This is a genomic window from Saccharopolyspora sp. NPDC000995, assembly GCF_053599315.1.
Genome location: NZ_JBSFLZ010000020.1, coordinates 1 through 57,158 on the forward strand (window position 1 = coordinate 1; position 57,158 = coordinate 57,158).

Here is a 57,158-nt window from a genome sequence, read left to right on the forward strand (position 1 = left end):
GCCCCCGCAAAATCGGACCCATCGTCAAAGCCGCACTCGTACTCACCCAATTCGAGCACGGCCGACTCGCATAACCCCCTACTGAGATCACCTCATTGAAACTGCGGAAACCCCGGAGTGACCGCAGTTTCAATTGAAACTGTGCTCTCAGACGCCGAGTGGGACCTCGGCGATGGTCTCCCACTCGGAGCACGAGTGGTCCCGGTTGAGCTTGACCAGGGACAGCGCGCTCACCTTGGCCGTGGTCGGCTCGACCACCGTGGCACCGAGGGTGGCGACGGCGAAGATCGCCGGGCCGTCGGTGGTGGAATGGGCGAGGCTCACGTGCTTGTCGATGTCTTCGGGTTCCGCCGGGACGGTCGCCCCACCGAGCGCCTGGGCGGTCACTTCGCGCACCGCGGCGCGGAGTTCGAGCACCGTCGACTGGGGTTCGGCGGGCAGCGACAGCGACTCCGGCAGGACCACTGCGTGGTGGAACGTCAGGGTCACGGGCAGCGCGGACGCCAGCCGGGTCCGGGCGGACGCCACCAGCGGTTCGATGCGCGACTCGTCAATCTCGTCGGTGAAACCGATTTCCTGCACCAGGATGCTCATCCATTCCAGCGGCACGAGGTCGAAGCCGGGCAGGTCGCGCAGCGCGTACTGGTAGTCGTTCACCAGCTTGCGCAGCCCGGGCTGGTCGGCCAGCGGCAGCAGCCACGCATAGCCGGTGCGCCCGGCGCGCCAGCCCGAGCGCCAGCGAGCGTGATTGCGGACCTGGTCGGCGTGCGGCATGTCGGTCACCCCTCACATACTGCCCGGGCCGCTCCGGGAGTGGGGCGAGCTTGAGCTATCTCACGGTTTTCGAGGGCTGGCGTTCACCCGGCTGTGCCTTCGCGGCTGGGGTGTCCAGGCTGGCCGCCGCGTCGGAGTCGCGCACCCGCAGTCCCAGCAGCAGGCCGAGCCCGGCGAAGACCACCGAGACCAGGAACGCGCCGTGGTAGGCGCCCAGCTGAGCCGCGGCGACCTGGCCGGCCGCAGTGGGACCCACTGTGGACACGCCGTGCTCGGTGAGCACCACCAGTACGGTTGCGACGATCGCGGTGCCCAGCGCGGTGGCGACCTGCCTGCTGACGTTGAACATCGAACTGGCCTGCCCCATAGCGGCACCGGAGATCCGGGCGAACGTCGCGGTCTGCACCGGAGTCATCAGTAGCCCCATCGCCACTCCCTGTACCGCGAGCAACGCGACCAGGAGCCACAACGAGGTGTCGGTGCCCTGCAGCTGCAACCCGAGCCCGATCGCGACCTGTACCGCGAACCCGGCCAGGATCAGCCGTTTCGGTCCGACCCGGCCGTAGATCCGGCTGATTACCTGGGTGGTCAGCAACATGCTGATGGCCTGCGGCATCAGCACGAGTCCAGCGTGCATGGGCGATACCCCGCGCAGGTTCTGCAGGTACAGCGGTATGAGGAAGAGCACCCCGAACATCGCCCCGGTCTGGCACAGCAACAGCACATTGCCGATGCCGAACAACCGGTCGGTGAGCAACCGCAGGTCGAGCATCGGATGCGTGACGGTCAACTCCCGCCAGACCAACCCGCCGATGAGCAGCACCGCGGCCAAGAGGCTCGACCAGACCTGGGGCTGGCCCCAGCCTAGCTGCGCACCCTGTTCGAGCCCGTAGAGCAGCGTCGCCAAACCGGCTCCGGCGAACACGAAACCGGGGAAGTCGAAGCGCCCCGGATCGCGCCGCGGCTCCTCACGGAGGAACATCACGGCGAACAACAGTGCCAACGCCCCGACGGGGACGTTGATGAAGAAGATCCACCGCCAGTTGGCGTACTGGACGAGCACCCCGCCGAGCACCGGGCCGAGCATGGGCGCAACGGTGATCGGGATGGCGAGCACGGCCCCGGCCTTGACGCGCTCGTTGGGAGGGAAGGCCCGGAACAGCATCGCCTGGCCGACGGGCACGAGCATCCCGCCGCCAACGCCCTGCAGCACCCGGGCACCGACGAGCTGCCACATCTCGGTGGAAACCCCGCACAGCACGGACGCGAAGGTGAAGATGACGACGGCGGCCTGGAAGGTCCGCTTGCTGCCGAACCGATCGGCGATCCAGCCTGACGAGGGGATGAACACCGCGAGGCTGATCATGTACCCGGTGAGCACCCACTGGAGCGCGGCGGCGTCGACCCGGAACTCCCGCCCCAAGGTGGCCAGCGCAACGTTCAGGATGGTGACGTCGAGGATCTGCATGATCAGCGCCAGCACAAAGGTGATGCCAACCAACCACTTGTACTCAAGCCGCCGCACAGAACCCCCAAAAAGATCAATATGAGCCGTGAAGGCCCGAGCCGCCCACAAGCCTCACTCAACTCACCGACAAAACCCAAAGCCTTCTTATTCCCAAGACCCCAACCCGAGAACCCAACAGCCGCGAAGCGGCACGAACCGCCCAATGGCAAGCCACACCTGAGAGGCTCGGCACAGCGGATGAGCAGGGTCGCTGCCCCAGCGCACGTGCTCTGCAGGATGACACTGGATGGTCACGAACGCAGCGCGCCCACGGGGGAGCAGCCAAGCGAACGGCGCGAAATCGCCACTATGCGCTAGGCCGTGAAACGGCACGGCTGCCGGGTACGTGAGAAAGGCGAGCAGCAGCTCGAAAGCGCCCCCGCGCTGTGGGTGGCCTGAGGGCCCGGTCCCCACGGCAAAGGTGAGGAGTAAGGGTCGAAGGGCAAAGTCCCTCGACGCAAAACGCCCAACTCGGAGCGGGCGACGGGAATCGAACCCGCGTAGCCAGTTTGGAAGACTGGGGCTCTACCATTGAGCTACGCCCGCATGCTGGTTTCACCTGGCCCTCGTGGGCTTAGGTGACCTTGCGTGCCACAGCTTAGCGGGTCGCGATAGGCTATCCGCAACGCACCCGGGGTTTCCGGGTGCTCCGCACGTCGGACGGGGTGTGGCGCAGTTTGGTAGCGCACTCGCTTTGGGTGCGAGGGGTCGTGGGTTCAAATCCCGCCACCCCGACGTCGCGGCCGGCCGCTCGCCATCGGTGAGTGGCCGGTTTTCTTTTGCCGGTCGGCTTGTTCGGTGTGGTGATGTGTCGCAGCAGCTGGCTGCGGGTGGTAACGGTCTGTGGTGGGCGGCCGATTTCCCCTTCGTGCGCGATTGGAGTCTGCCCGGTTTCCGGGTCCAGCTGCCGACCTTGGTGGTGTGCGCGGTGTTGGGCGCCGCGGTGGCTTTCCTGGTCGTCGTTTCGCTGTGCGTACCGGGTCCGCCGGTTTCGCCTGCGTCGGCGCCGCCGGAGGGCATCGTGACCGCGGTGACGCCTACTCAGTTGGGTTCGGCGGTGGGGGCGCTGGTCGGCGGTTGATTGTTTCGACGGTGCAGGCGGTGGGGCGTATTGCCTTCTTGCCGCAGCTGTTGGGCCGGGGCGGGTCGAGTTCGCGTTCCCGGACCACGACCTGCCAGCTCCGGCCGTCCTGATGGTCGATCAGCACTTGGTGGGCTTCTTCGCCGGTGACGCGCAGGGCGTCGACGAGGTATTCGCCGAGGAGCTCCCGGAGGGCGAGTTCGGCGGCTTGGCCGGCGCGGCTCCACGTGGATCGGCCTCGGCAGTGGTCGAGGACGACCTTCCCAGCCGCGGCGGAGGACAGCATCGCGTCGGCGGTGTGCGCGGTCAGCCGCCCGTAGGTGTACCCGCTGGGCAGCACGACCGCGGCGGGCGCGAAGCGGTGCCCGCCGGTGTGCGAGGACTCCCAGATCGTGCGGTCGTGCCGCCCGGCGAGTTCGGTGATCAATTCGCGGCCGAGGACGGCGCAGCACCGGTCGCGCCGGCCGTTGGTGCACACCAGTAGCAGCGGCTCGGTGGCGGGCTGCCCCCAGCCGTCGTGGTGGCCTGCCGCGATCCGGGCGAAGTCGAGTTCGAGGAGTGCGGAGGGGTCCGTGGTTGTCGCCGTCCGCAGCCAGCCGGTGCCGGGGGCGGTGTGCGCGATGAACACCCGCCGCGGTTGGTCACCTGCGGTGTCCGCGTGCCGGCCAGGGTGCCGGATGAGCTGGATCCGCACCCGATGCTGGTCGGCCCGCGCGGACAGCGCCCGCCCGAGCTCGGGGTCTAGGTGGCTCTGTGTCAGCGCGTTGTGCCCAAAGGGGCCGCGCTGTTCCAGGCACAGCCAGCTGTCGGCGACCGCTGCGGTGCCGGGCATCGGCTCGGAGAGTGCTTCGGACAGTGCGGCGCAGGTAGCGGCGTGAGCTGCGGTGTGGTGCACGTTTCCACTCAAACACGGATGGCGGTTGGGCGGAGCATCCGGACTTAGGTGAGGCTTGCCAACGCGGTTAGTTGCAACCCCGGGCCGTGTGCCTCGACGGGAAGCAATAGACTTGGAGGTCAGCCCGGCATCGTTGGACGTGGTGCTATGCCGCGCCCGTTGGCAGCGCCGGGAATCAAGCACGTTCGCACTAGGAGACTACGTGAAGAGCACCGTCGAGCACCTGAGCCCGACGCGCGTCCGGATCAACGTCGAGGTGCCGTTCGACGAGCTCAAGCCGAACTTCGACCGCGCGTACAAGGCACTCGCCCAGCAGGTCCGCATCCCCGGCTTCCGGCCGGGCAAGGTCCCGGCGCGGGTGCTGGAGAGCCGCATCGGTCGGGGCCCCGTGCTCGACGAGGTCGTCAACGAAGCGGTCCCGGCCAAGTACCTGGAGGCGGTCAACAGCAGCGAGGTGCGCACCCTCGGTCGCCCGGACATCGAGGTGACCAAGATCGAGGACGGCGCGGAGATCGCGTTCACCGCCGAGGTCGACGTCCGCCCCGAGATCACCGTGCCCGCCTTCGGTGAGCTGTCGGTCAGCGTGGACGACGTCGAGGTCGCCGAGGACGAGGTGACCGAGCAACTTGACTCGCTGCGCGCCCGCTTCGGCACCCTCGCCGGGGTGGAGCGCCCCGCGCAGGAGGGCGACTTCGTCAGCATCGACCTGTCGGCCACCGTCGACGGTGAGGACGTCGAGGACGCCAAGACCAGCGGCCTGTCCTACGAGATCGGCTCCGGTCAGCTCATCGAAGGCATCGACGACGCGCTGATCGGCGCGAGCGAGGGCGACACCAAGACGTTCACGACCAAGCTGCTGGCCGGTGAGTACGCCGGCAAGGACGCCGAGGTTTCGGTCGCGCTCAACTCCGTCAAGGAGCGCCAGCTGCCCGAGGCCGACGACGAGTTCGCGCAGATGGCCAGCGAGTTCGACACCGTCGAGGAGCTCGTCGCCGACCTGCGGGAGCGGCTGGGCCGGGTCAAGAAGATGCAGCAGGGCATGCAGGCCCGGGACAAGGTCCTGGACGCGCTGCTGGAGACCCTCGAGGTGCCGCTGCCGGAGAAGGTCGTCGAGTCGGAGATCGAGGCGCGCCAGCACGACGCGGTGCACCCGTTCGACCACGACGAGGCGCGCCTCGAAGAGTGGCTTGAGCAGCAGGAGAAGACCCGCGAGGAGTTCGACGCCGAGACTCGCGCCGAGGCGGAGAAGGCGGTCAAGACCCAGCTGGTGCTGGACACCATCGCCGACGCCGAGGACGTGTCCGTCTCCGACGACGAGCTCACCCAGCGGATCATCTACCAAGCCCAGCGCTTCGGCATGAGCCCGGACCAGTTCGTCCAGCAGGCCCAAGAGTCGGGCCAGCTCGGCGCGCTGTTCGCCGACGTGCGCCGCAGCAAGGCGCTGTTCGCGGTCGTTCGCCAGGCCACCGTCACCGACGAGGCCGGCAACGAGTTGGACCTCGACGAGCTGTTCGGCCCGCAGGAGTCCGAGCAGGCCGAGCCGGCCGAGGCCGCGAAGGCGGAGTGACCCGCCTTTCTCAACAACTGGATACAGAGCTCGCCGGATTGGGTGTGATCCGCAGGCCGGCAGGCAAGCGGCTTGAAGCCGCTTGCCTGCCACCTTCCCAACTTGCACCGCTGCGGGTTCTCAGAGCTCTTATCGCGAGGACAGCCTCGACGCGACGTATTGGTCATGCGTGGGTCGGGATCCGGGAGTCGAGAAGGCCTCTGAGGTTCCGCTACCCGCACCGCCAAGCAAAGCCAGTCCGAGCAAACTCTACGCATGCTCTAAGCGAACGTGGGCGGTACTGGGAAGCTGGTGCCGTCCACGTTCGTTAGGGTCGGTTGTAGCGGATCACCCGAGAGGGAAGCAGAACATCGCCGGGGTTGCGGTCCACTGTGGAAGTGGGCGGAGTGGCCGAAGTGGCCCCGGTGGACAACGGCCCATTGTGGGAGAAGGCAGGGAGACGTGACGCAGCACCTGACTGTTCCGGCGTCCGACGCGCAGTCGCCGTCCATGCGGACGGGGACGAACGGGCTCTCGCTCAACGACTCGGTTTACGAGCGGCTGCTGCGGGAGCGCATCATCGTCCTCGGCTCCCAGGTCGAGGACTCGATCTCGAACCAGATCTGCTCGCAGCTGCTACTGCTGGCGGCGGAGGACGCGGACCGCGACATTTCACTCTACATCAACTCGCCGGGTGGCTCGGTGACGGCGGGCATGGCGATCTACGACACCATGCAGCTGATCAAGCCGGACGTGGCCACCGTGGCGATGGGCATGGCCGCCTCGATGGGGCAGTTCCTGCTGTCCGCGGGCGCCAAGGGCAAGCGATTCGCGCTGCCGCACGCGCGGATCATGATGCACCAGCCGTCGGCCGGTCTCGGTGGTACGGCTTCGGATATCGAGATCCAGGCCAAGATGTTCTCCAGGCACAAGAAGGAGATGGCCGAGCTGATCGCGGCGCAGACCGGTCAGACGGTGGAGAAGATCACCCAGGACTCGGACCGCGACCGGTGGTTCACCGCGGAGGAGGCCCGCGAGTACGGGTTCGTGGACTTCGTGGCGAGTGCCGCGAACCTTCCGAGCAGCTGATCATCCCGCCCGGACCTAGCAACGAGGAGTCACCTGTCGTGAACCCTTATCAGTCTCTGCAGTCCCGGTACGTGCTGCCTTCGTTCGTCGAGCGCACCGCGTACGGGGTGAAGGAGTCGAACCCGTACAACAAGCTGTTCGAGGAGCGCATCGTGTTCCTCGGCGTCCAGGTCGACGACGCGTCGGCCAACGACGTGATGGCGCAGCTGCTTTTCCTTGAGTCCGATGACCCGGACCGCGAGATCCAGATGTACATCAACTCGCCCGGTGGTTCGTTCACCGCGCTGATGGCCATCTACGACACCATCCAGTACGTCCGGCCGGACGTGCGCACCATCTGCCTCGGGCAGGCGGCCTCGGCCGCGGCGGTGCTGCTGGCCGCCGGCACCAAGGGCAAGAGGATGGCACTGCCGAACTCGCGGATCCTGATTCACCAGCCGTCGGTCGAGGGCATCTACGGCCAGGTTTCCGACCTGGAGATCCAGGCCGCCGAGGTGCAGCGGATGCGCGAACTGCTGGAGACCACGTTGGCGAAGCACACCAACCGGTCCCAGGAGCAGGTGCGCGACGACATCGACCGGGACAAGATCCTCACGGCCGAGCAGGCCGCCGAGTACGGCATCATCGACGAGGTCCTGCCCTACCGGAAGCTGTCGGCGCAGAAGCCCTGAGGACTGTTTCCAACTCCATTTACAGCAATAGCGGTGCGGATAGCGGAATCTCAGACGCCTTCTCGGATCAGGGATCCCCGACTCATGTATGACCAATACGCCACGTCGGGGCTGGCCTCGCGGAGAGCCCTGGGCCACCGTCTGAGAACACGCGGCGGTGCCGGTTGCGCCGATGAAGCAACCGCCCGATTCCGCAGTGCGCGGTCGCGCACCTGGTAGAAGTGGGCGGACGGCCGGATGGTGGTGGATTCGCCACGCCCGGCCGTTGTCCACGACACGCCGAACGCGGTGCTGGTCACACCACGCTCGGCCATGGCGGACACTGTGAGTCTCCCCGAACCCGGGGAACGACAGGTACCGTCGGAGGCACACACGGTCAGGCGCGCTACCGGACGGCGCGCCGGAGGGGACGGGGTCAGCGGTCATGGCACGTATCGGTGACGGCGGCGACCTGCTGAAGTGCTCCTTCTGCGGGAAGAGCCAGAAGCAGGTGAAGAAACTCATCGCCGGCCCCGGCGTGTACATCTGCGATGAGTGCATCGATCTCTGCAACGAGATCATCGAGGAGGAACTGGCCGAGGCGGGCGAGGTCAAGCTCGACGAGCTGCCGAAGCCGGCCGAGATCCACGAGTTCCTCGACCAGTACGTCATCGGGCAAGGCCCGGCGAAGCGGAACCTGTCGGTTGCGGTCTACAACCACTACAAGCGCATCCAGGCCGGTGAGCGCCGGGAGAGCCGTGGTGAAGAGGCCGTCGAGCTGGCCAAGTCGAACATTCTGATGCTCGGGCCAACCGGCTGTGGCAAGACCTACCTGGCGCAGACGCTGGCCAAGATGCTCAACGTCCCGTTCGCGATCGCCGACGCTACCGCGCTCACCGAGGCCGGTTACGTGGGTGAGGACGTGGAGAACATCCTGCTCAAGCTGATCCAGGCGGCCGACTACGACGTGAAGCGAGCCGAGACCGGGATCATCTACATCGACGAGGTCGACAAGATCGCGCGCAAGAGCGAGAACCCGTCCATCACCCGCGACGTCTCCGGCGAGGGCGTGCAGCAGGCGCTGCTGAAGATCCTGGAGGGCACCACCGCGAGCGTGCCTCCGCAGGGCGGTCGCAAGCACCCTCACCAGGAGTTTATCCAGATCGACACCACGAACGTGCTGTTCATCGTGGCGGGCGCGTTCGCCGGGCTGGAGAAGATCGTCGAGGACCGGGTAGGCAAGCACAGCGTCGGGTTCGGCGCGGAGCTGCGGTCGAAGAACCAGATCGACACCACCGACCACTTCGCCGACGTGATGCCCGAGGACCTGATCAAGTTCGGGTTGATCCCGGAGTTCATCGGCCGGCTGCCCACGGTCGCCAGCGTCACCAATCTGGACAAGCCGTCGCTGGTGCAGATCCTCACCGAGCCGCGCAACGCGCTGGTGAAGCAGTACAAGCGGTTGTTCGAGATGGACAACGTGGAGCTGGAGTTCACCAAGACCGCGCTGGAGGCCATCGCCGACCAGGCGATCCTGCGGGGCACGGGTGCCCGCGGGCTGCGCGCGATCCTGGAAGAGGTCCTGCTGCCGGTGATGTATGACATCCCGAGCCGTTCGGACGTGGCCAAGGTCGTGATCACTGAGCAGACGGTGCGCGAGAACGTCAACCCGACGATCGTCGCCCGGCAGGCCACTCGTCGCGAGCGCCGCGAGAAGTCCGCCTGAGGCCAGCTGGGTCGCAGCAGGAACCCGGCGGTGTCGCACAGTCGGTCGTGCGGTGCAGTGCCTCGCGCGGGCCTGCGCAGGGCACAGCGCGTGCATCGGTTGACGAGTCGGTGCGATGGGTCTTTTCCACGCCATCAAGAACGCCAAAAGGCTGCCGAAGGCGGCGCACTTTGGGCTCCTCGGGCGGGCGCCGTCCCGTGGCCTTGATCATGACCGGATCGGTGGGTACGGGTCGCGGCCCGCGGATCATCGGGGTTAGATGATCATGGGGTGTGACCCGACCAATCTCCGGGAGCGGTGCCATGAGCGAGATGCATGTCCTGCTGGTTCACGGAATGACCGGTTCCGGCCCTTGGCATTGGCAGCAGTGGCTCGCCGGGCAGCTCCGGGAGCACGGTGTCCAGGTAGACCTGCCGGACCTGCCCGACCCCGACCGGCCGATGCTCGAGAATTGGCTGCCGGTGCTTCGGGAGCGGCTGGAGGCAGTGCCACCGGAAGCCGAACTGGTCGTCGCGGCCCATTCCTGCGGGGTGGCGCTGTGGCTGCACCACGCGGCGACGATCGTCGGGCCGTCCCGGCGCGCGGACCGGGTCCTGCTCGTGTCCCCGCCGGCCCGGGACTGGCAGCACCCCGACGCCCAGGGCATCACGCCCTACCCTACGGAAGCTTCGGCGCTGCGCCGGGCCGCCGGGATCACCCGCCTCGTGGTCGGCACGGGCGACCCCTACCTGTCGATGTACCAGGCGCACGCGTTGGCCGAGGACCTGCAGGTCGAGATGGACGTCATCCTCGACGGCGAGCATCTAAACACCGACGCCGGCTACGGTCCGTGGCCTGGGGTGCTGAGCTGGTCCCTGTACGGCACGGTTCCGCTCAACGACCGCTTCGACACGGACACCTACACCGCGGGCGCGTCCCAGGAACGCCGACGCCTTGTGTAAGCCTTCATCTGTCGCTTGAGCTGGCGAGTTGGGTGCCGACGAAGTCCACGAGTTCCGGCAGCGCCTTGCGGTAGTAGCGGCTGTTGTGACCGCCTGGGGTGGTCGAAGCGTACGAGGGCTGGGCGGCGCGGATGAAGCGGCGGGTGCCGTCGATGAAGCGGTCCTCGGTGCCGCACCACACGCCCAGGGGGAGGTCGCCGAGCGCGCCGATGTGGCGGAGCGGATCCATCTCCGCCCACTCCGCCTCGTTTGCGAAGGCCCGCCGTTTGCTCATCTCCTGCCAGCTGGTGATAAGCGCCGGGGAGACCACGGCGGCGGCCGACAGCGGGTCCCCCTGCTCGCGGCGGCGGCGGGCGTAGAGCAGCGCGCCGAAGCCGCCCATCGAGATGCCGGCGGCCGCGAATGGTCGGCCGCCTTCGCCGCCGAGGCCGCGTTCGGCCAGCCAGCGCGGCACTTCGTCGAGCAACATCCACATCGGATCATCGCCGGGCCACCGGTGCCAGTAGCTGTTCCCGCCGCCGTCCACGGCGAGGAACGCGAACGGCGGGATGCGGCGGGCCGCGACCGAATCGGACAGCCAGTTCGGCAGCCCGCCCGCCGACTTGCGCGCGTCGCCGAACCGGCCGTGCAGCATCAGGCAGACCGGAAGTCCTTCGAGCGCAACGCCTTTCGGGTACATCGTGACGAGGTGAACGGGGCAGTTGCGGGCCTGCGAATACACCTGCTCCACGGACACGTTCGACGCGTCGGCTAGCGGCACCGCCGGACGCGAGTCGAGGTCGGCGGCCAGCCCGACGCCCAGCGCGCCGAGCCCGGCGACACCGGAGGCGAGGACGCTGCGCCGGCTCAGCATGCGGCCGCACGATTCACCGTTGCCCATGCGTCCTCCCGTTTGACCGTTGCGCTTTCATCGTGCCAACGGCATGCACCGCCACCAACCGGATGGGGCGCAATCAGGCGATGTCCTTCGTCACGATGCGCTCGGCTCCGGTGTAGACGTTCATGGACCGGCCGCGGAGGAACCCGATCAACGTCATGCCCTGCTCCGCCGCGAGGTCCACGGCCAGCGACGACGGCGCGGACACCGCAGCGAGCGCGGGCACCCCGGCCATCGCCGCCTTCTGCACGAGTTCGAACGAAGCCCGTCCCGACACCATCAGCACGCATCCGGTCAACGGCACCCGGTCCGCCAGCAGGGCCCAGCCTAGGACCTTGTCGACCGCGTTGTGCCTGCCGACGTCCTCGCGCACCACGAGCACCTCACCGCCGGAATCGAACAGGCCTGCCGCGTGCAGCCCGCCGGTGGTTTCGAAGACGCGCTGGGCGGCCCGCAACCGATCGGGGAGCTCGATGATGGTGGCGGGTTCCAGCGTCAGCGGGTCATCAGCGGGGGAGTGGCGGGTGCTCAGCCGGACCGAGTCCAGCGCGGCCTTGCCGCACACGCCGCAGGACGAGGTGGTGTAGAAGTTGCGCGTCACCGAGGCGTCTGGCGGCTGCACGCCGGGCGCGAGCAGTATGTCGAGCACGTTGTAGGTGTTGCGGCCGTCCGGGCCGGGGCTGTCGCAGTAGCGGGCCGTGGACAGCTGGTCCTTGTCGTGGATCACGCCCTCGGTGAGCAGGAACCCGTGCGCGAGCTCGATGTCGTGGCTGGGGGTGCGCATGGTGACCGAAAGCGGGGTGCCGTTGACCCGGATCTCCAGTGGCTCCTCGGCGACCAGGGTGTCCGGCCTGGTCCGGGCGCCGTCGGCGGCGATCTTCAGCACCGGTCGTCGCATGGTGACGCGTCCCATCGGCCCTCCCTGCCAGGTCAGTATGCTCGGCTGCGCTGTGATCAACGCTGCATCGGGGAGGTCCCATGGTCGCAGACTTGCTCGCTCCCGCCCGAATCGTCGCACCCACTGGCTGGAACCGGTGGCTGGTTCCGCCCGCCGCGCTCGCCGTGCACCTGTCCATCGGGCAGGTCTACGCCTGGAGCGTCTTCAAACCGCCGCTGGAAGCAGCCCTCGGCCTGTCCGGGACGCTTAGCGCGCTTCCGTTCCAGTTGGGCATCGTGATGCTCGGGCTGTCCGCCGCGCTGGGCGGGACGCTGGTGGAGCGTCGCGGCCCGCGGTGGGCCATGGCGGTGTCCACCACCTGCTTCTCGCTGGGATTCCTGCTGTCCTCGCTCGGGGTTTCGCTCGGCCAGTACTGGCTGGTGGTGCTCGGGTACGGGTTCGTCGGCGGGATCGGACTCGGCATCGGCTACATCTCGCCGGTGTCGACGCTGATCAAATGGTTCCCGGACCGGCCGGGCATGGCGACCGGCATCGCCATCATGGGCTTCGGCGGGGGCGCGCTGATCGCCTCGCCGTGGTCGACCCAGATGCTGGAGGCATTCGGCACCACTCGGTCCGGGATCGCGCTGACCTTCCTGGTGCACGGGCTGGTCTACGGGGTGTTCATGTCGCTGGGCGTGGTGCTGGTGCGGGTGCCGCCGCAGGACTGGCGCCCCGTGGCGGCGCCGAAGCAGGTGCACCGCTCGATGATCACCACGGCGAACGTGGCGGCCCGCAACGCGGTGCGCACGCCGCAGTTCTGGCTGCTGTGGGTTGTCCTGTGCTGCAACGTCACGGCCGGGATCGGCATCTTGGAGAAGGCCTCGCCGATGATCGTCAGCTTCTTCGCGGAGAGCTCGACACCGGTCGCGACCGGCGCCGCGGCCGGGTTCGTCGCGCTGCTGTCGCTGACCAACATGGCCGGGCGCTTCATCTGGTCGTCCACATCGGACATCCTCGGGCGCAAGAACATCTACCGGCTCTACCTCGGCGGCGGGGTGCTGCTGTACCTGGGCATCACGCTGTTCGGGGCGAGCGGGGTCCCGGTCTTCGTACTGTGCGCGATGCTGATCCTGTCGTTCTACGGCGGTGGTTTCGCGACGATCCCGGCCTACCTTAAGGACCTGTTCGGCAGCTACGAGGTGGGCGCGATCCACGGACGGCTGCTCACCGCGTGGTCGGTGGCAGGCGTGTTGGGGCCGCTGATCGTCAACGCGATCGCCGATGTCCGCAAAGCGGCCGGTGCCACCGGGCCGGGCCTCTACACGACGTCGCTGTACATCATGATCGGCCTGCTCGTCGTCGGGTTCGTGGCCAACGAACTGGTGCGGCCGGTCAACCCCAGGTTCCACGAACCGGCCACGGGAGGCGTGCGATGAACCGCCGGGGACTGCTCCTCTTCGCGTGGGCGTGGGTCGGTCTGCCCTTCGCTTACGGCGTGTACGAACTCGTCCAGAAGGTCACCCAGCTGTTCACCGGCTGACCGCGGCGTAGACCGCCGACATGACGATGCTGACCAACGTCGTCGACGCGATCGAGGCCGCCGCGCCCGGCCTGCGCAACACCAGCCTCATGCACCGCTACAGCCGGGCGTCGGTCTCGCGGGCAGGAGTCCCAGCAGCAGTTCCTGGAGCGGCGCCAGCCTGTCCTGGCGATCTTCGATGACCTGCGGGAGCCCGGGTCATTTCATGAGGGGTTCTGCGCCAGCTGTAGAACGCGGGCGTCGACGGAGCCCGCAATTTCAATGTAAACCGCACCTTCGATTTCAATGACCGTTTCGCGGCTACGCCGCTTGCGGCGGCCCAGCGCCGTGGGACTCCAGGCGTCGCGGCCGCGGATCGGCAATGACGAAAAAGGCTCATTGAATTTGCGGACTGGTCGGTTCAGGTGGGCCGTTTCGGCCCGATCAGCTCCCGTGAGGGTGGTGGGTGGCGCTAACGTCGGTCGCGCACCCCGCACAGTGAGGAATGCAATGGTCACCAGCACCCCGATCGATCGGCAGAACCTGGGCTTCGTGGAAGCGCCGGAGCCGATCACCGAACCGATCACCAAGTTCGGTGGCCAGCCAGTTTGGCTGGCCGAACCGACCTGGCCACTGTCGGCGAGCACCGGCCGGCCGATGCGGTTCATCGGCCAGATCCGCCTGCCGGGCGAGGAGGTTCGGCTCGGATACCTGTTCATGACCGAGGACGATCCCGGCGAATTCGTCGACGGCACCTACGACCCGGCCAGCGGTGAGAACGCCTTCTTCGCCCAGCCCGGCGAACCGGCGGACTTCTACCAGGTGGCCAGCATCCGACGAGGCCCCACGTTCGGCCCGGACCACCGAGCGGAACTCACCCCGCACGACCCCGAGGCCGCCACCGACGACAACGACCTGCTGCGCAGCCACCTCTGGGGCGAACCGGGCTGGCTGCAGGGCGAGGAGTGGCCGGATGAACCCGGCACCTGGCGGTTCGTGGCGCAGTTGGACAGCGCGGACGAACCATTCGACATGGACCTGGGCGACGCGGGCGTCGCCTACGCTTTCCTGGACGAGAAAACCGGCCAAGGCCGCTTCTTGTGGCAATGCGGCTGACGCTGATCAGGGGCCGTGAGTGCTTTCGGTTGCGGTAGCCCGAAAGCACTCACGGGCACCGGCGCGTCAGGCCCGTTGCAGGCGGATGATGACGGCCTTGGAGACCGGGGTGTTGGACTTCTCCGCCACCGAGTTCAGCGGGACCAGGGGGTTGGCCTCCGGGTAGTAGGCCGCCGCGCAACCCTTGGCCGTCGGGTAGGCGACGATCCGGAAGCGGACCGCGCGGCGCTCTTCGAGCGAGCCGTCCGCCGCCGTCCACTCCGAGATCACGTTCACCAGATCTCCCGCCGCGAAGCCGAGTTCCGCGATGTCCTCGGGGTTGACCAGCACCACGCGACGGCCGTCCTCGACGCCGCGGTAGCGGTCCGAGAGGCCGTAGATCGTGGTGTTGTACTGGTCGTGGCTGCGCAGCGTCTGCAGCAGCAGGCGCCCGGCGGGCACCCGGATCGGCTCCGGGACGTTCACCGTGAAGTTCGCCTTGCCCGTCGCGGTCGGGAAGGTGCGGCTGTCGCGCGGCGGGTGCGGCAGCACGAAACCATCCGGTTCGCGGACCCGGCGGTTGTAGTCCGCGCAGCCGGGCACCACCTGCGCGATGTGGTCACGGATCACGTCGTAGTCGCGCTCGAAGAACTCCCAGCGCACCGGGTGGTCCGGGCCGAGCAGCTCGCGGGCCAGTCGGCAGACGATCGCGACCTCGGAGAGCAGGTGCTCGGATGCCGGGGCGAGCCGCCCGCGCGAGGCGTGCACCACCGACATCGAGTCCTCGACCGTCACGAACTGCTCCCCGCCGCCCTGCACGTCGCGTTCCGTGCGGCCAAGCGCGGGTAGGATCAGCGCGGTCCGGCCCGGGGTCGCGTGCGAGCGGTTGAGCTTCGTGGAAACCTGGACCGTCAGCTCGCAGCCGCGCAGCGCCTGCGCGGTGGCGTCGGTGTCCGGCGTCGCGGACACGAAGTTCCCGCCCATCCCCAAAAACGCCTTGACCCGGCCGGACTGCATGGCCCGGATGGTGTCCACTGTGTCCAGACCGTGGTGGCGCGGGACCGGTACCTCAAACTCGCGCTCCAGAGCGTCCAGGAACTTCTCCGGCATCTTCTCCCAGATGCCCATCGTCCGGTCGCCTTGCACGTTCGAGTGGCCGCGGACCGGGCAGACCCCGGCGCCGGGCTTGCCGATCATCCCGCGCAGCAGCAGCAGGTTGACCACCTCGCGGATGGTTGCGACGCCCTGCTTGTGCTGGGTCAGCCCCATCGCCCAGCACACGACCGTGCGCTGCGAAGAGATCAGCATCTCCGCGATCCGCTCGATCTGCTTGAGGGCCAGCCCGGTGGCCTCGGAGGTGGCCTCCCAGTCGACGTCGGTGGCCTGGGCGGCGAACTCGGCGAAACCGTGCGTGTGGGTGTCGATGAAGTCCTGATCCACCGCCCCCGACTTGATCACCAGCGCGTTGAGGGCCTTGAACAGCGCCAGGTCGCCGCCGATGCGGATCTGCGCGAACTCGTCGGCCAGCTGGGTGCCGTCGCCGACCACGCCGCGCACGTTCTGCGGGTTCTTGAACCGCATCAGGCCGGTCTCCGGCAGCGGGTTGACCGCGATGATCCGCCCGCCGCGCCGCTTGACCTTCTCCAGCGAGGACAGCATCCGCGGGTGGTTGGTGCCCGGGTTCTGGCCCACCACCAGCACCAGGTCCGCGTGCTCCACATCGGACAGCGACACCGAGCCCTTGCCGATGCCGATGGTCTCGGTCAACGCCGACCCCGACGACTCGTGGCACATGTTCGAGCAGTCCGGCAGGTTGTTCGTGCCGAAACTGCGCACCAGCAGCTGGTAGAGGAACGCCGCCTCGTTGCTGGTGCGGCCCGAGGTATAGAACGCGGCCTCGTCGGGCGAATCCAGCCCGCGCAGGTTCCCCGCGATCACCTCGAATGCCTCGCCCCACTCGATCGGGCGGTAGTGGCTGTCGCCGTCGCGCAAGATCATCGGCTGCGTCAGGCGACCCTGCTGGCCCAGCCAGTAGTCGGTCTTGCCGGCCAGCTCGGCGACCGGGTGGCGGGCGAAGAACTCCGGCCCGACCTGCCGCGTCGTCGCCTCCTCTGCCACGGCCTTCGCGCCGTTCTCGCAGAATTCGGCGATCTTGCGCTTGTCTCCCTCGGCCTCGCGCGGGTCCGGCCACGCGCAGCCCGGGCAGTCGAAGCCCGCTCGCTGGTTCAGCAGCGGCAAGGTCCGGGCGGTCCGGGCCAGGCCCATCTGCTCCCAACTGCGCTGCAGCGAGACCAGCACGCCCTTCACGCCCGCCGCGGCGTGGCCGGGCTGACCGACTCGGAGGGCGTTCTCGTCGATGTCCTGTTCTGGGGCTCCACGCGACATGGCAATAGGGTGCGACACCGCTCATAGACCGGCATCGCCGAAGTGCCAGGATTCACAACGGTGCTGGTCGCGGCGCAGCCTAATGCCCGGAAAACGCGCTGAACAGGCACTCGTAGAATTCGATGCGTGACACAGACCCACGCCGCCCAGCCCCGTGAACTTCCGTCGACCTGGAATCCGGCCGACGTAGAGGCCGAGCTGTACGAGCGCTGGGTAGCTGCCGGGTACTTCGTCGCCGACGCCAACAGCGATAAGCCGCCGTTTTCGATCGTCATCCCGCCGCCGAACGTCACCGGCAGCCTGCACATCGGCCACGCCTTCGAGCACACCCTGATGGACATCCTCACGCGGCGCCGTCGGATGCAGGGCTACGAGGCGCTGTGGCTGCCCGGCATGGATCACGCGAGCATCGCGGTGCAGGCGCTGGTCGAGCGCCAGCTCCGCGACGAGGGCATCGACCACCGCGACCTGGGCCGCGAGGCGTTCCTGGAGCGCGTGTGGCAGTGGAAGGAGAAGCACGGCGGGGCGATCTTGTCCCAGATGCGCCGCCTCGGGGACAGCGTGGACTGGACCCGCGAGCGCTTCACCATGGACGCCGGGCTGTCCCGCGCGGTGCAGACGATCTTCAAGAAGCTCTACGACGACGGCCTGATCTACCGGGCCGAGCGCCTGGTCAACTGGTCGCCGCAGATGCGCTCGGCGATCAGCGACATCGAGGTGGAGCACAAGGAAGTCGAGGGCGAGCTCGTCTCCATGCGCTACGGCGACGGCGATGACTCGATCGTGGTTGCCACCACCCGGATCGAGACGATGCTCGGCGACACCGCCGTCGCGGTGCACCCCGACGACGAGCGCTACAAGCACCTCGTCGGCACCGAGATCGAGCTCCCGCTGACCGGCCGCAAGATCCCGGTCGTCGCCGACGAGCACGTCGACCCGGAGTTCGGCACCGGTGCGGTCAAGGTCACCCCGGCGCACGACCCGAACGACTTCGAGATCGGCAAGCGGCACGACCTGCCGATGCTGACGATCATGGATGAGCAGGGCCGGATCGCCCGCACCAGCACGCAGTTCGACGGCATGGACCGCTTCGAGGCCCGCGTCGCCGTCCGCGAGGCGCTGCGCGAGCAGGGCCGCATCGTCGCGGAGAAGCGCCCGTACCTGCACAGCGTCGGGCACAGCTCGCGGTCGAAGGAGCCGATCGAGCCGCGGCTGTCGCTGCAGTGGTTCGTCAAGGTCGGCCCGCTGGCCAAGGCTGCCGGCGACGCGGTGCGCGACGGCCAGGTCGCGGTGCACCCGCCGGAGATGACCAAGCGCTACTTCGACTGGGTCGACAACCTGCACGACTGGGCCATCTCGCGGCAGCTGTGGTGGGGCCACCGTATCCCGATCTGGTACGGGCCCAATGGCGAGGTCGTCTGCGTCGGACCGGACGAACAGCCGCCGATCGGCGAGGGCTGGTACCAGGACGAGGACGTGCTGGACACCTGGTTCTCCTCGGGCCTGTGGCCGTTCTCCACGATGGGGTGGCCGGCGGACACCGCGGACCTGCGGAAGTTCTACCCGACCAGCGTCCTGGTCACTGGCTACGACATCTTGTTCTTCTGGGTCGCCCGGATGATGATGTTCGGCCTCTACGCGATGGACGGCGTGGAGCCCTTCAAGGTCATCGCGCTGCATGGCATGGTCCGCGACGCGCATGGCAAGAAGATGTCGAAGTCCGCGGGCAACACCGTCGACCCGCTGGTGTGGATGGACACCTACGGCACCGACTCGCTGCGGTTCACCCTGGCGCGCGGCGCGAACCCCGGCACCGACTCGCCGATCAGCGAGGAGTGGGTGGCGGCGTCGCGCAGCTTCTGCACGAAGCTGTTCAACGCCACCAAGTTCGCAATGATGAACGGCGCACGGGTGCCGGAGAGGCTGGCCGACCGCGGCGAACTCACCGACGCGGACCGGTGGATCCTGGACCGGGCCGACCAGTTGGTCTCCGATGTGGACGAACTATTGGAGGACTTCCAGTTCGCCAAGGCCACCGAGGCGCTCTACCACTTCACCTGGGACGAGTTCTGCGACTGGTACCTGGAGCTGTCCAAGGTCCAGCTGGACGCTTCTGGAGCTGGCGTGGGCGATAATTCTTCGCCTGCCAATGACCAGCGACCGGGCGCGGGTGTCCCGCAGGACGCTGCCGAGCGGGCGGAGCGCACCCGCGAGGTGCTCGGGTACGTGCTCGACGTGCTGCTGCGGCTGCTGCACCCGACCATCCCGTTCATCACCGAGACGCTGTGGACCGCGTTGGCCGGCCGCGAGTCCGTGGTGATCGCGGACTGGCCGGAGGTGTCCGGGGCGGCTGCCGACGAGGCGGCCGCGGAGCGGATCGCCGCGGCGCAGAAGCTGATCACCGAGATCCGGCGGTTCCGCTCCGACCAGGGGCTAAAGCCGGGTCAGCGGGTGGCGGCCAAGCTCAGCGGCGTCGTGGAGCAGGGTCTGGCCGACCACGTGCCCGCGGTGCGGGCGCTGGCCCGGGTCACCGAGCCGGCCGACGGGTTCACCTCGTCGGCGTCCATCGAGGTGGGGTTGACCGGCGGCATCGTGTCGGTGGAGCTGGACCTCTCCGGCGCCGTCGACGTGGTTGCCGAGCGCAAGCGGCTGGCCAAGGACCTGGCCGCGGCGGAGAAGGAACTCGCGGGCACCGACAAGAAGCTGAACAACCAGGCATTCCTGGACAAGGCCCCGGCCGACGTGGTGGACAAGATCAAGGCCCGTCGCGAAACGGCGCAGGCCGACATCGCCCGCATCAACGCGCGGTTGGCCGCGCTGCCGCAGGCCTGATCGGTCACGAGAGTGGTGGGTGGCGATTTCGCGCGGGGAAATCGTCACCCGGCACGCGTGGGGAGCCCCTTTTCTGGGGGCACACTCGGCCTGCTTGCGCGATCGTGGCTTCCGCCCGTAGCCGCAGAACATGATGTGGTCCTTCGGCAGGCCGTCTCGGATCCAGTGCCGACGCAGAGGCGGCCAGGTTGGATTCGCCCGGCCACCCAGCCGTAGGTCGGCGAGGTGGCCGCCCGCCGTGCCTGGGCGGCCGCGAGCGCCGCCCACCGGGCCGCTCGGCCACCGCAGCCGAGCGGGTCTTCGACGGCCCGCCCGACGTCGAGACGTAGACTGACCTCGACATTCGTCGTGCCCAGTCGAGAAATCGCAGGGGAGTGAGCACTTGTCCGGCACCGATCCCGCCGCGTTGCAGGAGCTGCGCGTGGTGGAGGCCGAGCTCAACGAACGCTGGCCGGAAACCAAGATCGAACCGTCGCTCGACCGGATCAGGGCGCTCACCGAGCTGCTCGCCGACCCGCAGCACAGCTATCCGGTCGTGCACATCGCCGGCACCAACGGCAAGTCGTCGACCTCGCGCATCACGGACGCGCTGCTGAGCGGCCTCGGGTTGCGCACCGGCCGCTACACCAGCCCGCACCTGCAGCTGGCCACCGAGCGCATCAGCATCGACGGCGCGCCGATCAGCCCCGAGGGCTACGTCGAGGCTTACCGGGACGTCGCCCCCTACGTGTCCATCGTGGACTCGCGCAGCGACGTCCGGATGAGCAAGTTCGAGGTGCTCACCGGCATGGCGTTCGCGGCCTTCGCCGACGCCCCGGTGGAAGCCGCGGTGATCGAGGTCGGGCTGGGCGGCAGCTGGGACGCGACTAACGTCGCCGACGCGAAGATCGCGGTCGTCTGCCCGGTCGCGCTGGACCACGCCGAGTACCTCGGCACCGACCTGGCCGGGATCGCCAAGGAGAAGGCCGGGATCATCAAGCCCGGTTCCATCGCCATCGTGGCGGCGCAGCCCGTCGAGGCGCAGAAGGTGATCATGGAGCGGGTCGCCGAGGTGGACGCGACCGTGGCCCGCGAAGGCCAGGAGTTCGGGGTGCTGTCCCGGACCGTCGCGGTGGGCGGCCAACTGCTCCGGCTGCAAGGCCTGGGCGGCGTGTACGACGAGATCTTCCTGCCGCTGCACGGCGAACACCAGGCGCGTAACGCCGCGCTCGCGCTAGCGGCAGTCGAGGCGTTCTTCGGTGCAGGTGCGGACCGGCAACTCGACGTCGAGCGGGTCCGCGAAGCCTTCGCCAGCGTCGTTACCCCTGGACGCCTGGAGCGGGTCCGCGCGGCACCGACCGTGCTCGTCGACGCGGCCCACAACCCGCACGGCGCTCGCGCCCTCGCTGACGCGCTGAGCTCGGAGTTCTCCTTCCGCCGACTGATCGCCGTGGTCGGCGTGCTCGGCGACAAGGACGCGCGTGGCATCCTCTCCGAACTGGAGCCGGTGGTCGAGGAGATCGTGCTGACCAAGAACTCCTCGCCCCGCGCGATGGATCCCGACGAACTTGCGGGCATGGCCAAGGACATTTTCGGACCAGATCGGATCGTGGTGGAACCTCGGCTGGACAACGCGGTCGAGACCGCGATCCAGCTGGCCGAGGAGACCGAGGAACCGGGCGAGTCGGTCTCCGGCGGCGGCGTGGTGATCACCGGGTCCGTGGTGACCGCGGGCGAGGCGCGCGCCCTGTTCGGCAAGGAGCCGGCATGAGTGATCCGCAAGACACGGGAGCCGTCGTGACCGACCAGTCGAACCCCGAACCTGAGAAGGGCTTGCCCGAGGCGCCGCTCGGTGTGCGCGACCCGTGGAAGGGCCTGCGCGGGATCATGGCGGGCACGCTGGTGCTGGAGTTCATCACTTTCATGCTCGCGCTGCCGGTGGTCGGGAAGCTCGGCGGCGGCGTCTCCAGCATCGGCTTCGTCGTCGTCACGGTGCTTTCGGTGCTGATGCTGGCGGCCGCGTTCGTGCAGCGCCGCCCCTGGGGCCTCGGTGTCGCGCTCGCGCTGCAGGGCGCGATGATCCTGTGCGCCTTCGTGCACCCGGCGGTCGGGATCATGGGCGCGGTCTTCGCGGCAGTGTGGGGCTACATCCTGTACCTGCGCCGCGACGTCGCCCGCCGCATGCGGGAGGGGCAGCTCTACGACCAGCTTGGCCACCCGCCGGGCTACCCGCCGGAACAGACCGACTGAATGTCTCGCGGCTAGCGGCGGAGCGCTTCGATGACTGCCGAAGCGGCCGGATGCCAGGGCCTGGCCAGCGGGCCGGTGAGGACGAGACGGCAGACGCGTTGGCGCAAGGGGACCAGCACGAACCTGGCGTCGAGCATCAGCTCGGCGAGGCCCGGCCAGCCGGAGCGGGCCGGTCGGATGCCCGTCCCGCTGCTCCGCGAGCACGCGGATGGCGTCGGTCGCGGCGACGGCGGTTCGGCGTGTTCGAGGATGGTTTCGCCGAACGCCCTCGGCCGGGTTTCCTCTGGCGCACCAGCACCCGGCAGCCCAGGGACTTCTCAAGCGCGGCCACGACGTGGGACACCGCGGACTGGCTGATCCGCGGCGCGTCGGCCGTCGCGCTGAACCCGCCCTCGCCCGCCACCGTGAGCAACGCGCGACAGCTGCGCGACGTTGATCGACATGAGGAACCCTCATCGATGGGTCAGATCTGCTTGTTTTGACTCATGATGCGCCGGTCTTGTGCGATGGCGGAAAGCCGCGCGTTCCTGTTGAACATGCGGGTGATCCGCGCGGGCGGGTCGACCATCGCATCGACGGTCACGTACGTGACCCCGCTGTGGTCGAAAGCGCTGGGCGCGGTCCTGCTCGCCGAACCGGTCGACTGGAACACCCTGCTCGGCGGAGCCCTGGTGATCGCCGGAGTCCTCTTCGCCAGGACCTCCCGCTGATACCGAACCTGGGCGGATGAGCGCTGGCGGCTAGCCAATGTCGATGACGGCTCGGCCGACGGTTTCGCCTCGCTTGAGCGCGTCGTAGGCCTCTTGAACCTGCTCAAAGGGGTAGTGGCGGCTGATCGCGTCCTGGGGGCGGAGCAGGCCGTGGGCAACCAGGTCGAGCAGGACCGGCATGTCGCGCCGCGGCTTCGCGCCGTAGGAGCCCTTGATCTGCAGCTTCCGCCGGGCGATGGTGGCCAGGTCGAACTCCCCGGTGGTGCCCCTGGCTGCGATGCCGACGACCACGACCTGCCCGCCCTCGACGACCGAATCCCGGGCGATGTTGAAGGTCGGCACCGCGCCCAGCGCCTCGAATGCGACGTCCACGCCGCGCCCGCCGGTCAGCTCGCGGATCGCCGCTGGTGCGTCGACTTCCGCGGAGTTGACCGCGTGCGTCGCGCCGAGCTTCCGCGCCCCAGCCAGCTTCTCCGCGCTGATGTCCACCGCGATGATCATCGATGCGCCGAACACCGCCGCCAGCTGGATCAGCGCCGAACCGACGCCGCCCGCCGCGACCACCGCCAAGGTGTCGCCCACGTGCACGTTCGCCGCGTGGCGCAGCGCGCCGTACGCGGTCATCGTCGAGCAGCCCACCGAAGCGACGTCGCTGAGCTTCACGCCGTCCGGCACGTGGTAGACCGAGGTCGCGGGCGTGACGCAGCGTTGCGCCAGGCCGCCCATCGAGTACATCCAGACCGGCTCGCCATCCGGCCGGAACAGCCGGGTCTCGTCGTCGTAGAGCCGCCCTTTGCCACGGTTGAACTCAAAGAACCTCTGGCAGATCTCCTCGTTACCGCGCGCGCACTGCGCGCACTGGCCGCACGGCATGATGAAGCTGGTCACCACCCGGTCGCCCACTTCGAACCCGCTGACGCCTGGCCCGACCTCGGCGATCACGCCGGCCACCTCGTGCCCGAGCACGGTAGGCGTCGGGAACGGCAGTTCGCCCTTGAGCACGTGCAGGTCGGTGTGGCAGGCGCCGCAGGAGCGCACGTCGATGGCGACCTCGCCGTTGTTCGGCCGGGGATCGGCGAGTTCCTCGATCCGCATCGGCTGGTTCGCGGCGGTGTGCACGGCGGCGAGCATCCGGACCTCCCTGTCAGACCGGCCAGTCGGTTTGCTCGTGAAGCTATCGCGCCGATAGGCCGGGCACCAGGTGTGAGCGCGAAAGTGCCGCCGGTGAACCGGCGGCCGATCGGCACGAACCCTTCACCTGTGTGTTGACCAGGGGTGATCCGGAAGCTTCCTGCCCTGGATAGAACCAGCGGCATGAGGTTCGAAAACTTCCAGCTCAACCGGCGCGCCCTGCTCCGCGGCGCCGCTGCCACCGGAATCGCTGCCACCGGCATGTTCCTCTCCGGCGCCCCCGCGTTCGCGCGCGGCGGTCGCCCGGTGCTGACCCACGGCGTCCAGCTCGGCGACCCGCGTCCCGACGGGGCCGTGGTGTGGACTCGCGCCGACCGGCCGTCGCGGATGTTCGTAGAGATTTCCCGGCACGCCGATTTCCGTGGCGCGCGGCGGATCCCCGGTCCGCTCCTGACCCCCGAGACGGACGGCACCGGCGAGCTGCGGGTAACCGGGTTGCCGCCGGGCGAGCAGGCCTACTACCGCGTCATCGCCGAGGACCTCGACGGGCGCGTCGAGAGCGAGGCCCTGACCGGCACCTTCCGCACCGCCCCGCACAACCGCCGGGACGTGCGCTTCCTGTGGTCCGGCGACGTCGTGGGGCAGGGCTGGGGCATCAACCCAGACCTCGGCGGTATGACGATCTACAACGCGATGGCCGCCCGAAACCCGGACTTCTTCCTGCACAGCGGCGACACGGTGTACTCCGACGGGCCGCTGAAGGAGTCCGTCACGCTGCCCGACGGCCGGGTGTGGCGCAACGTCGTTACCCCGGAGAAGTCCAAGGTCGCCGAGACCCTTGCCGAATACCGCGGGCAGTTCGCCTACAACCTGCTGGACGAGAATGTGCGCCGCTTCGCCTCGCAAGTCCCGCAGCTCGTGCAGTGGGACGACCACGAGGTCACCAACAACTGGTACCCGGGCGAGATCCTGGACCTCGCCCAGTACACCGAGAAGCGGGTCGACGTGCTCGCCGAGCGCGCCTTCCAGGCCTTCCACGAGTGGCAGCCGGTTTGGCGCCAGGACACGGTGGACGGACGCGTGTACCGGAAGGTCTCGCACGGCCCACTGCTGGACGTCTTCGTGCTCGACATGCGCAGCTATCGCGACCCGAACTCGGTGGGCACCACGCCGCAGCGGATCCTCGGCGACCGCCAGGCGCGTTGGCTCGTCGACGAGCTCAGCCGGTCGCGGGCGACCTGGAAGGTGATCGCCTCGGACATGCCGATCGGCATCGTCGTGCCCGACGGGGACAAGATCGAGGCCGTCGCGAACGGGCTGCCGGGGGCGCCCAACGGGCGCGAGGCCGAGCTGGCGTGGGTGCTGCAGGAGATCAGCCGCCGGTCGGTGCGCAACACCGTCTGGTTGACAGCCGATGTGCACTACACGGCCGCGATCCACTATTCGCCGGAGCGCGCGGCCTTCGCCGGGTTCGACCCGTTCTGGGAGTTCGTCTCCGGCCCGCTGCACGCCGGTGCGTTCGGGCCGAACAAGCTCGACCCGACCTTCGGCCCGGACCAGGTGTTCGTCAATGCCCCGACCCGCCAGGGCGCCTCCCCGTGGGAGGGCTTCCAGCACTTCGGCGAGGTCAACATCGACGGCCGCACCGAGCAGCTGACCGTGGATCTCCGCGACCATTCCGGCCGCTCGCTGTGGGCCAAGACCCTGGACCCGACGCGCTGACCAGCCACGATCGAGTTATTCCGTGGAAGTGGAAGTAGGAGAAGTCGTATTCTTACTTCCATGAAGATGACGGAGAAGGGGCAGGTGACCATCCCGGTCGACCTGCGCCGCGAACTAGGACTGCGACCCGGCGATCAGATCGAGATCAGATTGGAGGGAGACGCGCTGATCCTCACCCGCGGGCATTCGGTGCCCGGCCGTGGACAGCGGATGGTCGACCTGCTGCGCGGTAGCGGGCACGGGGAGATGACGACCGACGAGATCATGGAGTTGACCCGTGGTGAATGAGGCGGGAGCTCGTCCGCCCGTCACCTTGGTCGACTCCAATATCTTCCTGGACCTGATCACCGTGGACCAGCAGTGGGCTCCTTGGTCGGAGCTGAAGTTGAAGGAAGTCAGCGGTCAGGGACCCGTCGTGATCAACCCGATCGTGTATTCCGAGGTCTCGGTCGGTTACTCGACCTTGGGCGAGCTCGACGCCGTGCTGCCGGACGACCTCTACATCCGTATGCCACTGCCGTGGTCGGCGGCGTTCCTCGCGCGGAAGTGCTTCCAGGACTACCGGAGGCGAGGCGGGGAGAAGCGGTCACCGCTGCCCGCTTTCTACATCGGTGCGCACGCGGCGGTCAGCCGACTCCGCCTGCTGACCCGCGACGCGCGTCGGTACCGCACCTACTTCCCGACTGTCGAGGTGATCGCGCCGGACTGAGGCAGGGCCGCCGCTCGGGGTGTCACCTGCATCGATACCCTGGCGTGCAAATCGGGCGCGGTGCGTGTTCGCACCCGGCGCCACCGGAAATGAAGGAGAGTCAACCGTGAGCGAGCGCCCCCTGGTCCTGGTCAAGCCTGACGGTGTCGAGCGTGGCCTGGTCGGCGAGGTGATCAGCCGCATCGAGCGCAAGGGCCTGAAGCTGGTCGCGCTGGAGCTGAAGAACGTTGATCGCCAGCTCGCCGAGCAGCACTACGCCGAGCACGACGGGAAAACCTACTTCTGACTTAGGTTCTTCTGCATAACCGGGGCTCTCGGTCACAAACGAGGGCCTTTTTTCGTCTCATGGATTAGGTTGTGCAGTATGGGGAGATTGGCTAGGGCTCGCATGTTGCGAGCGGCTAGTGAGGGGACTCCGCTTCGCGCCTTGGTGTATGCGCGAGCTTCAGTTGACAAAGAGAAGTCGGTCGACGCACAGATCGAAGAATGCGTCGAATTCTGCGAGGACGAGGGATTCGAAGTTGTCGCAGTGCTGCCCGAGAATCAGCGCAGCGCATCACGGTATGCGACTAAGGACCGTCCTCGTTTCGTAGAAGCGATGGAAATGATGCGGTCGGGGACCGTCGATGTGCTGGTCATTTGGGAGAACAGCCGGGCGCAGCGTGTTGAAGATGTACGTGGCCCTTCGTGACATCTGCGAAGAGTTCGATGTCGTGTGGGCATACGACGGCGAGGTCTACGACATGAACGACCCGGCAGACCGGAAGGCCACGGCTCAAGATGCGGTGAACTCCGAGTCTGAGTCCGACAACATCTCGATCCGCGTCGCCAGGGGCGTTCGTAAGCGAGCTAGCTCTGGCCTGTGGCATGGGCCGCTGCAGTACGGCTACAAGCGCAAGTACGACCCGGACACCGGCAAGGTCGTAGGCCAGGTGCTCGACCCTGACACGGCTCCGATCGTTCGGGAACTCGTCGAGCGGTTGCTGGCCGGCCACTCGGTGACTTCGATCTGGAAGGATCTCAACGCACGAGGCGTTCCTTGCTCGCGTAGCGGCGAGTGGTACGCAAGTAAAATTCGAGCCATCGTCCTCAGCCCTGTGATCGCTGGGCTTCGCCAGTACAAGGGCAGGTTGATCAAGGCTCAATGGCCAGAGATCGTCACCGAGGCCGGAAGAGAGACCCTCGTGGCGCTCCTTGTGCGGACGATCGCGACGGCGATGGATGGCAGTGAGCGGCCGGTCAAGATGACATCTGCGCGAGGATCGGTGAACTCCCATAGCCCGAACCGCGCCAGCACTCGGTGGTCGAACACCGCTACCAGTCCGGAAGCGCCGATTTCGAGGGTGCCGTTTCCGTTCGGCTTGCGCGTCAAGATTGGCCCCGCCCACACCACCTGCTCACCACGAGCGATCGCAAGAAAGTGCCGCCACGTCTCCGTGACCGCCTGTAGATCCAGCACCTGTGGCACGGCGTCGATCGGGATCGTCGCCCGGCCGGATCCTGTGCGGTCCAAGGTGTCTTCGAAGCTGCACTCACCCGGCAGCTCCGCAACGATACGACCGCTGCGCAGATGGCCAACAAGAATCTCGTACCGAGAGGCCAAAGTGCTCCTCCATCCGCCGCCAGAATGCTCAACTCGCGGACAAGTGCCGACATGATGCGACAAGATTGATCGAGTGCGACGTAAGAACGAACAGCTTCCAGGGAGCTCGCGGAGGCAGTTGAAGCCGATCCGATGGTCTGTGATCATGTTCGGTCTCGTGTTGGTTGGTGGCCTCCATCGGGGCCATCCAGTGGCTTCTCGGGTAGGCCCAGGGATTTCATGGGGCCGGAACCCCGTGGCTTCGAGTGGAGCCATCCCAACAAGGGGTACGATCGGACCTTCCACTGGGACAGGCGTTCGAGGCGCACTTGATCCCCTCTCGCTCGAATGGCGTAGTTGTTCGCAAATTTAACTGCAACGAAACGCTACTCAGAGAAAGCGATAGAGTGCTCAAGTGAATGTCGAGGAAGCGGTGTTTTTCATCGTGCAGGCATTAGGGCCATCCCTGATCCTTCTGGTCGCGACGACACTTGCGCTGCTACTAATACGCAAAGTATTTTTGGCGGCATCCTCCAAGTCTCAGAACCCAGGATCGTATTATCCAGTGCCCATCGTGGGCGCTTCCCATGATCTGGGCGTCGCCCTCGATGAAGCAGTGGCACTGAACAGTTTTAACGGAGACTCTCACGATGATCCGGCCGTTCGTTTGCAACAGGTCGTCAGATTCAAGCCGTCTGAATATCAGGCGGCGACACGTGAAGTGTTAAATCAATTCAGGAACGACCGGGTTGTTTCCATCGACTTGCGAAGTATGAATCCGCGTAGTGCGGCGCGGCTGGTTGATTTCTCGAGCGGAATTGACAGCCGCTCGTTCTGGCTGGATTTTCCGCGTCGCTGATGACGTAATCGTATTGAATCCTGCGAGTCGTAGTCGAGTTTCGCTCTAGCGGATTTCGCCCAGAATAATCGGAGGTTGTCGTGACTCAAAATAGCGTACAAACCCCAGAGAACGAAGGGAATGACAGCGAACGGCTACTCGTTCTCAATCATGCAATTCGTGAAACTGAGGATGAATTGCGCATAGCTCGACGTAGGCGAAAGTGGGTCCAACATATCATTAGTTTTTGGGCCACTTTTGGCAATATTGCTGTATTGCATGGCTTGGGTGCCTGTAATAAGTAGTACGGTAATCCTAGCTGTGTATCTGCCAGCAGTCCCGATCGTTGTATCGTTCTGCATCGCCTCCTTCCTGTTGAAGCGGGATCCCGGAGGGCCGCTGCAATCGGTCAGAAAAGACGGGAAGCTTCAAGGAATTCGAATGAGCGAAGGGCAACTTGAGCTTCGCCTCGCGCGCCAGCGGGACACCCGAAAGTTGCTGATCGCAAGCGCGGATGTGTCTACCAGGGTTCGACGTGTCACCTACAAGGAAGACGCGTACAACGACATTAACGAGCTTCGCGGCGAGAGTAAAGGGTATCGTCGAGTCAACAACGTACTTCAAGGCGTTATCATTATTGGTTCGCTTGCGGCAACGGGAACATCTGGAATTGCGGCCAGCGAAGAAATGCTGCGCTAAGCAACATTTGGAATCACGTTCGCGGTAGGTATTTCTAGTGGTTTCATGGGCTACTTCAAGTACAAAGAGCGGAGCTTCTATCTTCAGCAAACTGCCGACGCTATCGAACAAGAGTGGGAAGCGGTCGAAGTTGGCTCAAGTCGGAACAAAAGAAGCGCCAGCAAAACCTTGAGCAACCGCCGGAAGCTCGCAACTCGAATGAATAGAAGAAGATGACCTACGCTCCGCTAGGATCTGGATGACGGATAAGTTTGGATTGGGGCAAATTTGGGCAGTGATTTCACGTGAGACCCGCGACCTGGCGCGTCTGCTTGTCGCGCGGCACTGTTTAGCTAGGCAAGCATAGGATAGTGAGGTTACCGTTGCGGTCGGTGTTGGACCAGACAGCGGGTTCACCGGAGGGAAAAAGCCGGGTCCCGACTGCGTAGATGGTGCAACCCGGTGAGCTCCGTGCTGGTCCGCATAGGCGTCACCACCTGAAGCGTCGCGCTTGCCCGGCCGACGCCGACCGCGATAGGTGGTGCAGTGATGGAGTCGATGGTGATGTAGAGGTCGGCGCGGCACTGGTGCGCGGGCGGCGCGCGTTGGCTGCCTTAGCCCGAGCCCGGAAAGGCTCAGTGCCTTGCAGCCTGGCCCCGAGAACAAGAACCGCCCGACAAAGCGGTGCCCGCGTGACGGGCCTCGCCTACACGAACTTTTGGCTACTGCAGTCGGCGTAATCGGGGAAGCGGATCGGCTGTATCGGCAGGTAAAACCGAGGGTAGCTACTGTCTGCAACTTCGTGAACTCACTCGTATGGCGGTTCGCGTCTCATCGGGCAAGCATCGTAATTCCGGCCTTCGGGCCGGTAGCCTCTTGGCGGAACGCCGAGAAGGAGGCGATTCGATGGACGAGAACAACGCCTTGGGGCGACGGCTCAGGGAAGTCCGCGCTTGGCGGCAGCTCTCGCTCCGGGCCACTGCGGAGCTCGCAGGGCTGTCACATGGGTACCTCGGGCAGATCGAACGGGGTGAGAAGCCCGTTACCAGCCGTGCAACGCTTGAAGCGTTGGCAAACGCCTTGAGGGTGAACCCGACCGAGCTGACCGGTTCGCCGTATGCGCCGACCGATCCGATCGGAAGCGATGCGCACGCTACTTTGCGTGAGGTCGAAGCGGCATTGTCTACTTTGGACCTTGGTGTCGACCCTGGCGTTCAGGCGAGGCCGTTTCAGGAACTTGCCTCCGAGGTCAATTACCTAAATACCGTCCTGCGTGTCGCAGCCGACTATGCAGAGCAAGGGAAAGTTGTTCCTGACCTGCTCACCCAGCTCCACGCGGCGTATGTGCAGCAGCCGGAGTTCAGAAAAGGCGTGCTCGTAGCGTTGATCCACGTCTTTCATTCGGCAGCGGTCTTGACCAAGAACCAAGGCGTTCGCGGGTGGCCTGTAATGGCGGCCCGCCTTGCTGAGCAGTGCGCGCAAGAGCTCGAAGAGCCCGAATGGCTGGGGTTCGCTGCGTGGCTGCGCGGGCATTCCTCAGGCAGTCAAGGGCGAGAGCAGCAGCGTCTCCTGTCTCTTCGCGCGCTGGATCAGCTCGGAGGGGCGATCGACAACCCGAACGCAGCGCAGGTCGCGGGAATGCTTCACCTCAACGTCGCGCTGGCGGCCGCCGCGCGTCGTGACGCTGAGACCACCTGGACGCATCTCAGGGAGGCTAAGCAGTTGGCTCTACGCCTTCCTCGCGAGCGAGAGAACTTCGGGTTCCTTTGGTTCGGACAGGACAACGTTGGAATCTGGCGAGTTTCCCTTGCTACCGAGCTGGGTGAAGGTGGCAAGGTGGCGGAGCTAGCCAAGGGAGTCCGCCCGTCATCTATCCCAGCAAAGGCCAGGCAAGGCATGTTCTACGCCGACCTTGGTCGTGCCCTCGTGGCGGAACGCAAAACGCGTGACGAAGGGCTTCGTGCACTCCTAACGGCGGAGACTATTGCTCCGCAAAGAGTACGAAACAATGTGTTCGTGCGCGAAGCTGTGGCTGACCTGCTTAGACAAGCCCGACGCGATGCGGGAGGGCGAGAATTGCGAGGTCTCGCACATCGCCTGGGAGTTGCACCAATCGGGTGAGATTGCTGAGCGTGTACTTCTAGTACACAAATCGTCTGGCTAAGCCGCCAAAGTACGGCGCATGCACGAGACAGGAACTGCAGCCGAGGTACACCAGCAAGCAGCGGGGGAACTGCTTCTGGTGCACTTCGGCTCTTTTCGTGTCCGGCGGGACGACTTCGCGCGCAGCAATTGCGGCCACTCCAGAACACTGCCGCATTTGGCGACGTCGTCCGGGGTCGAGTGTGACTGCCTTCCTCCTCGGGTGCACTCGGCCCTCAGCTGCCGAGGGATCGTCAGTCCCCTCAACAGCCGCCGCTGTGACGGTCCCTCGGCATCCCGGTGCTGGGCCTACGGAAACCCCCGGACCCGTAGGCCCAGCACTTCCATCCACATCGCTTGATTTGTGTTGTGCCGACGCCTTTCTCGGCACCAAAGGAGCCCCTGATGTCCTCGTTCGACTGGAAGAAAGTGCCGTGCCGCGACATCGCGCACAGAGCTCGGGATCTTCGGATCGCGCGCACCGAACGCGGGGCGAAGCTGCTCGCCCCGCCCTCGGAGGTTGTGCACCTCGACCTGCAGGCCATCGAGAGCTTGAGGCGGACGTTGCGGGAGTTGGCGGACGAGCTGGTGGGAGAGTAGAGCACCAGTGGCGTGCCTCTGCCCAGGGGAAACATTGAGGCATGAGGTGCCGCTTCCACGGGAGGGCCCGAACCCGCTTGCCGTGCGAGCCACTGGCGACGCTGACGGGATCGTATGGCCCACAGGTGATTGGGAAGTGGATACGTTGCTGCGTCAGCGTCAACGGTTGATGTATCGGATGCTTAGCCGCCTCCACGGTCTTCCGGTGGATCCCTCGTGATTCTGCACCGCGCCCACATGATGCGGACCAGCTGAAACGCTTGACGACAGCTCACGGCATGATGACGTCACAATCACGACGAAAGGATTGTCATGTCTGACGTGCAACGCTCGCTCGTTCTGCTCAAGCCGGACGCAGTGGCCCGCGGGCTCGCCGGCCGAATCGTGGGGCGCTTCGAGGATGCGCTGCTCAAGATCGTTGGCGTGAAGATGGTGCAGATGGACGCTGAGTTCACGCGCAAGCACTACTTCGACCTGGAGGAGCGTCGCGGTGCGGAGGCATACAACAGCACCGCTGAGTTCATGCAGTCCGGGCCGGTCATCGCCGTCGTGCTCGAAGGTGTGGACGCTGTGACGAAGGTCCGCAGCATCGTCGGCACCACGTTCCCCGAGGAGGCCGCTCCCGGCACGATTCGCGGCGACTTCGCGCACCAGACGAAGGCGTCCTCGAACACCACCGGCAAGGCGATCATGAACCTGATCCACGCCTCCGGGAACGCCGAGGAGGCCAAGTACGAGGTCGAGCTTTGGTTCAGCCCGGCCGAGCTGTTCAACTACAAGAGCGCGGCGGATGCCTTCGCGTTCTGACACGCCGATGTGAAACGAAGGGCCAGATGACAGCCGCCGACGTCAGGGCATCGCTGAGCAGTCTTGAGGCGATGTTCCATCAGGAAGTCCAGCTCGACCGTCGAGCTGCAGCGGAGACCGCCTTTGCACTGGCGGTTCGATACCGCAGCGAGGACATCGACGGTGTTCGCCAGTTCGGTACTGCGGGTGGGTGGGCGCGCACCGCCGCCGACCTTCTCGATCAGCTTCCAGCTGACACGCCAGAACAGGTCGCGAGCCCACGGCGAGCCGTGGGCGGTGTTGAGATTCCTGAGCTGCCGCATTCTGGTGTCGTGCGGCACCGGCTGGCCGACGTGCTCATCTTCTGCGAGGTGGAGGATGAGCGTTGAGGTTGAGTGCCGTGCCCGGTTCGACTGGGCACGGCACGAATCCCTGATGGCCTTCTTGCTGGCCAACGCCGAGAACCTCGGCGAGAACAACAAGCACATTCATTTTTACGTCCTCCCCGATGCGCTGTTGAAAGTCGTCCACAATCTCTCCAGCGGCACGGCGAAGGTTTCGTTCAAGTCGAACAAGATTGGGCAAGGGGCGTTCTTCCCCGAGTACGAATACGCGGTCGATCCTGCCGAGCTCGAAACGGTCGTGAAGACGTTCAACCTGCTCGGGTTCGCTGACGCTCGTCACGATGCGCACAATGAACGGCACGATTTCCGTTACAAGGGCGTTGAGATCGCAGTGAAGTACAGCGAGGCATGGGGATACCACGCTGAGTTCGAATTGGTCCTTCCTGATGGCGCTGACCGCGATGCCCAGCGCGCCGCGCTTGAGCGCATCGACACCCTGGCTAGCGAGCTCGGTGTTCAGGTTATGACCGAAGAAGAGCTCGCCGCTTTTACGGCGGAGTTCGAACAGAAGCAAGCCCAAAATAACTGAAACCATCCAGGAAAGGCCCGTTTCATGGATAGGGGCGAATCGCGCGCCCCGGTCGATGACTCGGAAAGCCTTGTGTTGCTTGCTGCGCGCAAGGCGCTTCCTGAGCATCAATACATCGACTGGGCTACTGTTACATGGATTCAAGGAAATCGAAACGAGATCCCGCGTGCCGAGCTTCAGGTAGTGCCTTCACTATCTGACGCTGTCCGGCGCATCTTGTTCTCGGCCCCGATACCGCTGGATTGGCATGCTGAGCCCTTGTTGGCGGACACGATCCACGGGACACGGCATCTCCTCCGCACAGCAGTCCACGCTGCGATCCTCGCGGAGGACGTTGGACTCGAAAAAGATCTGACCGAGGCGCTCGTCGTGGCGGGAGCTCTGCACGACTGCCGCCGTCTGCACGACAAAGACGACGTTGGGCACGGCAAGCGAGGCGCAGACTGGTTCATCAGTCACGTAGACGAGATTGCGGAGTTCTTCGATCTTCGCTGCGGGCCCCGCCATCTTGCCAAGGCAGCGATTGCAATGGAGCTGCACGAGGTTCCCTACGCAGCATTCACCGAAGAGCACAACTTCGCATGGCGGAGTGCTGGGCCGCTGGTGGATCTGTTGAAGACGGCAGACGCACTGGATCGCTACCGCCTGCCGAAACTCAAGTGGTGGCCGAGAGAGGACCTGCTCGTGCATCCGGCCCCGCACTGGCTGTACCGATTGGCTTACTTCCTGGTCGTTGACTCCGAATCCCGGTTCCTCGAAGGCGTTCCGGGAGACGAGGCGGTCCTCGCTTCGCTGGCTGCATGGGGGCTGCTGTGATCGATCAATGGGAGTCGTACCGCATGTGGGCGGAGGCCCACGTCTTCTTCCACAACCCGTACACGGCAGCTGCGGCGACTACGACCGAGTTCAGCGAGTCCACCGCTACCTGGCGACGCCGCCTGGTCCACGAAACCGCGAACGGCGCGCTGCTGGTTCGCAACACGATGTTCGATGCCCTTTCAGGGGATAAGAAGCTCTACCTCCTCCACGTCACCCATGCGCTGGAGAAGATCACCGAACATGGTGTGATCTACCCAAGTGGTGGCTGCTTGGTAGGAAGTGTCTACTGCACGCCCCTCACGCAGACGCGGCAAGGCTTCCAGATGCACAACCTGGGCAAGTACGTGCTGACGAAGGAGGCCCCCGCCTTCGCCAAGAAACTCGGCGCGGAGGCCGGCGTGCCGGAACCTTTGATCATCGAGCTGACGATCCCTTCAGATGGATACCGGGGACTCGCCGGGATCGACTACCTGCGCCTCGGCCTGCTCCACCTGCGAATCTTCGAGCACCTTGAGTACCTACTGTCGAGAAGCGAGCGCCATCAGCTTCGAGAGCTCGTCACCGGGCGCATCAAGAACAGCACCGGCTTCTTGGGCCTGTGTTCTGGACTGCTGCACGGAACCGCAGAAGTGGAGGCCGAAGGCTTCCTGCGCGCCCTCGACCAGGTCATTCCAACGCTGCCGATGCTCGGATACCTCTACTTCGAGGCGCTCGCTGAGTACGTCATGCTTCACTCGACGTCAAACGCTACCGCCCAGCTGCGCGAGATCGGCGAGCTCAACAACTGGCTGTACAAAGAGCTCTTGTTCGCCGTATTTCCGCGCATGGGCGGCAAGTTCGACCTCAGCAAGTTTCGTCCGCAGCCGCACCAACTGGGCAAAGTGCTTCGCAGGGTTGATCGAACGCTGGACGCCGCACACGCCATGAGCTACCTGCGAGATCGGATCAGCTACCTGGTTAATGCGCGTCTGCTCAACGCGGTCGTCCATCCTGAGGACTGGCACTGCGTTCGCTGGGAGTTCGATGACTTGCGAAAGTTCGCGTCTCCCCTGATCGGGCACCTCATCCATCGTGAGCTGCGCTCTTTCGGCCGCTACCCCGACTTCTATTTCTACTACGACCAGCACAAGGCGCTGCAGGTGTGGAACTACTGGAACCACATGGACATTGTCGCGCCGTTCAACGGAACCATCCCGAAAGGGGAGATCGGGGTCAACCCGGCGTACCCCGACCTGAAGTACTCGATTCACCGGGCCGAACTTGGCGAAGATGGCTTGCTTCACCGGTCCGGCAAGCTGCACTCAACGATCGCTCCTCGCCTCGTCGACATCAAGTACAGCTTGATGCGTACTCGTTCCTGGAGTAAGCGAAGCGCGGTGAGGTCAATTTCCGCAACGCAAGGATGAGTCATGGCTGAAACTAGAATCGATGAGTTGGAGCACATGCTCCAGGAACTGCTCCACGAATGGGGTGTTACGCACGGACTCGCGCGTGCTGTTCGCTCGCTTCTCGAAGAGATCGCACTCTTCCGCAATCATGCGGTAAGCCGTGCCGTGAACCCCGACGGACTGCCGGTGCACACAAGGGTCCAGATCGGTGGGGGAGCGCATCGGCTGCCTGGGTTCTTCAATATCGACATCGTGCCGCCTACCGATCTCATATGGGACGTCCGGGAAGGCATCCCATTGCCTAGCGGGACGACCGAGTTCGTCTTCTCGGAGCACTTCCTGGAGCACATCGACTACCCGACGTCGGTCAAGAATTACGTCGCTGAGGTACACCGGATCCTCGCCGACGGCGGCCAGGTAGTAACTGGTGTGCCTGATGGGGGCGCGGTGCTTAGTGGCTACCACGAACGGGACCTCGGCCTGCTGAGTGAGATGCGCGAGCGGTGGTACGGGCGGCGTGACGACTTCCACTGCGATACGTACATCGACCTCGTCAACTACCTTTTCCGCGATCAAGAAGATTCGGCGAAGTACACCGCGCATCTGTGGGCCTACGACTTCGAGAAGCTCGCCAGCCTATTCACGGAGGCAGGTTTCCGGCACGTGGAGCGGTGGCCGTTCGACCCCGCCATCGCGAAGCCGGAGCGCGAGTGGGCAAGCCTCTACGTGCGCGCGGTCAAGTGACTTCCAGGACGGTTCGCGCCGGTTGACCTGCGCTGATGCACCTTGGGGCCCACAGTGCTTAAGTGGGCACTTGGCTAAACCGTTCTTCGGCAGCCTGATCGAGTTCATCACCTCCGGTCCGGTCGTGGCAGCGTGCGTCGAGGGCCCGCGCGCGATCTCGGCGTTCCGCCAGCTGGCTGGCGGCACTGACCCGGTCGACAAGGCCGTGCCGGGCAGCATCCGCGGCGACTTCGGCCTGGAAGTCCAGTACAACCTCGTGCACGGCTCCGACTCCGTCGAGTCCGCCGAGCGTGAGCTCAAGCTGTGGTTCCCCGAGATCTGAGCACCGCGACCGAAACCAGCGTCGACGCCGACGGCGTCGTCACCGGCCCTCACCGGCTGGAAACCCCGCACCCGGACCTGGTGGACGCGTTGGCCGGTCTGTAGGGGCCGCGCGTCACCGCCGCCGGTGGTGCGGCCGGCTTCAGCTCAACGGACCCGGTCGACCAGCTGCGCGCAGCGTCCGCCGTGCTCGTCGAGGACGCCCGGAACGAGAAGGCGTATCTGATCACCATCGACCAGCAGAGCGTGCCGGTCGGGCTGGCGGTGCTGCGACAGCGCGAGCTTCCGGCCCGCAGGCACACCGGTGAACTCGCCTGGCTCGCGGTCGACCCCACGCTCCAGGGCAAGGGATGGGGAAAGCGGCTGCTCGCGGAGGTCCTGGTGCGGGCGCGGGCGATCGGCTTGGAGAAGCTGGACTTGGTCACCCGCAGCGGACACGACTTGGAGCGCTTCTACGAAGCCAACGGCTGGGTCGAACGCGGTCGCTGGCCGAGCGCGGTCCGGGTCGCCACTGGCGGCGACCGCGACGAAATCTGGTTCACCCGGGACGTCTGAACTCCGGGGTTGCGCGATTTCAATTGGAACTGGAGCTCCGGTTTCCAATTGAAATCGCCCCCGGTCCTCCCGACCGGGGCGGACCTCTACCCTGGTCGCGTGCGTGTTGAGTCCGTTTTCGACAGGTTGGAACCGCTGCTGCCGCGTGTCTCCAAACCCGTGCAATACGTGGGTGGGGAGCTCAACGCGACGGCGAAGGCGTGGGACGACGTCGCCATCCGGTGGTGCCTCATGTACCCGGACGCCTACGAGGTCGGCCTGCCCAACCAGGGCGTGCAGATCCTCTACGAGATCCTCAACGAGCAGCCGGACGTACTGGCCGAACGCACCTACGCGGTGTGGCCGGACCTTGAAGAGCTGATGCGGGAGCACGACATCCCGCAGTTCACCGTGGACAGCCACCGCCCGGTCGGCGCGTTCGACGTGCTGGGTCTCAGCTTCGCCACCGAACTCGGTTACACCAACCTGCTCAGCGCGCTCGATCTCGCGGGCATCCCGCTGCACGCGGCGGACCGCACCGACGACGACCCGATCGTGCTGGCCGGCGGGCACGCGGCGTTCAACCCGGAGCCGATCGCCGACTTCCTGGACGCCGCGGTGCTCGGCGACGGGGAGGAAGCCGTCCTGGAGATCACGGAGGCCATCCGCCGCTGGAAGGCCGAAGGACAGCCGGGTGGCCGGGACGAGCTGCTGCTCCGGCTGGCCGAGTCCGGTGGCGTATACGTGCCGAAGTTCTATGACGTCAGCTATCGCCCAGACGGGGCGATCGACGAGGTCGTGCCCAACCGCGACCGGGTGCCGTACCGGGTCTTCAAGCGCACCACCATGGAGCTCGACGACTGGCCGTACCCGAAGAAACCGCTGGTCCCGTTGGCCGAGAGCGTGCACGAGCGGATGAGCGTGGAGATATTCCGCGGTTGCACCCGGGGCTGCCGGTTCTGCCAGGCCGGGATGATCACCCGACCGGTGCGGGAGCGGTCCATCGAGGGCGTCGGCGAGATGGTGCAGCGCGGGCTGGCCGCCACCGGCTTCGAAGAGGTCGGCCTGCTGTCGCTGAGTTCGGCCGACCACTCCGAGATCGCCGAGATCACCAAGGGGCTGGCAGACCGCTACGAGGGCACGAACACCGGGCTGTCGCTGCCTTCGACCCGGGTGGACGCCTTCAACATCGACCTGGCCAACGAGCTTTCCCGCAACGGCCGCCGCTCCGGCCTGACCTTCGCGCCCGAGGGCGGCAGCGAGCGGATCCGCAGGGTGATCAACAAGATGGTGTCGGAGGAGGACCTGATCCGCACCGTCTCCGCCGCGTTCGCCAACGGCTGGCGGCAGGTCAAGCTGTACTTCATGTGCGGCCTGCCGACCGAGACCGACGAGGACGTGCTGCAGATCGCCGAAATGGCCAAGGAGGTCATCCGGGCCGGTCGTGAGGTTTCGGGACGAAAGGACATCCGCTGCACGATTTCGATCGGCGGGTTCGTGCCCAAGCCGCACACCCCGTTTCAATGGGCCGGACAGACCGACCCGGACACCATCGACGACCGGCTGCGCAAGCTGCGCCAGGCGATCAACGCCGACCGCAGCCTGGGCCGGAACATCGGCATGCGCTACCACGACGGAAAACCGTCCCTGGTCGAAGGCCTGCTCTCGCGTGGCGACCGCCGCCTAGGCCGGGTCATCGAGCGGGTGTGGCGCGAGGGCGGCCGGTTCGACGGCTGGAACGAGCACTTCTCGTTCCAGCGCTGGATGTCCTGCGCCGCCGCCGAGCTCGGGCAGCTAGGGGTGGACGTGGACTGGTTCACCACTCGGGAGCGCGGCGAGCACGAGGTGCTGCCGTGGGACCACCTCGACTCCGGGCTGGACAAGGAGTGGTTGTGGGCCGACTGGCAGGACGCGCTGGACGCCCGCGAGCAGGACGACTGCCGGTGGACGCCGTGCTTCGACTGCGGCGTGTGCCCGACGATGGGGACCGACATCGAGGTCGGCCCGACAGGGCGAAAACTGCTGCCGATCTCCCCGGTCGGCCAGGGCTCCCCGGTGCGCAACCCGGCCTTCAACGGCGGCTGATCACTCGGACCAGAACCCGGTTTCGGCTGGTCAGATATTGCGGGACGGCTGCGCCTCGGCGGAACCGGTGACGGGCGCGGGAACAGTCGGAGCCCGTGAGCCGAGCTGTCGGTGCACGGGTGGTCGTCGGGGTACGGTCCTTCGAAACATGACCCGCAGGTGTTGTCACACTGCGGTTGAACACGCAAGCATCGACATCGGAGCGGTCAACGGCGACCGCCGATGACGATTAATGGTCGGGGAGGGCATCCTGAGTCGGCGAGATCACCCCAATCCCTCGGCGCCACCGGTGCAGAAGCTTCGGCTGCGTTACGCCAAACGGGGGCGGCTGCGGTTCACCTCGCACCGGGACGTCGCGCGCGCCTTCGAACGCGCGCTGCGGAGGGCAGGGGTGCCCATGGCATATTCCCAGGGCTTCAGCCCGCACCCGAAGGTGTCCTGGGCGGGCGCGGTGCCCACCGGCGTGTCCAGCGTGGCCGAGTACGTCGAGATCCAACTCGTCGAACGACTCGCCCCGGAGGTGCTGCGCGAGGAGCTCAACGCCGCGCTGCCGGACGGGATCGACGTGCTGGACGCGGCGGACGCCGAGCCCGGTGCACTCGCCGACCGGCTGCAGGTCAGCCGGTGGCGGATCGATCTTCCCGGCACGGACGTCGCCGAGCTGCGCGACGCCGTAACGGCGCTGATGGCCGCCGACACCGCGCTGGTGGAGCGGATGACCAAGGACGGCCGCCGCACCATCGACGCACGGGCGGCGCTGGTCAGCGCGGAGGTCCAGGGCGGTCCCCGGACCGTCGCGCAGAGTGATCAAATTTCCGCGTCGACCGCCCAGGTGGACGATTGGCCCGAGGCGTCGGAACCGTATGGGATACTTGTAACGGTCGTGCGGCAGACAACACCGGTCGTGCGACCCGACGACGTACTGAGCGCCCTGCGTGTCGTCGCCGGTCTGGCACCGTCGGCCGCCGCGAGCGCGACCCGGCTGGAGCAGGGTCGGCTCGACGGCGGGGGGATTGTCGACCCGTTGGCCCGGGCCTCAGGCGGCGACCAGATTCCGGCGGGAGGCCCCGCGGCGGGGTGACGGCGGCGCGGACGTCGTCGACCCGCCGTGTGACTTCCCGGCCTGAAGGCCGGGGCGGAGGGACCACAAAGAATTGCCGTCGCCTGCGGGCGGCGGAGACCGAAGATCGCACATGCCTCTGTGCGGCCGCGTCCACCGGACGCGCCCGGGGGCGGAGGAGCTGGATGTTGAACATGGATACGCCCGCTGGAAGCACCAGCGGGCAATTGCCCACACCTACCCGGGAAGAGCGGGGCACGATCGAACTGCCCGCCAAACTCCGGGTGCACGCATTGGCCAAGCTGCTGGGCGCCAGCAGCCGGGAGATAATCACGACGCTGGAATCGATCGGTGAATCGGTCCGCAGCGCGCAGTCGAACATCACCCGCGACGTTGCCCTGCAGGTGGTGCAGGCCCTGCACCCCGAGCTGGTGGCGGAGTCTGACAGCCCGGCCGAGCCCGCGCAGGCCGAAAGCAGTAGCGAGGCCGGGGCCGAACCGCAGGCTGCGGTCGAGCCCGCGGTGCCCGCTGCTGACTTCACGCCCGCCAGAGTCAAGTCGGCCACCAGCGCGGCCGCGCCCGGGCTGACGCCGCTCTTCGCCGCTCCGGAGGCGATGTTCCTGGCACCGCAGCCGCCGCAGGGGCCGCAGCCCGTATCGAAGGCCGGGCTGGAGCAGCAGGAGGCGCAGCCGGAGCCCGAGGCCGTCGAGCCCGAAGAGCCAGGGGCCGACGCCGAGGCCGAGGACGAACCCGCTGGTCGCCGCCGCCGTAGGCGGGGCCGCCGGGGCCGTGGCCGGGGTCGCGGTGCCGAGTCCGAGTCGGGCGGGGAGGAAGAGTCCGAGACCACCGAGGAGACCAGCGCCGAAGCAGCTGAACCGGCCACCGACGAAGCCACCGAGGAACAGCCAGCCGAGGGCGATGGCGCCGGCGAGTCCAACCGGCGCCGTCGGCGTCGCCGCCGTCGCAAGGGCTCTGCGGACGACGAGAGCGGCGCCCGTGAGGACGACCCGCCGAACACCGTCGTGCACGTGCGCGAGCCGGCGGCCGCGGAAACCCGCCAGGACAGCAGCGACGACGAGGTCCGCGCGGTCAAGGGCTCAACCCGGCTGGAAGCCAAGCGGCAGCGCCGCCGGGACGGCCGCGAGGCCGGTCGCCGCCGGGCGCCGGTGCTCTCCGAGGCCGAGTTCCTGGCCCGCCGCGAGTCGGTGGACCGCAAGATGGTCGTCCGGCAAAACGGCGACCAGACCCAGATCGCGGTGCTCGAGGACAACGTCCTCGTCGAGAACTTCGTGACCTCGTCGGGCTCCGGCTCGCTGGTCGGCAACGTCTACCTCGGCCGAGTGCAGAACGTGCTGCCGAGCATGGAGGCGGCGTTCGTCGACATCGGCCGGGGCCGCAACGCGGTGCTCTACGCCGGCGAGGTCGACTGGGACGCAGCCGGGCTGGCGGGTAAGGCACGCCGCATCGAGCAGGCCCTGCAGACCGGCGACAGCGTGCTGGTGCAGGTCACCAAGGACCCGGTCGGCCACAAAGGCGCGCGTCTGACCACCCAGATCAGCCTGCCTGGCCGATTCCTGGTGTACGTGCCGGGCGGCGGTGCCACCGGCATCAGCCGCAAACTGCCGGACACCGAGCGCAAGCGGCTCAAGGAGATCCTCAAGCGAATCGTGCCGGACAACGCCGGGGTGATCATCCGCACCGCGTCCGAGGGCACCAGCGAAGAGGCGCTGGACCGCGACGTGCGGCGACTGCAGGCGCAGTGGGAGGTCATCAAGGAGAAGGCCGAGACGCCGGGCGCGCAGGCCCCGCAGCTGCTCTACGAGGAGCCGGACTTGCTGATCAAGGTCGTCCGCGACCTGTTCACCGAGGACTTCTCGACCATGACGGTCCAGGGCAACGACGCCTGGGACACCATCGAGGCCTACGTCAAGCACGTCGCACCCGACCTGGCGCAGCGGCTGCACAAGCACGTCGGCAAGAACGACGTGTTTACCGAGCAGCGGATCAACGAGCAGATCGCCAAGGCCCTGGACCGCAAGGTCTGGCTGCCCTCCGGTGGCTACCTGGTGATCGACCGCACCGAAGCCATGACGGTGATCGACGTCAACACCGGCAAGTTCACCGGCTCCGGGGGCAACCTTGAGGAGACGGTCACCCGCAACAACCTGGAGGCGGCCGAGGAGATCGTCCGCCAGCTCCGGCTGCGCGACATTGGCGGCATCATCGTCGTCGACTTCATCGACATGGTGCTGGAGTCCAACCGAGACCTGGTGCTGCGCCGCCTCACCGAGTGCCTGGGCCGGGACCGCACCCGCCACCAGGTCGCCGAGGTGACTTCGCTCGGTCTGGTGCAGATGACCCGCAAGCGCGTCGGCACCGGGCTGCTGGAGGCTTACAGCAGTACCTGCGAGCACTGCCGCGGCCGTGGCCTGCTGGTTTCGACGGAGCCGGTCACGCAACCGAACGGCCAGGCCGCCAACAACGGTGCCCGCCGCAACCGGCACCGCGGCAAGCAACACGACGAGCAGCCCGCTGCGGAGCCGCGCAGCGAGGCCAAGGCGGAGGCTGCCAAGGCCGAAGAGCCGAAGGTCGAGGTTGCCAAGGTCGAGCAACCCAAGCCGCAGCCCGTCAAGTCGGCGGAGCCGGTGAAGGCGGAGCCTGCGGCAGTCGAGGTCGAGGCCGTCAAGACCGAGCCGGAGACGCCGAAGCTGGAGGCGCCGGTTCAGCCGAAGGCGGTTTTCGAGCCCAAGGCGCCGGTTGAGCCAGAGCCGGTCGTCGAGCCGAAGGCCGTGACGGCGGAGGCGGCGACGCCGGTTGTCGAGCCGAAGGCGCTCGAGCCTTCAGCGGAGCCGGTGAAGGCTGAGCCGCAGAAGGCCGAGCCGGTGGCGGAGGCCCCCGCGGAGGCCAATGGCCGACCGCGGCGGAAGGCGACGCGGGCCGCTGGGAGCGCCGGTGCTCCGGCGACTCCGCTGGTGGTCAGCAAGTCGGCGGAGCCGCAGCAGTCCGCTGACAACGGAATGCCGAGCGTCGCCCCGGCCGCGCCGGTGCGACGGGTTCGCCGGGCCGCGTCGCGTCCGGCCGGTCCGCCGGTGGAGGACGCCCCTACAGGGGCTACCACCGAAGATTGAGTAGATCGAGAAGAATGGCCGATTCGTTCAAGAACGGATCGGCCATTCTTCTTGTCGTCGACACATGATTCGATGCACCGCCGAGCGCGTGGCCGCGGTCGAGCACTTCGTCTGCTGACCGCGCGAGTACTGGAGGCTGCTGCGCTCCCCGGCCGGTGCCTGGGCACCCGGATCACCCGAGATGCCGACCATGTAACTGTCCACAGCGGAACTCGGAGGGTTGGCGGATCACCTGGTCGGCCAGCTCGGCTGGGTGCAGCCGGGGAAGGGGGCGGCGATCGAGCAGTTGCGCCGCGTCCCGGTCGAACAGCTGATCAACGTGTCATCGGTGTTCAGCCGGCCAGCTTTCGGCGGCGCGGTGCTGCCGGACTCCCCGATGCAGGCGTTGCCCGGTGGGCGGTTCCACCGGGTCCCGGTGCTTACCGGTGGAACCCGGGACGAGGCCAGGCTGTTCACGGCGCTGTTCTGGGTCGCCGCAGGTCGACCGATCAGGCGCGACGGCTACGACAAGCTGCTCGCAGACGGCTTAGACGCCGCAGCCGACGAGGTGGCCGAGCGGTACCCCGTTGATGCGCATGCGACTCCAAGCCTGGCCTGGGCGGATGTGATCGGTGACGCGGCTTGGGCACGCTCGGTGTGGGACTTCGCGAACGCGCTGAGCGCGGAAACCGCCACGTACGTCTACGAACTCGCCGACCGGGATGCGCCGCCGGTCGTGCCGTTCCCGCCGGAATTCCCGCCCGGTGCCCACCATTGCGCCGAGGTTGCTTATCAGTTCGACCTCGGCGACCCGGCACCGCTGACCGAAGCGCAGCGCCGACTGGCGGCGACGATGAACCGCTATTGGGCGAACTTCGCGCGCAGCGGTGACCCCAACGGGCCGGATCTGCCCGGCTGGCAGATCTTCTCGTCGGCCGATCCGCACGTGCAGTCGCTGCATCCGGAAAAGATCACCGGAACGGACTTCGTCGCGGAACACCGCCTCGATTTCTGGAGCGCTCTCGCCTGATCGCCAGGTGCGGTGAGTGGTCTCGCGGTGCTATGGCGGCTGTTCGGGATGTGGTGGTGCGGCGTTGTAAAGGGGCCGCTGGTGTCTTTGAAGCGCCGAGGCTCTTAACACGCCTAGCGGAGCGCGCCACCCGAGCTATCCAGGGCGCTGCCGAGGTCGGGTGTGAGGTGAACGGCCCGTTTGTGCCACCACCATCTATCGTCGCTGGAGGGTCCGTTGGCTGCACGGCAGCGACGCCAGGCGCGTCACCGCCGCATAACGAGTTTGCAACCAGCCTCCATAGCGCCCAAAGCACTCACAAGCCGTTCTGCGGCAACATGCTGAAGTACTGGCGTGGGGTCACCCCGGCGAGGCGGCGGAACTCGCGCGTGAAGTGCGCTTGGTCGGCGTAACCGCTGGCGTGGGCGAGCTCCGCGAGTCCGCCCCAGCCCAAGCCGTGCCGCGTCGCCCGCTGGAAGCGGAGCACGCCGGCGAGCGTCTGCGGGCCATATCCGACGGCAGCCGCGACACGCCGTCGGAGTTGGCGCACGGACAGCCCGACGCTGTCCGCGAGCACCGGAATCGCGGGTGGGACCGGAGCATCGAGGGCAGCCACCACATGCGCTAGCGCAGGATCGGGCCGGTACTTCGACAGCCGCGAGAACGCGAACTCCTCCAGGATCCGCCCAGCCCGATCCGGCTCATCGCTGAGCCTGCCCATGACATCCCGCATCGGGGAGCACCAGATGTCGATGCTGTCGACCTGCAGATCGCGCAGTTCGGTGGCGGGGATGTCGCCCAGCAGCAGTCGGGCAGCGCCGGGCTTGGCGCGGATCCCGGTGATGCGGCTGCCCGGCGGCAGCGACGAGAGCCTGGCCGTAGTGTCCGGTCCGACCACGTCGAGCCGGTCGCCCATCCAGATCAGATCCACGCAGCCGTCCGGGACCACGCGCTGCAGGTAGCCGAGCGACCCAGCCCCGTGCGTCCACACGCAGGCGATGGCCGTGCTCAGCGCCCCGACCGGCGGCCGCTCGCGATACCGATTCACGGCCCCCATGATGCCCACCCGCCCCGACACCAGAACCCGCGGCGGGTGCGAGCAACCACGCCGCCGAAGGCACCCACCACCGCAATCCCCTCACCTGGACAGGCATGAGTGAGGGGCTCCCGATCCGCTCAGTCGGTCGGAGGTGCCCTCACTCGGATCGAAAACGCCCGCCCCGGGGTCAGTCCTGCTTGTCGTCGAAGGTGGGGATGTCGGTGCGGTCATCGGAGCTGGGCATGTCACCCGGCAGCTCCACGGACTGCGTCAGCGGCCCCGGCGACCAGGTGCCCCAGTGGGTTTCGGAGTGCACCTCCATCGCCGCCTGCGCGGGCAGCGCATCCGCCTCATACGGGTGCACCACGAACAGCGAGCCCCAGTCCTGCTGCGGATCGTTGCGCAGGTAGGTCGGCAGCTCTCGGACGCTGGACGCCACGGTCAGCCAGCCGAACGGCCCGCCGGCATCCGGCGACGACCAGCCCTCGCCGATGTCCCGGACCTCCTCGCCCGCCGACACCCGGAACCGTGGCATCTCCGCGATCCCGTTGTACAGCCCGGAAATCCGCAGACAGGGATGCACCAGCGCGGCGGGCCACTCGACGAACGTCGCGCCGTCGCCGATGACCTCGGTCATGTTCGTCAGCTTGGGCACCCGCGGCGCGGTCACCGCGAGCCAGCCCTCCCGACCCAGCGCCTGGTCGACCGCGACCAGCCGCATCTTCGTCGCGCCCTCGGCTTCGGCACCGAGCATGTAGCGGTGGTCCCGCCACCCGGGAGGCGGCCCCTGCTCCACGGTGTAGCGGCCGGTGATCTGGAAGCCCCGGTCGGTGTCCTTGCCGAATTCGAGGAGCACGAAGTTCGCCCCGGTCTCCGCGCCCGCCAGGCTCACGGCCACCGGCACCTCGCCGTTGCGGGCCGACTCCGGCAGGTCGTACCAGGGGGTGCGCAACTCGCCGGTGTTCGTCCCGGCGTCGTCGAAGCTGCCCCACGCCGGGGCGTTGTCGCCGCCGAACTGGTGCGGCGGCTTCCAGTTCGGCGATTCCGGGGCGGCACCGTCGCTCGGGGGTACGCCGGGGCGGGTGAAGCCGACCTGCTTGGGCTGGAGGTACTGCTCGGCGGTCTCCCGATCGGCCAAGCGGCGCGGCGGCACCGGCACGTCGGAGTTCTTGGGCGGCGCGGCCACGGTGGGCTGCTCGGGCGACACTGGCAGGACGCTGGCCTGCGGATCGGTTTCCACCCCGATGTAGTCCGACAACCCGCAGCTGGCCCCGGTGAGCTGCTTGATGTTGTCCGTGGACAGGCTGTAGCTGTCGCCGCGCTCCTGGATGGCCTTACCGAACGCCGAGACCTCGCCGAACACCATGAGCGCGCACAGCACCGACAGCGGCGCGGTCCCGAGCCGCAGCGCCCGGCTGCGCTTCTCCGGGCTGTCCCAGCGCTCATCGACGATCTTCGGGTTGTTCTCGTCGATCCGCAGGTGCTCGATCAGCGCGATGATGCCCGCGATCCCGGCGAAGACCAGGAACAGCGTGCTGAACTGGTGCCCGCTGATCGACGGCGGTTTGTCGAACCACGGGATGCCCCAGCCCGAGACGTACCACCAGGCGTTCGGGCCGGTGGAGGCGAACGCCAAGATCACCATTAGCCCTGCGACGAAGGCCGCCCGGTTGCGCCGGGAGCGCAGCACGGTGGTGCTGGTCGCCAACGCCGTCAGCGCGGCCAGCGCGCCACCGAATGCGGCGAAGATGCCAAAGTGGTGCGTGTGCTTGGTGGGGGTCAGGGCCAGCACGGCAAAACACAGCGCGGTGACCGCGAGCAGCCGTCGGCTCGAGGCGAGCGAGGCGCCACGGATGCGGCCTCGCCGCAGCAGCACCACAGCGCAGGTCGCCAGGCACAGGATCACCAGCAGCACCGGGAACCGGCGGGTCAGCGAACCGTCCGGGCTCTGGCTGAACAGCAGGCTGTAGCGGTTGAGCTCCTCGTACCAGCGGCCGTTGGGACCGAAGGTGGTCTTGAGCTCCATCGCGTCCATGACCGACTGCCACGTCTGGTCGTAGAACACCAGCGTCAGGATCACGAACCCGGAAGCGGAGATCGGTGCCAGCACCGGCACCCAGCCGAACTCCTGCGCCCGCTTGCGCACCAACCGGAACAACGGTTTCACCGCGGCGATGTAGGGGAGCACCGCGACGAGGCCGTGCGGGTTGACGCCCACGGACAACGCGGCGCCGACCAAGCCCAGCGCGGCGGGCATCAGGCGCCCAGTCGCGACGGCCCGCTCCACTGCGCACAGCGCCAGCAGCGAGAACAGCACCACGACCGGCTCGGCGCGGAGCCCGTTGTTGTAGGGAAGCCAGAACGCCAGGAACACCGCGGCGGCGGCCCAGCCGGCGGCGTTGCTGCGCCGCACCTGCTGGCCGAGCCGCGGCAGCACCTCGCGGCTGATCAGCAGCCAGCTGACGACGCCCATCAGCAGCGCGGGCAACCGCACCCACGGTGTTGCCGTCGACACCTGCACCCACAGCGCGTAGAACTCGTAGAACCAGCCGAACGGCGATTCCGGGTTGGCGAACCAGCGGTAGTAGTTGCTGACGTACCCAGCGCTGTGCTCCGACCGCACCATGCTCAGCACATAGCCGTCGTCGGAGGTCATCGCGCCGATCAACCACCATACGACCAGTGCTGCGCATACGGCCGCATCGCGAAAGGTCGGCTTCCACCAGCCGCGCGGGGCCAGCCGCGGCGGACGCCGTCCAACGCGCACGTCCAGCCGTCGCAGGCAGATCACCGAGCCGATGAACGCCGCGATGGTCAAGGCGATCACCACGAGCTTGAGCGGTGTCGCATAGCTGCTGAACCGGTTGTCGACGCGGGCCTCGAAGGACAGGCTGCGCACGTCGTCGACGGTGTTGTCCAGCGACGAGTAGATGCCGGTCAGCTGGGGGCGCTGGTCGCCGAGGACGCGCGCCCACACCTGCTTGCCGATCCCGGCGGAGGTGCCGGAGGCGTCGGCGCGCACGCTGATGGTGCAGTCACCGGTCGGCAGTGGCACGGTGCTCACCTGCTGGCCCTTGGAGTAAAGCGCGGCCTGGCCGTTGTCGACCTGCAACGTCAGCCCGGTCAGCTTGCCGTAGTCGGACGACGGCGGGTTGGTGCTCAACAGGATTGCCGGCCCCGCGGTGCGCGCGTCCAGCCCGTGCGCGGCCGCGCACGGCACCTCCGCGTCCAGCCACAGCGGTGAATAGGCGACCAACGGCGCGGACACCGATTTCGTGCCTTCCGCGGTTGGCCACCGTAATGTCACCACATCGTGGTTGATAGGTAGGAAAGGCACGAGCAACGCCAGCACGGTGCCGACGAGCCCGAGCAGCGAGGCGGACAGCCGAAGTTTCTTCGCCGACTCAGGGTGCACGGGGAGACCATACGGCCGGTGATCGACCGTAGTTGTGCGCACCCCTCGCGTGTCCGCCGGGCCGTTTCCGCATGCCCGCAGCGCTGCGTGTTCCCACTGGTCAGAACCCGTATGTACTGCTGGCTGCCACAGTACCGTGAACACTCACGGTGACTTACCGGACTGAGCCGGGCTCGCGTTCGTCGTCTGGTCGGCCACCAGCACGTCTACGTCCTGGTCTTGCCCGGTCCGGTGCAGCACCAGCTCGGCGAGCAGACCGACGGAGATCATCTGCACCGCGAAGATCTCCAGCAGGATTCCCAGAGTCAGCAGCGGGCGGGTGCCGATCGACTGATCGGTTAACAGCCACACCCCGCTCAGGTAGAACAGGATCAGCGTGCCGATCGTCCCGGCCAGCAACCCAAGCCCGCCGAACAGGTGAGCCGGGCGTCGCCCATAGCGGGTGAGCGCCACGACCGTGAGCAAGTCCAGGGCGCCGCGCACGTACCGCTCCAGCCCGTAGTTGGACTTGCCGTGCACCCGCCGCCGGTGGTGCACGGCGAGCTCGCGGACCCGGTAGCCGAGCTGGTGCGCTAGCGCGGGGATGTAGCGGTGCAGTTCCCCGTACAGCGGCACGCGCCGGTAGACCTCGGTCCGCGCGGCCTTGAGCCCGCAGTTGTGGTCCGCCAGCTTCAGGCCGGTGATCAGCCCGGTAACCCAGTTGAACACCTTCGACGGCAGCCGCTTTCCCAGCGGGTCCTGCCGTTGCGCCTTGTGCCCGCTGACGAGGTCGGCCCCGTTGTCGAGCTCCGCGAGTAGCCGCGGGATCTCGGCGGGATCGTCCTGCAGGTCGGCGTCCAGCGTGACCAACAACCCCCCGCGGACCTCGGCGACCCCGGCGGCCAGCGCGGCGGCCTTGCCGAAGTTGCGCCGCAGCCGGATGCCGCGGAACCGGGGGTCCTGCCGGGCCTGCTCCGCGATCACCTGCCAGCTGCCGTCGGTGCTGCCGTCGTCGACGACCAGCAGCTCCCACGTCCGGTGCTGCTGCTGCATCGCATCGCGGATCTCGGCGAACAGCCGAGGCAGGTTCTCGCGTTCGTTCTTGGCCGGGGCCAGCAACGAGACCTCGACGTCCGGTGCGGCATCTGTCATGGCTTGACCTGCGGACTTTCCGTGAGGGGCCGGATCCACCAGCCGTCGGGGAAGTGGAAGGCGACGCGCAGCAGCCCGGGCTGCGCGGGGGCGACCGCCTCGAAGCCGAGCCCGATCTCGATGCCGGGCGTCTTGGCTTCCGCGTCCGAGCGCGGGATGTCGACCACTCCGCCGCCGACGACCGTGCCGGTCTGGTCGAGCACGGCGATGCACTCGGCGCGTTCGATCCCGGAGATGGCCCAGCCCTTGAGCATCCGGGCGCCGCCCTGAACCTGGTCGGTCTCCACGTTGAGCACTACGTCGCGGCCGTCCGGCCGCGACTCCCGCAGCGCACCGACGCTGGGGGTCCGCCACTCCGCGGTGCTGACCCGGTCGCCGATCTCCAGGCCGTCGGGACAGCCCAGCGTGAACTCGCCGGAGAACGGGTAGTGCCCGAGCGCCTGCAGCCGCGGCAGCAGCTGGTCCGGTTCGGGGAACCGGTCCTCGAACGCGTCGGGGTGACCGATGCGCGCGGCGATGGCCAGCAGATTCTGGTTCGGCGCATCGGACCGCACGCTCTGCGCCATCGGGGCGCCCAGGGCGACGGTGGCCAGCACCGTGCCCGCGACGGCGACGGTGCGGATCTTCGGCCAACGCGGCCAGGTGACCACGATCACCAGGACCGCGATCCACAGTGCGGCGGTCATGCTGTTGTACCGGCTCTGCAACCCGGCGGCCTCGCCGAAAGCGGCGCGCGAACCGGAGATCATCACCGCGCACCCCACCGCGTAGATCGCCAGACCCCACCAAGCAGCGGCACTGCGACGTTGTTCTGCGGTCTGCCGGACGTGCAGCGCGAGCACCGCGAGACCCGCCACGCCCGCGATCAGCGCGATCGCCGGTTCGGTGCCGGTCCACACCATGCCGAGCATGCTTAACCCGGCGAGCAGCGCCTGCGCCGGATCGTCGGTCGGAGAGCTTCCGCCCCCGCCCTGCGGACCGCGCAGCACCAGCCAAGACGCCACTACGAGCACCCCGACCACCATCGGAGCCGCGATCGAGCGGCGACGGTCGCCGCGCAGCCAGGCCACCAGGGCCAGCGCCGGCCACACCGCGAAGGACGTGCCGTAGCTGATCGACGCCAGCAACCCGAACACGATCGCCAGTACCCGGTGCTCCCGCTGCATCGCCAGCAGCGCCGCGAGCACCAGCATCAGTGCGAGGATCCACGATGCCCCGCTCATCGAGCGTACGTAGTTGTGGATGCCGTGCGGGTTGAAAACCAGCGTCGAGGACGCCGCCACCAGCCCGGCCCGCTGCCACGGGTTCAGCGCCTTCGGCAGCATCATCCACGCGAGCAGCACGGACACGACGCCGAACGCGATGATCAGCAGCCCCAGCGGCTGGTTTAGCCCGTGCCCGTACCGGGCGCTGAGCCAGAACAGCAGGCTGGGCAACACGAACGGGTGCTCGTTGCGGAACCCGAACAGCGCCTCCGGGCGCAGCGACCCGTCGGCGTTGGTGATGTCGAGCAGGACCCACCAGTAGTCGTAGAAGTGCATCTGCGGGTAGCGCAGCACTTCCCGAAGCATCATCAGCGGCGGCACGAGCGCCGACAGGCCGAGGAGCAGGGGACCGAACCGCTGCACGAGGCCTGGAACGGGGGCTTCGGGTGTGGCGCGCTCGCCCCGGGTCGTCTCGGATGCGATGTCTGTCACGCTTTGTGTCCCCAGATCCGAATCAATAAGCGACTCACGTTAGCAAGCACAGGTCAATGCCCGGCACCTTCTAACGTTGGGTGGCTGGATTTGACCACGCGGATCCGGTGGTCGTACGCTGTCGCGGCTCGTCCGTCACCGGCCTCCGCGGCCGGGTCCTTCCCGCAGTGCGGCCCCGGTCGATCGGGGTTGGGATCGCGGTCTGTATGATGGATGAGAACTTCTCGCCGCCGGACGGGCGGAGAGATTAAACGCCTGTTTCGAATGCGATCGCCCGTGCGGCTCGGCTGCCGAGACAGGAACCCACCGAGGCGCTGCACCGGCGGCGTGGTAGGAATCCTCGCCCCGCGCGGTCGAGGTGGACGTCCGCCGCAGACCTGGTGAAGTAGCGAAACCGAGCAGCAGGAGACTTCCGACTCATGTACGCGATCGTCAAGACCGGCGGCAAGCAGTACAAGGTGGCTGTCGGGGACGTCGTCGAGGTCGAGAAGCTCGAGGGCGAGCTGGGCTCCGAGGTCAGTTTCCCGGCGCTTCTGGTCGTCGATGGCTCTGAGGTCACGACCGACGCCGACGCGCTGGCCAAGGTGTCGGTGACCGGCAAGCTGGTCGAGCAGACCAAGGGCCCCAAGATCCGCATCCACAAGTTCAAGAACAAGACCGGCTACCACAAGCGCCAGGGTCACCGGCAGAAGCTGACCCGCGTTGAGGTCACCGGCATCACGAAGTGAGGACCTGAGTAGTCATGGCACACAAGAAGGGCGCATCCAGCTCTCGGAACGGCCGCGACTCGAACCCCAAGTACCTCGGGGTGAAGCGCTACGGCGGCCAGGTCGTCAAGGCCGGCGAGATCCTGATTCGGCAGCGGGGCACCAAGTTTCACCCCGGCTTGAACGTCGGGCGTGGTAATGACGACACCCTGTTCGCGCTGTCCGCTGGCACCGTCCAGTTCGGACGTTACCGCGGCCGCAAGGCCGTCAGCGTGCTGCCGGCCGAGGCCTGACCCGGCTCTCGGCTGCGAAGTACTTCCCGACGAGGGGCGGGTCCGGCTTGTCCGGCCCGCCCCTCGTCGTTTGTGTTGTGCGGGTCGTCACGCCCCACGGCAACATCGCGCCCCGCGCGGCACCATCAAGGTAGGTGACGCTGCGTGCGCCCCCTGTTTCGCACGCGCGGAGCGCTAAGACCGTTTTCGCCGGGCCGGGCTCGGCCGGAGTTTTCCTGGAGGCATTCGTGTCGCGGTTCGTTGACCGCGTGACCATCCACGTCGCGGCAGGCGACGGCGGGCATGGCTGCGCCTCGGTGCACCGGGAGAAGTTCAAGCCGCTGGGCGGCCCGGATGGCGGCAACGGAGGCAAGGGCGGCGACGTCCAGCTCGTTGTGGACCCGAACGTGCACACCCTGCTTGACTTCCACTACCGCCCGAACGCCCGTGCGGCCAACGGCAAGCCGGGCCAGGGCAGCATGCGCAACGGCGCGCACGGCGGAGATCTGATTCTTCCAGTCCCGGACGGCACAGTGGTGCTGACCGCGGACGGTGAGATGCTGGCTGACTTGGTCGGCGCTGGCACCACGTTCGTCGCCGCCGCCGGTGGTCGCGGCGGGCTGGGCAACGCCGCACTGGCGTCCAAGGCCCGCAAGGCGCCGGGCTTCGCGCTCCTCGGCGAGCCGGGGGAGCAGTCCGAGCTGGTGCTGGAGCTGAAGTCGGTCGCCGACGTCGGCCTCGTCGGGTTCCCATCGGCAGGCAAATCGTCGCTGATCTCGGTGCTGTCCGCGGCGCGGCCGAAGATCGCCGACTACCCGTTCACCACGTTGGTGCCCAACCTCGGCGTGGTCACCGCGGGCGAGACGGTGTTCACCGTGGCGGACGTGCCCGGCCTGATCCCGGGTGCCAGCGAAGGCCGCGGGCTGGGCCTGGACTTCCTGCGCCACATCGAGCGCTGCGCGGTCCTGGTGCACGTGGTGGACTGCGCCACTCTTGAACCCGGCCGCGACCCGCTGTCCGATGTGGACGCTCTGGAAACCGAGCTGGCGCAGTACACCCCGGCGTTGAAGGCCGAGCAGGGCGGCCAGGACCTGGCGTCCCGCCCGCGCATGGTCGTGCTCAACAAGATGGACGTGCCGGAAGCCAAGGAGCTGGCCGAACTGGTCAAGGCGGACGTCGCCGCGCGCGGCTGGCCGGTGTTCGAGGTGTCCACCGCTTCCCGCGAAGGGCTGCGCGAGCTCAGCTTCGCGATGGCCGCCGAGGTCGAGCGCTACCGGGCGGAGCTGCCGCCGCCGGAGCCGGCGCGCGTGGTGGTCCGGCCCACGGCCGTGGACAGCGGTAACTTCACCGTCGAGCCCGATCCCGAGTTCGAGGGCGCGTTCGTGGTGCGCGGCGAGAAACCGGAGCGCTGGGTTCGGCAGACCGACTTCGGTAACAACGAGGCGATCGGCTTTCTCGCCGACCGGTTGGCGAAGCTCGGTGTGGAGGAAGCCCTGGCCAAGCGCGGTGCGAAGCCCGGCAGCCAGGTGACCATCGGCAACATGACCTTCGACTGGGAGCCGTCCACGCCGGCCGGGGTCGCGGGCGTGCTCGGCCGCCGCGGCACCGACCTGCGAATAGACCACGACGACCGGATCTCGGCCGCCGACCGCAAGGCGGCGAAGAAGGCCCGCCGCAGCTCGCTGGACGAGTTCGGCAGGTTCGTCGAGGAGGAAGAAGGACGGTGAGCGATCAGCTCTCGGCGACCAGGAAAGCAGTCGCGGCAGCGCAGCGCGTTGTCGTGAAGGTCGGGTCGTCGTCGCTGACCACCACGAAGGGCGGCCTCGACGCGGCGCGGTTGGCGGCGCTGGTCGACACCGTGGCCCGACGAGTCACCGCTGGTGGCCAGGTTGTGCTGGTGTCGTCCGGGGCGATCGCGGCGGGCATCGCGCCGCTGGGGCTGAGCCGCAGGCCGAAGGACCTGGCGACCCAGCAGGCCGCGGCGAGCGTCGGCCAGCAGGCGTTGGCGCACGCGTACGCGGAGTCCTTCACACGGTACGGCCTGACGGTCGGGCAGGTGCTGCTCACCGCGGACGACGTGGTGCGCCGCGGCCACTACCGCAATGCGCAGCGCACCCTGAACCGGCTGCTCGGACTCGGCGCGGTGCCCGTGGTCAACGAGAACGACACGGTCGCCACGCACGAGATCCGCTTCGGCGACAACGACCGGCTGGCGGCGTTGGTGTCCCACCTGGTGGGGGCGGATGCGCTGGTCCTGTTGTCCGATGTGGACGCTCTGTACGACGGGGACCCGCGCCGTGGCGACGCTTCGGCGATCCGCGAGGTCAACGGCGACGCGGACATGGAGGGCGTGCGGGCGGGCCGAACCGGCGCGTCCGGCTTGGGCACCGGCGGCATGGCGTCGAAGGTGGAGGCGGCGAGGGTCGCCTGTTCCTCGGGGATTCCCGTGCTGCTGACCTCGGCAGTGCTGGCCGACCGCGCGCTCGGTCCGGCCGACGTCGGCACGGCGTTCGCGGCGACCGGCAGTCGGCTGTCGGCACGCCGCTTCTGGCTGGCGCACGCGGCCGGAGCCAACGGCCGCCTGTGGCTGGACGACGGTGCGGTGGCGGCGGTGGTCAAGCGCCGCCGTTCCCTGCTGGCGGCGGGCGTAACGGCGGTGGAGGGTGCCTTCGACGGCGGCGATGTGGTCGAGCTCGTCAACCCGGCGGGCAAGGTGGTGGCGCGCGGAGTCGTCGCCTACGACGCGACGGAACTCCCGGACCTGATCGGCCGCTCGACGCACGAGCTACCGGCGGAACAACGCCGAGAGGTGGTCCACGCCGACGACCTCGTCCCGCTTCGCTGAGCAGCCCACAACGGATTTTCGAGGTGAAGGGCACCTTCGTCGGGCGACCATGCAGCTGCCACGTAGCCAAAGCTGCCTTCCACTCACAAGCTGTCGGGGTCAGCGGAGTTCGGTGCCTTTGGTTTCGGGGAGAGTGCGGATCACGAAGAACGCGACCGCTGCGCCGATGGCGATGTACCAGAAGAACATCGTCGACAGTTCGTAACGGGCGAGCGCCTGGATCACCAGCGGCGCCGTGCCGCCGAAGATCGCAACAGTGAGGTTGTACCAGGCGCCGATGCCCAGGCCGCGCAGTTCGGTGGGGAACAGTTCCGACATGATCGCCGGCGCGATCGAGGTCATCGCCGTGTACAAGGCGACTCCGACGCAGAACACCACCAGCAGTCCGCCCAGTCCGGGGCCGACCAAAGTGGACAGCGGCACGATCAGCAGCGCGGTCGCCGCCGACCAGACCAGCAGCTGCGGCTTCCGGCCGATTCGGTCCGCCAGCGCGCCCATCGGGTACTGCAGCACGATGAACAACGCGGTGGCGATCGACAGCGCTAGGAACACATCGGCGGCGTCGGCGTGCCGGCTCTTAACCGCGAACGGGGTCAGCGCGCTGAAGCACGTGTAGTAGCACAACGTGGACAGCATGCTGAAACCGACGAGTTGGCCGACCGCCTTGGGGTGGTACTTGAGCGTCATCCACAGTGGATTCTTAAGCGCCTTGGCCTTGGCGCGGTTTTCCTCGAACTGCTCGGTTTCCTCGAGCGTGCGGCGCAGCCAGATGCCGAGCGCCCCGAGCACACCGCCGATCAGGAACGGGATCCGCCAGCCGTAGTCGGTGAGCTGGTCCTCGGTGAGCAGCGCGGTCAGCGCGAAGCCGAGCAGCGAGGCGGCCAGCAGCGCGGAACCGGTCGACATGTAGAAGAAGGCCGAGTAGCGGGCCCGCTTGGCCGGTGGCGCGATCTCTGCCAGGTAGGCCGAGGCGTTGGACACCTCGCCGCCCAGCGAAAGTCCCTGCCCGACCCGCGCCAGGATCAGCAGTATCGACGCAGCCCAGCCGATCGACTGGAAGGTCGGTAGCAATCCGATGATCAGCGAGCCACCTGCCATCAGCGAGATGGTCAGCAGCATCGCCGTCTT

The 57,158-nt window shown here is 67.2% G+C and carries 52 protein-coding genes, 2 tRNA genes and 2 pseudogenes (1 of these 56 running past the window's edge); 42 read left to right on the forward strand and 14 right to left on the reverse strand.

Features of this window, described 5'->3' with window-relative positions; translation table 11 throughout:
- Positions 1 to 147 precede the first annotated feature (147 nt).
- The 3 genes from ACWDKQ_RS09720 to ACWDKQ_RS09730 all read right to left on the reverse strand — a co-directional run bounded on the left by ACWDKQ_RS09720 (position 148) and on the right by ACWDKQ_RS09730 (position 2,827).
- Positions 148 to 774, reverse strand: coding sequence for a 2'-5' RNA ligase family protein (locus ACWDKQ_RS09720; protein WP_450138400.1), 627 nt, complete (start codon positions 772 to 774; stop codon positions 148 to 150).
- 55 nt (positions 775 to 829) lie between these two features.
- Positions 830 to 2,299: an MDR family MFS transporter gene (locus ACWDKQ_RS09725; protein WP_450138340.1), complete on the reverse strand. Its 1,470-nt coding sequence runs from the start codon at positions 2,297 to 2,299 to the stop codon at positions 830 to 832.
- Positions 2,300 to 2,756: 457 nt separating this feature from the next.
- A tRNA-Gly gene (locus ACWDKQ_RS09730) sits at positions 2,757 to 2,827 on the reverse strand.
- A gap of 115 nt (positions 2,828 to 2,942) precedes the next feature.
- Between ACWDKQ_RS09730 and ACWDKQ_RS09735 the strand changes: the two genes are divergently transcribed.
- Positions 2,943 to 3,016: transfer RNA gene (locus ACWDKQ_RS09735), tRNA-Pro, on the forward strand.
- 73 nt (positions 3,017 to 3,089) lie between these two features.
- Complete coding sequence (locus ACWDKQ_RS09740; protein WP_450138341.1) at positions 3,090 to 3,362, forward strand: hypothetical protein; 273 nt, start codon at positions 3,090 to 3,092, stop codon at positions 3,360 to 3,362.
- Here ACWDKQ_RS09740 and ACWDKQ_RS09745 read toward each other — a convergent pair.
- Entirely contained in the window at positions 3,319 to 4,257 is a 939-nt protein-coding gene (locus ACWDKQ_RS09745) for a sucrase ferredoxin (protein ID WP_450138342.1), read from the reverse strand. The genes ACWDKQ_RS09740 and ACWDKQ_RS09745 overlap by 44 nt on opposite strands.
- Before the next feature lie 202 nt (positions 4,258 to 4,459).
- Here ACWDKQ_RS09745 and tig point away from each other — a divergent pair, with 202 nt between their 5' ends.
- From tig to ACWDKQ_RS09770, 5 genes are all read left to right on the forward strand, one after another.
- On the forward strand, positions 4,460 to 5,824 hold the full coding sequence (gene tig, locus ACWDKQ_RS09750) for a trigger factor (protein WP_450138343.1): 1,365 nt from the start codon (positions 4,460 to 4,462) through the stop codon (positions 5,822 to 5,824).
- 441 nt (positions 5,825 to 6,265) lie between these two features.
- Entirely contained in the window at positions 6,266 to 6,892 is a 627-nt protein-coding gene (locus ACWDKQ_RS09755) for an ATP-dependent Clp protease proteolytic subunit (protein WP_450138344.1), read from the forward strand.
- Between the two features lie 38 nt (positions 6,893 to 6,930).
- A complete protein-coding gene (locus ACWDKQ_RS09760; RefSeq protein WP_450138345.1) occupies positions 6,931 to 7,563 on the forward strand; it encodes an ATP-dependent Clp protease proteolytic subunit in 633 nt (210 codons plus the stop codon).
- A gap of 424 nt (positions 7,564 to 7,987) precedes the next feature.
- Positions 7,988 to 9,268 carry an ATP-dependent Clp protease ATP-binding subunit ClpX gene (clpX, locus tag ACWDKQ_RS09765; protein ID WP_450138346.1) on the forward strand — a complete coding sequence of 427 codons (1,281 nt, stop codon included), beginning with the start codon at positions 7,988 to 7,990 and terminating at the stop codon, positions 9,266 to 9,268.
- Between the two features lie 302 nt (positions 9,269 to 9,570).
- Positions 9,571 to 10,209, forward strand: a complete 639-nt coding sequence (locus ACWDKQ_RS09770) for an RBBP9/YdeN family alpha/beta hydrolase (protein WP_450138347.1) — start codon at positions 9,571 to 9,573, stop codon at positions 10,207 to 10,209.
- A gap of 4 nt (positions 10,210 to 10,213) precedes the next feature.
- Here ACWDKQ_RS09770 and ACWDKQ_RS09775 read toward each other — a convergent pair whose 3' ends face one another.
- Positions 10,214 to 11,089 (reverse strand): alpha/beta hydrolase, encoded by an 876-nt coding sequence (locus ACWDKQ_RS09775; protein WP_450138348.1) that lies wholly within the window; start codon positions 11,087 to 11,089, stop codon positions 10,214 to 10,216.
- A 73-nt stretch (positions 11,090 to 11,162) separates the two neighbouring features.
- A complete protein-coding gene (fdhD, locus tag ACWDKQ_RS09780; protein ID WP_450138349.1) occupies positions 11,163 to 11,999 on the reverse strand; it encodes a formate dehydrogenase accessory sulfurtransferase FdhD in 837 nt (278 codons plus the stop codon).
- Between the two features lie 65 nt (positions 12,000 to 12,064).
- On the opposite strand from fdhD, the gene ACWDKQ_RS09785 reads away from it, so the two are divergent.
- A complete protein-coding gene (locus tag ACWDKQ_RS09785; protein WP_450138350.1) occupies positions 12,065 to 13,402 on the forward strand; it encodes an OFA family MFS transporter in 1,338 nt (445 codons plus the stop codon).
- Complete coding sequence (locus tag ACWDKQ_RS09790; protein WP_450138351.1) at positions 13,399 to 13,506, forward strand: MFS transporter small subunit; 108 nt, start codon at positions 13,399 to 13,401, stop codon at positions 13,504 to 13,506. Before ACWDKQ_RS09785 ends, ACWDKQ_RS09790 begins: the two co-directional genes overlap by 4 nt.
- Positions 13,507 to 13,709: 203 nt before the next feature.
- Here the strand turns inward: ACWDKQ_RS09790 and ACWDKQ_RS09795 are convergent, their stop codons facing one another.
- Entirely contained in the window at positions 13,710 to 14,153 is a 444-nt protein-coding gene (locus ACWDKQ_RS09795) for a hypothetical protein (RefSeq protein ID WP_450138352.1), read from the reverse strand.
- Here ACWDKQ_RS09795 and ACWDKQ_RS09800 point away from each other — a divergent pair.
- The gene (locus ACWDKQ_RS09800) at positions 14,143 to 14,601 is read left to right on the forward strand and encodes a hypothetical protein (protein ID WP_450138353.1); all 459 of its coding nucleotides are present in this window, start codon (positions 14,143 to 14,145) and stop codon (positions 14,599 to 14,601) included. The genes ACWDKQ_RS09795 and ACWDKQ_RS09800 overlap by 11 nt on opposite strands.
- 66 nt (positions 14,602 to 14,667) lie before the next feature.
- On the opposite strand, the gene ACWDKQ_RS09805 is transcribed toward ACWDKQ_RS09800, so the two are convergent.
- A complete protein-coding gene (locus ACWDKQ_RS09805) occupies positions 14,668 to 16,965 on the reverse strand; it encodes an FdhF/YdeP family oxidoreductase (protein ID WP_450138354.1) in 2,298 nt (765 codons plus the stop codon).
- A 126-nt stretch (positions 16,966 to 17,091) separates the two neighbouring features.
- Here ACWDKQ_RS09805 and ACWDKQ_RS09810 point away from each other — a divergent pair, with 126 nt between their 5' ends.
- The 5 genes from ACWDKQ_RS09810 to ACWDKQ_RS09830 all read left to right on the forward strand — a co-directional run bounded on the left by ACWDKQ_RS09810 (position 17,092) and on the right by ACWDKQ_RS09830 (position 22,736).
- Positions 17,092 to 19,797: a valine--tRNA ligase gene (locus ACWDKQ_RS09810; RefSeq protein ID WP_450138355.1), complete on the forward strand. Its 2,706-nt coding sequence runs from the start codon at positions 17,092 to 17,094 to the stop codon at positions 19,795 to 19,797.
- Positions 19,798 to 20,179: 382 nt separating this feature from the next.
- Entirely contained in the window at positions 20,180 to 21,547 is a 1,368-nt protein-coding gene (folC, locus tag ACWDKQ_RS09815) for a bifunctional tetrahydrofolate synthase/dihydrofolate synthase (protein ID WP_450138356.1), read from the forward strand.
- Complete coding sequence (locus ACWDKQ_RS09820; protein WP_450138357.1) at positions 21,544 to 22,026, forward strand: DUF4233 domain-containing protein; 483 nt, start codon at positions 21,544 to 21,546, stop codon at positions 22,024 to 22,026. The genes folC and ACWDKQ_RS09820 overlap by 4 nt, the downstream gene beginning before the upstream one ends.
- 50 nt (positions 22,027 to 22,076) lie before the next feature.
- Positions 22,077 to 22,508 carry a hypothetical protein gene (locus ACWDKQ_RS09825; protein WP_450138358.1) on the forward strand — a complete coding sequence of 144 codons (432 nt, stop codon included), beginning with the start codon at positions 22,077 to 22,079 and terminating at the stop codon, positions 22,506 to 22,508.
- Positions 22,509 to 22,532: 24 nt separating this feature from the next.
- Entirely contained in the window at positions 22,533 to 22,736 is a 204-nt protein-coding gene (locus tag ACWDKQ_RS09830; RefSeq protein WP_450138359.1) for an EamA family transporter, read from the forward strand.
- Between the two features lie 30 nt (positions 22,737 to 22,766).
- On the opposite strand, the gene ACWDKQ_RS09835 is transcribed toward ACWDKQ_RS09830, so the two are convergent.
- Positions 22,767 to 23,867, reverse strand: coding sequence for a zinc-binding dehydrogenase (locus tag ACWDKQ_RS09835; RefSeq protein WP_450138360.1), 1,101 nt, complete (start codon positions 23,865 to 23,867; stop codon positions 22,767 to 22,769).
- A gap of 183 nt (positions 23,868 to 24,050) precedes the next feature.
- Here ACWDKQ_RS09835 and ACWDKQ_RS09840 point away from each other — a divergent pair, with 183 nt between their 5' ends.
- From ACWDKQ_RS09840 to ACWDKQ_RS09950, 23 genes and pseudogenes are all read left to right on the forward strand, one after another.
- A complete protein-coding gene (locus ACWDKQ_RS09840) occupies positions 24,051 to 25,589 on the forward strand; it encodes an alkaline phosphatase D family protein (RefSeq protein WP_450138361.1) in 1,539 nt (512 codons plus the stop codon).
- A gap of 66 nt (positions 25,590 to 25,655) precedes the next feature.
- On the forward strand, positions 25,656 to 25,877 hold the full coding sequence (locus ACWDKQ_RS09845; protein WP_450138401.1) for an AbrB/MazE/SpoVT family DNA-binding domain-containing protein: 222 nt from the start codon (positions 25,656 to 25,658) through the stop codon (positions 25,875 to 25,877).
- Entirely contained in the window at positions 25,867 to 26,298 is a 432-nt protein-coding gene (locus tag ACWDKQ_RS09850) for a type II toxin-antitoxin system VapC family toxin (RefSeq protein WP_450138362.1), read from the forward strand. The genes ACWDKQ_RS09845 and ACWDKQ_RS09850 overlap by 11 nt, the downstream gene beginning before the upstream one ends.
- Before the next feature lie 106 nt (positions 26,299 to 26,404).
- Positions 26,405 to 26,581, forward strand: a pseudogene (locus ACWDKQ_RS09855) (nucleoside-diphosphate kinase); the annotation flags it as partial.
- A 105-nt stretch (positions 26,582 to 26,686) separates the two neighbouring features.
- A complete protein-coding gene (locus ACWDKQ_RS09860) occupies positions 26,687 to 26,989 on the forward strand; it encodes a recombinase family protein (RefSeq protein WP_450138363.1) in 303 nt (100 codons plus the stop codon).
- Positions 26,970 to 27,956, forward strand: a complete 987-nt coding sequence (locus ACWDKQ_RS09865) for a recombinase family protein (protein WP_450138364.1) — start codon at positions 26,970 to 26,972, stop codon at positions 27,954 to 27,956. Before ACWDKQ_RS09860 ends, ACWDKQ_RS09865 begins: the two co-directional genes overlap by 20 nt.
- Before the next feature lie 339 nt (positions 27,957 to 28,295).
- Positions 28,296 to 28,739 carry a cell division protein SepF gene (gene sepF, locus ACWDKQ_RS09870; protein ID WP_450138365.1) on the forward strand — a complete coding sequence of 148 codons (444 nt, stop codon included), beginning with the start codon at positions 28,296 to 28,298 and terminating at the stop codon, positions 28,737 to 28,739.
- A 420-nt stretch (positions 28,740 to 29,159) separates the two neighbouring features.
- Positions 29,160 to 29,417, forward strand: a complete 258-nt coding sequence (locus ACWDKQ_RS09875) for a hypothetical protein (protein WP_450138366.1) — start codon at positions 29,160 to 29,162, stop codon at positions 29,415 to 29,417.
- An 885-nt stretch (positions 29,418 to 30,302) separates the two neighbouring features.
- Complete coding sequence (locus tag ACWDKQ_RS09880; protein WP_450138367.1) at positions 30,303 to 31,517, forward strand: helix-turn-helix domain-containing protein; 1,215 nt, start codon at positions 30,303 to 30,305, stop codon at positions 31,515 to 31,517.
- Between the two features lie 426 nt (positions 31,518 to 31,943).
- Positions 31,944 to 32,138: a hypothetical protein gene (locus ACWDKQ_RS09885; RefSeq protein ID WP_450138368.1), complete on the forward strand. Its 195-nt coding sequence runs from the start codon at positions 31,944 to 31,946 to the stop codon at positions 32,136 to 32,138.
- 312 nt (positions 32,139 to 32,450) lie between these two features.
- A complete protein-coding gene (locus tag ACWDKQ_RS09890; RefSeq protein ID WP_450138369.1) occupies positions 32,451 to 32,945 on the forward strand; it encodes a nucleoside-diphosphate kinase in 495 nt (164 codons plus the stop codon).
- Positions 32,946 to 32,971: 26 nt separating this feature from the next.
- Positions 32,972 to 33,313, forward strand: a complete 342-nt coding sequence (locus ACWDKQ_RS09895; protein ID WP_450138370.1) for a hypothetical protein — start codon at positions 32,972 to 32,974, stop codon at positions 33,311 to 33,313.
- On the forward strand, positions 33,303 to 33,857 hold the full coding sequence (locus ACWDKQ_RS09900; RefSeq protein ID WP_450138371.1) for a hypothetical protein: 555 nt from the start codon (positions 33,303 to 33,305) through the stop codon (positions 33,855 to 33,857). The genes ACWDKQ_RS09895 and ACWDKQ_RS09900 overlap by 11 nt, the downstream gene beginning before the upstream one ends.
- 24 nt (positions 33,858 to 33,881) lie before the next feature.
- Entirely contained in the window at positions 33,882 to 34,673 is a 792-nt protein-coding gene (locus tag ACWDKQ_RS09905) for an HD domain-containing protein (RefSeq protein ID WP_450138372.1), read from the forward strand.
- On the forward strand, positions 34,670 to 36,082 hold the full coding sequence (locus ACWDKQ_RS09910) for a hypothetical protein (RefSeq protein WP_450138373.1): 1,413 nt from the start codon (positions 34,670 to 34,672) through the stop codon (positions 36,080 to 36,082). The genes ACWDKQ_RS09905 and ACWDKQ_RS09910 overlap by 4 nt, the downstream gene beginning before the upstream one ends.
- Positions 36,083 to 36,085: 3 nt before the next feature.
- Positions 36,086 to 36,808, forward strand: coding sequence for a class I SAM-dependent methyltransferase (locus ACWDKQ_RS09915; protein WP_450138374.1), 723 nt, complete (start codon positions 36,086 to 36,088; stop codon positions 36,806 to 36,808).
- 67 nt (positions 36,809 to 36,875) lie between these two features.
- Positions 36,876 to 37,130 (forward strand): annotated as a pseudogene (locus ACWDKQ_RS09920) (nucleoside-diphosphate kinase); the annotation flags it as partial.
- On the forward strand, positions 37,112 to 37,234 hold the full coding sequence (locus ACWDKQ_RS09925; protein ID WP_450138375.1) for a hypothetical protein: 123 nt from the start codon (positions 37,112 to 37,114) through the stop codon (positions 37,232 to 37,234). The pseudogene ACWDKQ_RS09920 and the gene ACWDKQ_RS09925, both read left to right, overlap by 19 nt.
- Before the next feature lie 81 nt (positions 37,235 to 37,315).
- Positions 37,316 to 37,684 (forward strand): N-acetyltransferase family protein, encoded by a 369-nt coding sequence (locus ACWDKQ_RS09930; protein ID WP_450138376.1) that lies wholly within the window; start codon positions 37,316 to 37,318, stop codon positions 37,682 to 37,684.
- 99 nt (positions 37,685 to 37,783) lie between these two features.
- A complete protein-coding gene (locus tag ACWDKQ_RS09935; protein WP_450138377.1) occupies positions 37,784 to 39,748 on the forward strand; it encodes a TIGR03960 family B12-binding radical SAM protein in 1,965 nt (654 codons plus the stop codon).
- Between the two features lie 289 nt (positions 39,749 to 40,037).
- Positions 40,038 to 40,829, forward strand: coding sequence for a TIGR03936 family radical SAM-associated protein (locus ACWDKQ_RS09940; protein WP_450138378.1), 792 nt, complete (start codon positions 40,038 to 40,040; stop codon positions 40,827 to 40,829).
- A gap of 164 nt (positions 40,830 to 40,993) precedes the next feature.
- Positions 40,994 to 43,936: a translation initiation factor IF-2 N-terminal domain-containing protein gene (locus tag ACWDKQ_RS09945; protein ID WP_450138379.1), complete on the forward strand. Its 2,943-nt coding sequence runs from the start codon at positions 40,994 to 40,996 to the stop codon at positions 43,934 to 43,936.
- Positions 43,937 to 44,156: 220 nt separating this feature from the next.
- On the forward strand, positions 44,157 to 44,945 hold the full coding sequence (locus ACWDKQ_RS09950; protein WP_450138380.1) for a carboxylesterase family protein: 789 nt from the start codon (positions 44,157 to 44,159) through the stop codon (positions 44,943 to 44,945).
- 295 nt (positions 44,946 to 45,240) lie between these two features.
- Here the strand turns inward: ACWDKQ_RS09950 and ACWDKQ_RS09955 are convergent, their stop codons facing one another.
- The 4 genes from ACWDKQ_RS09955 to ACWDKQ_RS09970 form a co-directional block, all read right to left on the reverse strand.
- Complete coding sequence (locus ACWDKQ_RS09955) at positions 45,241 to 45,981, reverse strand: helix-turn-helix domain-containing protein (protein ID WP_450138381.1); 741 nt, start codon at positions 45,979 to 45,981, stop codon at positions 45,241 to 45,243.
- A 169-nt stretch (positions 45,982 to 46,150) separates the two neighbouring features.
- Positions 46,151 to 49,378, reverse strand: a complete 3,228-nt coding sequence (locus ACWDKQ_RS09960; protein ID WP_450138382.1) for an arabinosyltransferase domain-containing protein — start codon at positions 49,376 to 49,378, stop codon at positions 46,151 to 46,153.
- A 144-nt stretch (positions 49,379 to 49,522) separates the two neighbouring features.
- Positions 49,523 to 50,509, reverse strand: a complete 987-nt coding sequence (locus tag ACWDKQ_RS09965) for a glycosyltransferase family 2 protein (protein ID WP_450138383.1) — start codon at positions 50,507 to 50,509, stop codon at positions 49,523 to 49,525.
- Positions 50,506 to 52,206 (reverse strand): hypothetical protein, encoded by a 1,701-nt coding sequence (locus ACWDKQ_RS09970; protein ID WP_450138384.1) that lies wholly within the window; start codon positions 52,204 to 52,206, stop codon positions 50,506 to 50,508. The genes ACWDKQ_RS09965 and ACWDKQ_RS09970 overlap by 4 nt, the downstream gene beginning before the upstream one ends.
- A 419-nt stretch (positions 52,207 to 52,625) precedes the next feature.
- Here ACWDKQ_RS09970 and rplU point away from each other — a divergent pair, with 419 nt between their 5' ends.
- The 4 genes from rplU to proB all read left to right on the forward strand — a co-directional run bounded on the left by rplU (position 52,626) and on the right by proB (position 56,030).
- On the forward strand, positions 52,626 to 52,934 hold the full coding sequence (rplU, locus tag ACWDKQ_RS09975; protein ID WP_010695780.1) for a 50S ribosomal protein L21: 309 nt from the start codon (positions 52,626 to 52,628) through the stop codon (positions 52,932 to 52,934).
- A 14-nt stretch (positions 52,935 to 52,948) separates the two neighbouring features.
- Positions 52,949 to 53,206 (forward strand): 50S ribosomal protein L27, encoded by a 258-nt coding sequence (rpmA, locus tag ACWDKQ_RS09980; RefSeq protein WP_010695777.1) that lies wholly within the window; start codon positions 52,949 to 52,951, stop codon positions 53,204 to 53,206.
- A 215-nt stretch (positions 53,207 to 53,421) separates the two neighbouring features.
- Complete coding sequence (gene obgE, locus ACWDKQ_RS09985) at positions 53,422 to 54,912, forward strand: GTPase ObgE (protein WP_450138402.1); 1,491 nt, start codon at positions 53,422 to 53,424, stop codon at positions 54,910 to 54,912.
- Positions 54,909 to 56,030 carry a glutamate 5-kinase gene (gene proB, locus ACWDKQ_RS09990; protein WP_450138385.1) on the forward strand — a complete coding sequence of 374 codons (1,122 nt, stop codon included), beginning with the start codon at positions 54,909 to 54,911 and terminating at the stop codon, positions 56,028 to 56,030. Before obgE ends, proB begins: the two co-directional genes overlap by 4 nt.
- Positions 56,031 to 56,129: 99 nt before the next feature.
- Here the strand turns inward: proB and ACWDKQ_RS09995 are convergent, their stop codons facing one another.
- On the reverse strand, positions 56,130 to 57,158 hold the 3' portion of the coding sequence (locus tag ACWDKQ_RS09995) for an MFS transporter (RefSeq protein ID WP_450138386.1). 249 nt of this gene lie beyond the right edge of the window; only the last 1,029 of its 1,278 coding nucleotides appear in the window; its start codon lies beyond the right edge, outside the window; the stop codon is at positions 56,130 to 56,132.

Excerpts from the sequence above, each read along its gene's own strand:
- ACWDKQ_RS09720 (WP_450138400.1), bottom strand. The coding sequence starts at position 774 with ATGCCGCACGCCGACCAGGTCCGCAATCACGCTCGCTGGCGCTCGGGC.
- clpX (WP_450138346.1), top strand. The coding sequence starts at position 7,988 with ATGGCACGTATCGGTGACGGCGGCGACCTGCTGAAGTGCTCCTTCTGC.
- ACWDKQ_RS09770 (WP_450138347.1), top strand. The coding sequence starts at position 9,571 with ATGAGCGAGATGCATGTCCTGCTGGTTCACGGAATGACCGGTTCCGGC.
- ACWDKQ_RS09775 (WP_450138348.1), bottom strand. The coding sequence starts at position 11,089 with ATGGGCAACGGTGAATCGTGCGGCCGCATGCTGAGCCGGCGCAGCGTC.
- fdhD (WP_450138349.1), bottom strand. The coding sequence starts at position 11,999 with ATGGGACGCGTCACCATGCGACGACCGGTGCTGAAGATCGCCGCCGAC.
- ACWDKQ_RS09785 (WP_450138350.1), top strand. The coding sequence starts at position 12,065 with ATGGTCGCAGACTTGCTCGCTCCCGCCCGAATCGTCGCACCCACTGGC.
- ACWDKQ_RS09790 (WP_450138351.1), top strand. The coding sequence starts at position 13,399 with ATGAACCGCCGGGGACTGCTCCTCTTCGCGTGGGCGTGGGTCGGTCTG.
- ACWDKQ_RS09800 (WP_450138353.1), top strand. The coding sequence starts at position 14,143 with ATGCGGTTCATCGGCCAGATCCGCCTGCCGGGCGAGGAGGTTCGGCTC.
- ACWDKQ_RS09795 (WP_450138352.1), bottom strand. The coding sequence starts at position 14,153 with ATGAACCGCATCGGCCGGCCGGTGCTCGCCGACAGTGGCCAGGTCGGT.
- ACWDKQ_RS09805 (WP_450138354.1), bottom strand. The coding sequence starts at position 16,965 with ATGTCGCGTGGAGCCCCAGAACAGGACATCGACGAGAACGCCCTCCGA.
- ACWDKQ_RS09820 (WP_450138357.1), top strand. The coding sequence starts at position 21,544 with ATGAGTGATCCGCAAGACACGGGAGCCGTCGTGACCGACCAGTCGAAC.
- ACWDKQ_RS09825 (WP_450138358.1), top strand. The coding sequence starts at position 22,077 with ATGCCAGGGCCTGGCCAGCGGGCCGGTGAGGACGAGACGGCAGACGCG.
- ACWDKQ_RS09830 (WP_450138359.1), top strand. The coding sequence starts at position 22,533 with ATGGCGGAAAGCCGCGCGTTCCTGTTGAACATGCGGGTGATCCGCGCG.
- ACWDKQ_RS09835 (WP_450138360.1), bottom strand. The coding sequence starts at position 23,867 with ATGCTCGCCGCCGTGCACACCGCCGCGAACCAGCCGATGCGGATCGAG.
- ACWDKQ_RS09840 (WP_450138361.1), top strand. The coding sequence starts at position 24,051 with ATGAGGTTCGAAAACTTCCAGCTCAACCGGCGCGCCCTGCTCCGCGGC.
- ACWDKQ_RS09845 (WP_450138401.1), top strand. The coding sequence starts at position 25,656 with ATGACGGAGAAGGGGCAGGTGACCATCCCGGTCGACCTGCGCCGCGAA.
- ACWDKQ_RS09860 (WP_450138363.1), top strand. The coding sequence starts at position 26,687 with ATGTTGCGAGCGGCTAGTGAGGGGACTCCGCTTCGCGCCTTGGTGTAT.
- ACWDKQ_RS09865 (WP_450138364.1), top strand. The coding sequence starts at position 26,970 with ATGTACGTGGCCCTTCGTGACATCTGCGAAGAGTTCGATGTCGTGTGG.
- ACWDKQ_RS09875 (WP_450138366.1), top strand. The coding sequence starts at position 29,160 with ATGAGCGAAGGGCAACTTGAGCTTCGCCTCGCGCGCCAGCGGGACACC.
- ACWDKQ_RS09880 (WP_450138367.1), top strand. The coding sequence starts at position 30,303 with ATGGACGAGAACAACGCCTTGGGGCGACGGCTCAGGGAAGTCCGCGCT.
- ACWDKQ_RS09885 (WP_450138368.1), top strand. The coding sequence starts at position 31,944 with ATGTCCTCGTTCGACTGGAAGAAAGTGCCGTGCCGCGACATCGCGCAC.
- ACWDKQ_RS09890 (WP_450138369.1), top strand. The coding sequence starts at position 32,451 with ATGTCTGACGTGCAACGCTCGCTCGTTCTGCTCAAGCCGGACGCAGTG.
- ACWDKQ_RS09895 (WP_450138370.1), top strand. The coding sequence starts at position 32,972 with ATGACAGCCGCCGACGTCAGGGCATCGCTGAGCAGTCTTGAGGCGATG.
- ACWDKQ_RS09900 (WP_450138371.1), top strand. The coding sequence starts at position 33,303 with ATGAGCGTTGAGGTTGAGTGCCGTGCCCGGTTCGACTGGGCACGGCAC.
- ACWDKQ_RS09905 (WP_450138372.1), top strand. The coding sequence starts at position 33,882 with ATGGATAGGGGCGAATCGCGCGCCCCGGTCGATGACTCGGAAAGCCTT.
- ACWDKQ_RS09915 (WP_450138374.1), top strand. The coding sequence starts at position 36,086 with ATGGCTGAAACTAGAATCGATGAGTTGGAGCACATGCTCCAGGAACTG.
- ACWDKQ_RS09945 (WP_450138379.1), top strand. The coding sequence starts at position 40,994 with ATGTTGAACATGGATACGCCCGCTGGAAGCACCAGCGGGCAATTGCCC.
- ACWDKQ_RS09955 (WP_450138381.1), bottom strand. The coding sequence starts at position 45,981 with ATGGGGGCCGTGAATCGGTATCGCGAGCGGCCGCCGGTCGGGGCGCTG.
- ACWDKQ_RS09965 (WP_450138383.1), bottom strand. The coding sequence starts at position 50,509 with ATGACAGATGCCGCACCGGACGTCGAGGTCTCGTTGCTGGCCCCGGCC.
- rplU (WP_010695780.1), top strand. The coding sequence starts at position 52,626 with ATGTACGCGATCGTCAAGACCGGCGGCAAGCAGTACAAGGTGGCTGTC.
- rpmA (WP_010695777.1), top strand. The coding sequence starts at position 52,949 with ATGGCACACAAGAAGGGCGCATCCAGCTCTCGGAACGGCCGCGACTCG.